Origin of the sequence: Paenibacillus sp. FSL R5-0378 (assembly GCF_038009285.1) — a bacterium.
GTDB lineage: Bacteria > Bacillota > Bacilli > Paenibacillales > Paenibacillaceae > Paenibacillus_AQ > Paenibacillus_AQ favisporus.
In genome coordinates this window covers 7,157,729-7,215,399 of record NZ_JBBPAY010000001.1, presented here as the reverse complement: position 1 = coordinate 7,215,399, position 57,671 = coordinate 7,157,729, and the positions used below count along the sequence as shown (strand labels likewise).

The window sequence follows — 57,671 nt, the reverse complement described above, 5'->3', positions numbered from 1 at the left end:
GACCGGGGTGCCGGATTCCAGTATTTCCGCAGCGATTGGTTACGCGGAGCAGACGGGGATCCCGTATGAGATGGGACTCATCAAAAACAAATACACGGGCCGCACCTTTATCCAGCCAAGCCAGGAGCTGCGCGAGCAGGGCGTCAAGATGAAGCTCAGCGCTGTGCGGCGTGTGGTTGAAGGCCAGCGGGTCGTCATGATCGACGATTCGATCGTCCGCGGCACGACTTCCCGCCGGATCGTGAACCTGCTTCGCGAAGCCGGGGCGGTGGAAGTGCATGTGCGGATTACGTCACCGCCTTTTAAAAATCCGTGCTTTTACGGCATCGACACGCCGGACCGGCGCGAGCTGATTGCCTCAAGCAAGTCGGTGGAAGAAATCTGCCGGGAAATTAACGCCGATTCGCTGGCGTTCCTTAGCCCGGAGGGTCTGATCACTGCGATTGCAGGCAACAATGCGGATGATTACAAGGGCGGGCTGTGCCTGGCTTGTTTCGACAACGATTATCCGACGCATCTGGATTTTAACGGTGAAGAGAAGTTTGGCTGCAGCTGCTGATGGGCTTGGAATGCAAGGCGATTACGGATCGCGATGGCATTGCCGGGCTTAAGGTTTGGACTGTGTCTGTGGATCGATTCAGGATATGAATACTTTACCCGCTTAAAAAGTGGCGGAGCATTTGACAAAGGAGTGTCGTTGGAGTGTCTGAGGCTTATAAAAATGCCGGTGTGGATATCGCGGCCGGAAATGAAGCGGTAGAACGGATGAAGAAGCACGTGAAACGGACGTTCCGTCCGGAAGTGATGACAGATCTTGGCGGCTTTGGGGCGCTGTTCGGCCTGAATAAGGACAAATATGAGGAGCCTGTGCTCGTTTCCGGAACCGACGGGGTCGGCACCAAGCTGAAAATCGCCTTCGCCATGGACCGCCATGACACGATCGGGATCGACGCGGTGGCCATGTGCGTCAACGACATCGTGGTGCAGGGGGCAGAGCCGCTGTTTTTCCTTGACTACTTGGCATGCGACAAGGTCGTGCCGGAGAAGATCGAAGCGATCGTGGCCGGCATCGCCGAGGGCTGCCATCAGTCCGGCTGCGCGCTGATCGGCGGTGAAACCGCCGAAATGCCCGGTATGTATGCTGAAGGCGAATACGATATCGCGGGCTTTACAGTCGGCGTTGTCGATAAAAGCAAAATCATCAACGGCTCGTCCATCGCCCCTGGAGATACGGTCATCGGCATCGCGTCGAGCGGCGTGCACAGCAACGGCTTCTCCCTGGTGCGCAAGCTCCTGCTTGAGCAGTCCGGCTACAGCCTGCACGATGAAATCCCTGGACTGGGCGGCAAGCTGGGCGACGTCCTGCTGACACCGACCAAAATCTATGTGAAGCCTCTGCTGGCTCTGCTGGAGAAGGTCAACGTGAAAGGCATGGCGCACATCACCGGCGGCGGCTTCATCGAGAACATTCCGCGCATGCTGCCTGCGAACGTCAACGTGGACATCCGTTACGGTTCCTGGCCGATCCTGCCGATCTTTGAGCTGATGCAGAGCAAGGGCAGTATTGCCAACCGCGATATGTTCACCACATTCAACATGGGTATCGGGCTTGTCCTTGTCGTCAGCGAAGGCGATGCGCAGCAGGCGCTGGAGCTGCTCAAGGCGAGCGGCGAGGAAGCGTACATCATCGGGTCGGTAACGCCGGGTGAGTCGGTTGTGACCTTTACGGGAGCCGATGTCTAATGAGCGGCTACCGGATTGCTGTGTTTGCTTCCGGAACGGGAAGCAACTTTCAGGCATTAGCCGAAGCGGCCGCTGAGGGAAGGCTCGGCGGCGCGACGGTGGAACTGCTCGTCTGCGACAAACCGGCGGCCCCTGTCGTCGGCCGTGCGGAGCGCCTCGGCATTCCTAAGCATCTGTTTGTTCCCAAACAGTACGGATCGCGCGAGGAATATGAAGCGGAAATCGTCGCCAAGCTGGAGGAGCTGGACATCGACCTGGTCGTGCTGGCAGGGTACATGCGTCTGCTGACCTCCGTGATCGTCGACAAATATGCGGGACGCCTGATCAACATTCATCCGTCGCTGCTCCCGGCATTTCCCGGGACAAACGCGATCGGGCAAGCGCTGGACTATGGCGTCAAGCTGAGCGGCGTAACCGTGCATTTTGTGGACGGCGGCATGGATACCGGACCGATTATCGCCCAGCGGGCGATCGAGGTGGCCGAGCATGAGACGGAGGAGTCTTTTGCGCAGGCGGTGCATGCTGTAGAACAGGAGCTGTACCCGCAGGTCGTTGCACTTTTTGCCCAGGGTAGAGTGAAGCTGGAGGGCCGGAAAGTCACGCTGCTTAAGGGATGACGCTTTGATGTGGTTGGAGAGGTAACAACACAAAGATATAGAGATACGGTAAGGGGATAAAGGACAGCTGCCGCGGTTCCGACACGAATGGCGGCGGCTGTCAGCGGCTTTTTCGTATAAGTTGAATTAAAAGAATAGGATGCAGAGCAAGGGAGTAAAAGGATTCTGAAGAAGCGAAGCGTTCACATTTGGCTTTCGGATTTCTCCATTAGGTTGGATCCATCAATCAAGAAATACGAAAACATGAGCGATCGTAGGAGCGTTTTACGTACTTGCCCCTATCATCCATTTCAATCGTTCAACTTATATAAGAAATGATAAATTTCGGTGTTTCCGCAAAGACTTCGGCCGTTATCGAGCAAAAAGTGCGCTTTGTGGAGGGATTTGACGGTTTTGTCGGCTCGGCCCGCTTCCGGCGGATGCCGGGGAATCTTTTCGATATTTCTCGGGAAATAAATGAGCTTCGAGCGAAAGTTATCGTTTTTACACATAAAGGAGGAGCATATCGTGAGTATTAAAAGAGCGCTGGTCAGCGTATCGGATAAGAAGGGCATCGTGGATTTTTGCCGCGAGCTGTCTGCATTGGGCGTGGAGATCATTTCGACAGGGGGCACCAAAAGCCTGCTGGCACAGGAAGGCGTGCCGGTCATCGGCATTTCCGAAGTAACCGGGTTTCCGGAAATTTTGGATGGACGCGTCAAGACGCTGCATCCGGCGGTACACAGCGGCCTTCTGGCTGTCCGTGACAGCGAAGAGCATCAGCAGCAGATGAAAGAGCTGGGCCTGGACTACATCGATCTGGTGGTCGTAAACCTGTATCCGTTCCAGGAGACGATTGCCAAACCGGACGTTACGTATGAAGATGCGATCGAAAATATCGACATCGGCGGTCCGACCATGCTTCGTTCGGCAGCCAAAAATCATGCGTTTGTCAGCGTAGTTGTCGATTCGGCCGACTACGGCACTGTACTTGCGGAAATCCGCGAGAACGGAGATACGACGCTGGAAACGCGCAAACGGCTTGCAGCCAAAGTTTTCCGCCACACCGGCGCATACGATGCCCTCATTTCCGATTATTTGTCGAACGTCACAGGCGATCCTCTTCCTGAGCGTTTGACGGTCACTTACGAGAAGATCCAAGACCTTCGTTACGGCGAGAATCCGCACCAGAAAGCGGCGTTCTACCGCAAACCGCTCGCTCCATCTGGCACCATCACGACCGCCGAGCAGCTGCACGGCAAAGAATTGTCGTACAACAACATCAACGACGCCAACGCGGCGCTGCAGATCGTCAAAGAATTCGACGAACCGGCTGTCGTGGCGGTCAAGCATATGAACCCTTGCGGCGTAGGCACTGGCGAAAGCATTTTGGAAGCCTATAAAAAAGCCTACAGTGCGGACCCGACCTCCATTTTTGGCGGCATCGTCGCAGCTAACCGCATTATCGACAGCGACACCGCGGCGCTGCTCAGCGAAATTTTCCTGGAAATCGTGTTGGCACCGGGCTTCACCGATGAGGCACTCGAAATTTTGACGAAGAAGAAGAACATCCGTCTGCTGAAAATGGGCGAATTCGGTTCTTCCAAGGAACGGACCAGCCAATTTGTCGTCACGTCGGTCGACGGCGGCATGATCGTACAGGAAAGCGACGTGCATTCGCTGGACGAAGCCGATCTGAAAGTCGTAACTGATCGTGCGCCTAGCGAAGAGGAGCTGAAGCAGCTGCTGTTCGGCTGGAAGGTCGTCAAGCACGTGAAGTCCAACGCGATCGTACTGGCCGCGGACAACATGACCGTTGGTGTGGGTGCGGGTCAGATGAACCGCGTCGGCTCCGCCAAAATCGCCATCGAGCAGGCGGGCGACAAAGCCAAGGGATCGGTGCTCGCATCCGATGCGTTTTTCCCGATGGGCGATACGCTGGAGCTGGCGGCCAAAGCCGGGATCACGGCGGTCATTCAGCCTGGCGGCTCCATCAAGGACGAGGAGTCCATTAAAGTCGCCAACGAGTACGGCATTGCGATGGTATTTACGGGCGTCAGACATTTTAAACACTAAGACGGGAACTCGCCGGTCTGGCTGGGAGAAAGTCAATACCGTCATATGTAAAGTCATTGCCGCTATGCACTGAAAAGTGAAAAAGGCTGAGATAGCCGCGTTTAAGAGGTTTGGGATAACGTTTGGGAAGGGTGACTACAGTTGGGCTGTTGTCGGAAAAGTCACCTCCAGCTGCTGCTTCCCGTCATCAAAATCTCCGCTGAACGCGGCTGTCTGCTATAAAGGGTGTCGACACCGCAATCTTGGCGGCGGTATTATGACGGGATGTTTAAGTTCTTATGAAAATTAACGTGCATGAACGAAGAAACGGGAGGCGGACATGGATATTTTGGTGATTGGCGGCGGGGGCCGCGAGCATGCCATCGTATGGGCGCTGCATAAGAGCCCGAAGGCGGGACGGATCTACTGCGCCCCGGGAAATGCGGGGATCGGGCAGATCGCCGAATGCGTGCCGATTCAGGTCAATGAATTCGACAAGCTGACGGACTTTGCTTTGACGAAAGAAGTGGGATTGGTCGTCGTCGGACCGGACGATCCGCTGGCAGACGGCATCGTGGATGCTTTTGAGGCGAAAAATATTCCGGTATTCGGGCCTAACCGCAAGGCGGCTGAAATCGAGGGCAGCAAAACGTTTATGAAGGACCTGCTTCATAAATACAACATTCCTACGGCGGCTTACCGCAAATTCGACAATTACGAAGAAGCATCCGCTTATTTGCAGTCGCAACAAGCACCGATCGTCATTAAGGCGGACGGACTTGCTGCAGGAAAAGGCGTCACCGTGGCGTTTACGATGGAGGAAGCGGAAAAAGCGCTCCACGACATCATGGTCGCCAAAGTATTCGGCGAATCCGGCACTCAGGTCGTCATCGAGCAGTTCCTGCAGGGGCAGGAAATGTCGATTTTGTCCTTTGTCGACGGCGAGACGGTGCGGCCGATGGCGGCTGCGCAGGACCATAAGCCGGTGTTTGACGGGGACAAGGGTCCGAACACGGGCGGTATGGGCACCTATTCGCCGCTGCCGCATGTGGATCCGGCGATTATTGAAGCCGCTGTCGAAAATATCATCAAGCCGACCGCCAAAGCGATGGTCGCCGAAGGCCGGCCGTTCCGCGGCGTGCTCTTCGCCGGGCTGATGATCCAGCCGGACGGTACACCGACCACGATCGAGTTCAACGCCCGCTTCGGCGACCCGGAGACCCAGGTCGTGCTGCCGCGGCTGAAGACGGATCTGCTCGACATTTTCCTCGCGGTCGTGAACGGTACACTGGCCGATATCGACATCGAATGGACCGATGAGGCTGCCGTGTGCGTCGTGCTCGCATCGGGCGGCTATCCCGCTTCGTATCCGAAGGGGCTGCCGATCCAGGGGCTGGATCAAGTCAACGCGGCAGACGCCCTCGTGTTCCATGCGGGAACCGCAAAGAACGAGCAGGGCGAGTTCGTCACCAGCGGCGGCCGCGTGCTGGGCGTCGTCGGCCTGGGTGCCGACATCGCCGAAGCCCGCGCGAAGGCATACGCGCAGGCCGAGAAGATTACCTTCGAGGGCAAGCAGAACCGCACGGACATCGCCGCCAAGGCGTTGGTGAAGAGCGGGAAATAAAGATGTTTCGCTAGAAATGCATCCCTAGGGATGTTGCCCGGTACATTTTGCCGGGTCTGAGATAGAAGGCGTTCCGAGGTCGGCACACGACCGAAGGGGCGCCTTTTGTTGTTCAGCATATCACTCTTCGTATACCCCCTTGCCAAAAGTCTCGAAATCATATATTATATATTTATAAATCTTAATATTAAAATAAATTCAGATCAGGTTTGGCAAGTCGTAAACGCAATGAGAGGTTTCAAATTCAGAGAGCATAGAGGAGGTTTCAAACCATGCTGCAGACGACAGGGATCCACCACATTACCGCATTCGTGAACAACGCCCAGGAAAACGTTGATTTTTACGCAGGGGTGCTCGGACTTCGACTGGTGAAAAAGACGATCAACTTCGATGCACCGAATGTGTACCATCTGTACTTTGGCAACGAGCACGGCAGTCCGGGGACGATTATTACGTTTTTTCCGAGGGACAATAGCCGAACAGGCACCATTGGCGGCGGACAGGTGAAAACGACGGTGTATGCCGTTCCTCCGGGAAGCCTGGATTTCTGGATGCAGCGTCTGAACTCTCTGGATTTGGCGTACGACACGACGGAAAGATTCGGAGAAACGTACATTCAATTCAAAGATCCTTCCGGTCTGCAGATTGAATTGGTGGAGCGGGCCGAGGGGGCGCCAAGCCGCTGGTCCTTCAGCGGGGTTCCAGTGGACCATGCCATTAAGGGATTTGGCGGCGCCGTTTTGGGAAGCAATAACCCTAAGCAGACGATGCTGGTTCTGGAAGAAATCCTCGGACTGGCCAAAATCGGCGAAGACCAAGGCCAGGTCCGTTACCGCAGCACCGGCGATATCGGCAACATCATCGACGTGAATATCGGTCAGGAAGAGCGGGGGACCGCCGGTGCCGGTACGGTGCATCATATCGCCTGGCGTGCCAAGGATTTTGCCGAGCATGAGGCATGGAGAAGTCTGGTGGAGGAAGCCGGTCTTCGTCCGACGCAGATCGTCGACCGTCAGTATTTTAATGCGGTGTATTTCCGCGAGCCGGGCGGGATTTTGTTTGAGATCGCCACAGATCCTCCAGGGTTTGCACGGGATGAGCCGGAAGAGGAAATGGGGACACATCTCATGCTGCCCGAGTGGTATGAGCCGCAGCGTGAAGTGATAGAACAACTTTTGCCGGACATTCAGGTCCGTGCGTTGGGAGGCGTACAATGATGAGTATGAAGCATATTTTTGTTCAAGGAAGTCGGCCGGAGGCACCCGTATTGGTTCTTCTTCACGGAACGGGTGGGAATGAGCGGGATTTGCTCCCGATCGCAGACATGATAGCACCAGGGGCATCCGTGCTTGGCGTGCGGGGAAACGTTCTGGAGCATGGCATGCCGCGTTTCTTCCGGAGACTGGCCGAAGGGGTATTCGACGAGGAAGATTTGGTTGCGCGGACGCATGAGCTGAAGGCCTTTTTGGATGAGGCGGCAGCGCAGTATTCCATCGACCGGAACCGGATGGTGGCTGTCGGCTTCTCCAACGGCGCCAACATTGCCGCGAGCCTGCTGTTCCATTACAGCGACGCCCTGCAGGGCGCGGTTCTGCTGCATCCGATGGTTCCGCTGCGCGGGAAGGAGCTTCCTGATCTAACCGGCGTTCCGGTATTTATCGGGGCAGGGACGAATGACCCAATCTGCTCTATCAGCGAAACCGAGGAGCTCCATTCGCTGCTGTCTGACGCCGGTGCGGATTCCGAGCTGCATTGGGCAAATTATGGACACCAGCTGAGCAAGCTGGAGATTGATGCGGCGACCGCCTGGTTTGAGCGTCATTTTAACAGCAAAGCATAAGGGTTTGATCGAACATAAGGAAAAGGCTGCTTGGGACTCATCCCGGCAGCCTTTTTTTGTTGCGTTGGAATTCCGTTCTCTTTACTCCGCCGGAAACTCCCAAGCGGGATTCCATACGATTTCCCACAGGTGTCCGTCAGGGTCCTGAAAATAACCGGAGTACCCTCCCCAGAATGTATCGTGCGCAGGTGAGGTGATGGTAGCTCCCGCCTGACGCGCCTGTTCCATCACTTGATCGACCTCTTCCTTGCTGGTAACGTTGTGGCCGATCGTAAACTCCGCACTGCTGGGGGCCGTGCGCTCGATGTTGGCGTCGTGGACGAGGTCGTCCCTTTTCCAGACAGCCAGCTTCACCCCGGCCTGAAGGTCAAAGAACGCGACCGCGCCGTGCTCAAACTCTGTTCCAATAATGCCTTCCGTAGGCAGCCCCAAGCCATCCCGGTAAAAGGCCAGCGCCCTTTCCAAGTCGTCTACCCCCAGGGTCAAAACGGATATACTTGGCTTCATCGTGTTACATCCTCCTTCTTGGATTAAAGTGTGTGCAATGTCTTCGGCTGGTACTTTTGATTATAGCAATGTATTGGTGACAGCTTGATTGTCATCATTAAGGAATAATTTGACTTCATTTCCGGCATGATATGAGAACCGATCATCGTACACAAGAGGTGGAAACTATGAAGGGAACCGCACTGGATATCCTCAAACAGCAGCTGAAGGATTCCCCGGATCTGGTTTGCCAGCCATTTCTCATTGACGGTAGAACTTGTACGTTATTTTATATACCTTCCATTGTAGACCAAGCGATGCTTCAAAAGAACATCGCCCGTTTTTTGCTGGCCGAAAGCCGGACGGGGAGTTGGGATGCTTTTCGCCGTAACCTGCAGCAAGGAAACGCGTTTCCGATCGTCTATCATTCCATTTCCGGCCCAGAAGAGGCATCCGTCCTGGTCGTACAAGGGAAGGCCGTCCTGCATGTGGATCAAACGGACGACTTTTACTATTTTGACACCGTACAGTACCAGAAAAGATCGATTGCGGAATCGCAAAACGAATTGGTCGTTACGGGTCCGCAAGAGGCTTTTATCGAGGATATTCAGAGCAACCTGTCCCTGCTGCGCCATAAGATCCGGCATCCGAAGCTGAAGATGAAGGAATATACAATCGGCGACTATACCAACACGTTGGTTTATGTGGTTTATATCGAGGGCCTGCCCAAAAACGAAGTGTTAGCCGAAATCGACAGCAAGTTGCAAAGCCTATCCATCGATGGGATTTTCGGTATTGGTTATGTAGTGGAGCATTTCAAGGAAAGCTCCACGCCGTTTCCGATATTTCAATATACGGAGCGGCCTGATGCCGTTGCAGCCTCTTTGCTCGAGGGGCGCGTCTGCATTTTGATGGATGGGGCACCCAATGCTGTGATCGCCCCGGTCACCTTGTTTTCGTTATTGCAGGCCTCGGAGGATTATTTTCAGAGTCCCTTTGCAGCCAGCTGGATTCGCACGGTCCGATTCGCTTTTTCACTGTTGTCGATTTTATTGCCTTCATTATACGTAGCGATTACGACGTTCCACCCTCAAGTCCTTCCGGCTCATCTGCTGATTACGATCGCATCGGCCCGTGAACGCATCCCGTTCTCGGCATTAACGGAAGCGCTGCTGATGGAGCTGACCTTTGAAGCGCTGCGGGAGGCGGGCATGAGAATTCCGAAGCCTGTCGGCCAGACGGTCTCGATCATCGGGGGGATCGTCATCGGCCAAGCCGCCGTTCAGGCAGGCATCGTCTCCGCTCCCATGGTCATCGTCGTTTCGATCACAGGGGTGGCCTCTTATATCATTCCCCATCTGGAGCTGGGGCTTATCTTTCGGATGCTCCGTTTCCCGTTTCTCATTTTGGGTGGTTCGATGGGGCTGATCGGCATATTCGCAGGTACTTTTGTTCTGTACGCGCATTTGGTGCACTTAAGGTCCTTCGGGGCCCCATATTTGCAGCCGGTCGCTCCGCTCGTCCTGTCCGATTGGAAAGACACGCTGTTGCGGCTGTCATCACCTTTGATGAACAAACGCAGCAGCGCCTTTTCGAGAATCCGGCATCGGAGGAGATAATCGATTCCTATGAAAACGACACTTATGAAAATTGGGCTGATGGTAATCTTGTTGTGCAGCATCACTGGATGCTGGTCCAAAGTCGAGCTGGATCAGCGTATTTTCGTAAACGGGGTGTTTGTCGATGTCGGCGAAGAACCCGGAACGGTGAAGGTCTCGATCAGCACGCCTCTGACCAACCGGCTGGATTCGGACCAGTTAAGCGGCGGGGGAGGCGGCAAGGACAAGCCCTACTCCTTGATCACCAAGCAATCCACAAGCATCGGCAAGGCGCTGGAATATATCCACAAAGATTTGTCGCGCCAGCTCAGCCTTTCCGAAATCAAAGTCGTGATGATCAGCGAACAATACGGCGAGCAGGGCATCGGCGATCTTTTGGAATGGATCAAGAGGGAACCCGATGTCCCGATCGGGGCATACTTGTTAGTTGCTTCCGGTAAGCTGGATGATGCCGCACACCTGACGCCGATTTTTGAACAGCTGCCCACCACGGTGCTGCTAAGCTTCGCCACCCAAGGTTATATGCTGAATACGACCATTAAGGACTGTCTCGTCGCGGACGCGGCAGGATTGGGATACGCCGCCACCTTATTGCAGAACGACAAGATCCATTCCGCCGCCGATGCTCATAAAAGCGAAACGTGGACGGGAATTAAGGGTGCAGCTTTGTTTCAGCAAGGCCGATTGAAAGGCACGCTCCCCTATGAAGAAGCCAAAACCATCGCATGGGCCTATGGGCATCTCAAATTTCCGATTTATTCCGTTCAATGGGATCACGGCAAGAGCAAAGCAGATCTTAAATTCACTTATACGAACGGCAAAACTTCGGTCAAAATGACCCCAAACGGCCCGGTTTTCACGGTTCATCTCAAAGGCAGGGCCAGCATCATAGCCAAAAAGGACGCTTCTCACCGCTTCGTGAAGGACGTCAGCGGGACCATCATGAATCAAATGAGAGAAACCGTCTCCGAAGACTTCCGGAAGAGCATTGCCTACTCTCAACAAATCGGAGCTGATGTGCTTCAGCTCGGGTTTCTTCTGGAGTGGAACGCCCCGCAGTACTGGCAGCAGGTGAAAGGCAAATGGCCGGAACACTATAAGAAGGATGCCGAGGTACGCGTAGTTACCAAGCTGAGCCTGGACGATTACGGGAAAGAATATTGAGAAGGGGAGCGAGGCGAAATGACTTCAAACAACAACTGGAGGTTGGCCCGATTTGCCTTTGTCTATTTTAACTCCCAGGCGTCCATCTTCCTTATTCCAGAGCTGGTATCCACGTCAAGCTATCAAGGAATTGCGGGCATCGTGTTCGGTTCCCTCCTGGGCTTCATCATTTTGTTCTATGTGGTCTATGTCGGCAAGCTTCAGCCGGCTTCCTCCTGGGTCACCTTCGGAAACCGAATCATGGGTAAAGGGATACATGGAGCCTTCGTTGTTATGCTGCTTGCATGGACGGTGTACTACGCCTCCTACGATATCCAAAGCTTCGTCTTGTTTTTCGGTACCAATTACTTGAAAGGAACCCCGCCCTGGTTCATCCAGCTCATTATCAGCCTCGTGATCCTCTACGTCGTCCGGTTGGGGGCAAGAACGCTTGTCTACATGTCGGATGGCCTTTTTTTGCTGATCTTTGCAACCACGCTGCTGATCACCTATTTTTATGCTGAAAACGCCAGTGTGCAGATGTTTCCGGCTTTTTTTCATTATTTTGACCTGCCTACTTTTTTCAGCAACACAATGGCTACGTTTTCGGTCGTGAGCGAGTGGGTGGTCTTTCTGTTTCTTGCTCCGGAATTTACATTCGGCAAAGGGACGTTCGCCAAGCTGGCGGTTGCATCGATTGGAAATTCCTTCGTCTTGTTGTCAGGCTGGATGTTTACGCTGCTTAATTTCAGTCCGCATTATGCCAAGCAGATCCAATATCCATTCCTCGAAATTATCCGAGGTAAAATAGACGATGGCCTGTTGGAAAACTCCGCCCCATTTATGATCGGGGTATGGACGGCTTCGATGCTGATCCATTGCTCCTTTTTGATATATGCCGGGACCAAGTGCATGTCCTATTTTACGAAAGGTAGAGGAGAGGGAATCATCGTCCCTTCGCTGACGCTCGTTTCGGCGGGGATTGCGTTTTATTACGCCTACCACTTGTCTGCCTACCAGAAGCATTATTTCTCCTTTATTACGGTGCTGGTGTGGATATTTATCGAGCTGATTCCGTTGTATTATGGGATCGTGGCCATGTTAAGATTACGGTCAAAAAAATGGTGGAGTGAGCAGACCTGAATGCGGGCAGCTCCATTTTAAACGTCAAGGAGTGAAAATACGATGAGCATCACTGTCATTTATGGGGGTACGCGTCCAGACGGGAATACGGAGCTTCTGACCGAGCGGGTCGTCCGGGGATTTGCCGGCGTGGACCGGATTGTGCTGAAAGAGTATACCGTTCAACCGATTGAGGATCTTCGACATACCGAGCAGGGGTTTCAGGATGTGGGCGACGATTACAACGCGCTGATTGACCGCGTGCTGGCCGCGGATACTGTGATTTTTGCCACGCCGGTGTATTGGTACGGCATGTCGGGCCATATGAAAAACTTTATCGATCGCTGGTCCCAAACGCTCAGGGACGATCAGCGCCCGCATTTCCGGGAATCGATGAAGTCCAAAACCGCTTATGTGATTGCGGTCGGCGGCGACGATCCACAGCTGAAAGGACTGCCGCTGATCCAGCAGTTTCAGCATATTTTCGGCTTTTTCGGAACAAAGTTTGGGGGCTATATCCTGGGCGAGGGGAATCGGCCTGGGACAGTTATCCATGATACTCCGTCGATCAAGCTGGCGGATGAGCTCCGGGACCGTCTGATCCGGCAGGTGCAAGAATAAGTCATATTTTTCAATTTGCATAGCTTGTGGTATATCTTGCCGTATGCTAAGATAACAATAAATAAGGAGCAGCCGGCCCAGGCTACTCCCTAGCACAAACATCTTGAGTGGGATTTCCCTCCAGGATCAAGCTTGACCTTGAAAATAACCCACTTAGGTGCCGACCTTAAGAGTGGGTTATTTTCGTTTATCGATGTAAGTGAGTAACGCTACCAGGAAAATCCCGAAGGTTAGTACTTCACCAAACGAAATGTTCATTCGCATCATCTGAGCTAACGTAACGTTTAACCTGAGAATAAAAGACTTAGAAAAGGCCCATTTAAGGTGGGCTTTTTTTATGCTTACCCATCAAAACAAATCCACACATTTCATGCATCATGATAGTGAGGTCTTCAAGCAGTATAGGCCCTTAGTTGCCCCAGTCACCAATTTTCTGGCGGATCCATACTGCCTCAACGGTTTGGATATTGACAACTTAGTACACCCGTACTAAACTAATTAGTACAGTCGTACGATTTGTTAGAATCTACGAAGCAGCTGAACTCCAATAGGGGGCGGGGGAGTCAATGGAACAATCGAAGAGAAGGCAGCAAATCGTGGAGGTCGCGATCCATACGATTGCCGAGCTTGGTTACGCCCAGGCCTCGGTGGGACAAATCGTCAAGCGTGCCAGTATAAGCAAAGGCGTGTTCACCTACCACTTCGCCAGCAAGGATGAGTTAATGGAGCAAATCGTCCATGAGGTCTTTGATGCCGGAGCACGCTTCATGTCTCCACGAGTCGAGGGACAAACGACACCTAGCGATATGTTGAAGACCTATATCGAATCGAACCTAGAATTTATGGGCGGGCACCGTGACTATATCGTAGCTTTAACGGAAGTTGTCACGAATGCGCGCACGGCGGACGGAAAGCTTCGGTTCGGAGGAGCCGCCGATGACTTGATCCTGGAGCCACTTATCGAAATATTGCGATGGGGGCAGGAGGCCGGGGAGTTCAAGCCGTTTACCGAACGCTCCACTCGTGTGACTGCAGCGGCCATCCGCAGCGCCATTGATGGCGTCGCAAGCCAGCTGCTCGTCAATCCCGGCCTGGACCTTTCGGGATACGCGGCGGAACTTGCCAACCTGTTTCTATCGGCCGTCCACCGTCCCTCTCATCCAGCGGATTCGTCTGCGGAAGGAGGAGAGCAGTCATGAAACGGATCGATCCGAGGGCGGTGAAAGCGCGAAGAATGGAAGGGTGGATCGCCAGCGCGATCAGTGTCGTGCTGATTATCGCGCTTCTATGGCTGACAATGGCTTACAGCTGGCCCGTCTGGATTGCGGGATGGAGTGCGGCCGCCGTTCTGCTGTTTATCGTGCTTGAGCTGGCGGTGCTGCCCGGTTTGCTGTACCGCTACTGGCGATATGAGATTACGGAAAAGAACGTAGAGCTGAATCACGGCGTCTGGGTGCGCAGGAAAACGTTAATCCCGATGGTGCGTATTCAGCATGTGGATTCCAAGCAAGGGCCGATCCAGAAGATTTATGGACTGTCCACCGTCACGTTCTCCACCGCAGCCGGCAGCCATCGCATTCCTGCATTGTCAGAGCAAGAAGCTGAGAATATTCGCAAGCAGATTTCGGATTGGGCAGGAGGGACGGACGGTGAACTCTAATCCAGGACCCTTGCCGGCCAACCGGCGGCTGCATCCCGTATCCATTCTGTACTTTCTGATTCATTCCGGGAAGGAATTGGCGGGCTTGCTGCCTTTAATTCCATTCTGTATTTTTCTGATCCATCGCGTATTTGGAAAAGAGATCGACCGCATCGTGCTGACCGCTTGCGTGATTGCGGCGGCTGCGGTCATGCTGATCGTGTTCGCTTGGCTGCGCTGGCGCCGTTTTGTGTACCGGGTGGAGGACGGCGTCCTTTATATGGAACACGGGCTGTGGGTCCGCCGAAAACTATGGATCACCAAGGAACGCATTCAGTCTCTGAATATCACAGTCAGCCTGTATGATCGAATGTTCGGGCTCGTTCGCCTGGAAATGGAGACGTCCGGGGGTGAAGATGAGCCGGAGGCCGTGCTCAGTTCGATTTCTGCCGCGGAAGCCGCCCGGATTCAGCGAGAGATCGGCATGGCAAACCCGGAGAAAGCGGCGTCCGAAACGTCCGGCGATTCCCTCGTTCACGCTGATCAGCCGAACGCTACTCCCCTGAACAGCATGCGGCTGTCACTGGGCCAAACGCTGATTCTAAGCACAACGAGCGGCAAATTCTCGATCCTCTGGATGGTGATCGTAGGGGGAGGCTTGAAGCTGTGGGATGAATGGGTGAGGGATACGCCGGTATGGGATCAGCTGTCCCCGCGGCTGATGGTCTTCGGAATCCCGGGACTCATCTTCATCCTTGCGATCCTTTCCTGGCTGCTCGCGTTTGCAGGCGCCTTCTTACTGGAGTACGGCTTTCGGGTTGAGGCCGAGGGCCGTACGTTAACCATCGAGCGGGGCGTTTTGGAAAGAAAAAGAACCGTCATCAAGCCGCACCGGATTCAGGCGATCCGCATCACCCAGAACCCGCTGCACAAGCTGCTTCGCCGGGCTTCGGTTCGAATGGTCATCGCAGGCAGCTCGGATGAGGAGAAAAAGGCCGTCGATTTGTTTCCGCTTGTCCGCTATGACGAGCTTCCTCTGCGGATGGCAGCTTTTCTGCCCGGCTTCCGCCTGCCGCAGACCTGGAACCCGGTCAGCCGTAAATCTTACCGTTCTTACACCGTGCTGCCTGTTCTCATCTGTATCATCCTGGCGGCAGCCGCCTGGTTGCTCGCGCCCGGCGTGTGGCGGTGGCTTGCATGGGTTCTTCCCCTCTTTGCCTGGGCAGCGTCATCAATGGAATACCGGAGGGCGGCCTGGAGCCGGGAGGAGAACCAGCTTCACATCCGCTATGGGAGCTTTTCCGAGAAAACCGTGCTGATCCCGATCTCCAAGGTACAGTGGCACAAAACCTCGCAGACTCCATTCCAGGCGGGAAAAGAGCTGGCCACGCTGAAAGTGGCGGTAGCATCCGGTAAATCCGGAGACAAAGTTTCGCTGCGGCATGCCTCGGCCTCCGATGTCGACATGCTCACCGATTGGCTTTCCGGAAAACAGTAGCTGATGGCCTTCCCACCGCGAAAAACGCCATAAGAAAAACGTCTATCGACGTACTTTCAAAGAAGACAGACCGCGGTTAGCTGAAGTTTTTCTTGCGATTATAGAATGGTTCAGCTTCGCTGAATTTTATAAATTCTATAATCTTCAAAAATAGGCGCCCGCCGGGAGAGAGCCTCTTGAAAAAAAGCCGCAAAAGCGTTAAGTTACTGAGTAATATAAAAACGTCCGTTTAAAAAGAGGGTTAGCGGAGTGAGGAGAGAACAAGAGATGAAAGATACCGGTAAGGAAACGCAGGCCCAGCCTTCAGCTGGCGCCGAAGGAGTCACTGTCGTGAACGCTGAAAGAGAAAGCGCGGCAGACAAGCCCCGCACCGTCAGCATGGAAGATATCGTCCGGGCACACCACGTGCTGCGGGAGGTTATCGTACGGACGCCGCTGCAGCGGGACCCGGTCCTGTCGGCGAGATACGAATGCAGCGTGTTTTTGAAAAGGGAGGATCTGCAGGTCGTGCGTTCCTTCAAGATCCGCGGGGCCTACAATATGATCCGCAGCCTGTCGCCGGAGGAGATGGCGAAGGGAATCGTGTGCGCGAGTGCAGGCAACCATGCGCAGGGTGTAGCCTTTTCCTGCCATGCGCTGAATATTCACGGGAAAATCTACATGCCGAGCACGACCCCGAACCAGAAGGTGAAGCAGGTCAAGCGCTTTGGCGGCAGCAACGTGGAAGTCATTCTGACCGGAGACACGTTCGACGACGCCTACGCAGAGGCGATCAAGGCCTGCGACCGCGAGGGCATGACGTTTATCCATCCGTTTGACGAGCCTAAGATCATTGCAGGGAACGGCACGATTGCGATGGAAGTGATGGAAAGCCTGGATTCGGCAGCAGACCATGTGTTTGTCACCATCGGCGGTGGCGGACTGGCGGCAGGCGTGGCGACGTACATCAAGACGGTCAGTCCCGCGACCAAAGTGATCGGCGTCGAGCCGGAAGGCGCGGCATCGATGAGCGAGGCGCTGGCTCAGCAAGGCGTCGTTACCTTGGACGAGATCGACAAGTTCGTCGACGGAGCAGCCGTGAAAAGGGTGGGCGACACCCCGTACGACATCTGCTCGCGCCTGCTGGACGACGTCGTCAAAGTGCCGGAAGGCAAAGCCTGCACGGCCATCCTGGAGCTGTACAACGAAAATGCAATCGTCGTTGAGCCCGCAGGCTCGCTGCCGGTCGCGGCGCTGGACCTGTACCGGGATGAAATCCGCGGCAAGACGGTCGTCTGCATCATCAGCGGCGGCAACAACGACATCGACCGGATGCAGGAGATCAAGGAACGTTCGCTCATGTACGAAGGCATCAAGCACTACTTTATGATCAATTTCCCGCAGCGCTCCGGCGCGCTCCGCGAATTTCTGGAGGACGTGCTCGGGCCGGGAGATGACATCACCAACTTCGAATATACGAAAAAGCACAACAAAGAGAACGGACCGGCGCTCGTCGGCATCGAGCTGAACAGCCGCGAGGATTATGAGCCGCTCATCGAGCGCATGAACCGGAAAGGTCTCAAATATACGGAGCTGAACAAGGATTCCAGCCTGTATAACATGCTGATTTAATAGCGGCCGATCCCCGGCGGCGGATGCTGATATTCTCGCCCCTTGGTGCACCGTGCCAACGTGGGAGCAATCCGCTTTCGCCCACCCAAACTACAAAAAGGGAGACCCTGCAACCATCGCAGCGGTCTCCCTTTTCTATTTTTAAATATGACAAATGATCAGCTTCGGAGAATGTACGTCGATAGACGATTTTTTATCCGGTTGATGATTCAGCCGATAAAAGTTTCGTCTGATGAACGAGCGGCATTATTTCAGCGCGGAATTGATGTAGTTCCGGACTTCCGGCGTCAGGGTGTCTTTGTTTTTGTTCACGACGTCAAGGAATCCCTTGATGCGTTTCAGGTAGCCGCTCGTGGCCGGGTTTCCTTTGCTGACGGCAGCTTCCAGCGCGGCTTTGGCCTTCGGATCGATTTTCTTGCTGTCATAGTCGAACATCGGCGTGTTGTTGAGGCCGTTCATGCTGATGGACAGGTACAGCTGGTACAGCGCTTTGACCTGGGTCACACGGTTGGATTTCGGATACGACTTTACGAATGCTTCCTGGGTCTGGGCACGCTTGATAACTTCCTGCCAGCTGATCGACAGCGCCGCATCGTTGGCAAAGCGGTTTTTCGTCTCCGCCGTCATGATATCGATATAGCTCTTGATATCGTTGGTTACGTAAGGGCGAACCTTCTGGAAACGCGGGTAGTCCAGCACCAGGTAGAACATGCCTTCAGCCGTTTCGAGACGATAGCCGCTGTCGCGGGCGCCTTTGAAGAGGGTTTTCAGGTTTTTGTCGCTCGTCTTATTGATCAGGGAAGTCAGGTCGTCGCCCTGCTTCATCAGCTTCATGAGGCTGCGCTGTACATTGTCTTTGTAAAATTTCTGGTTCCATGCTTCCAGATTGGCGTTTTCGGCATTCTCCATCTTGAGAGCCATCAGCATCGCTTGATACGGCGTTACTTGATACATGTTTTTCTCCATGTAGGCCAGTGCTTCCGCCTGCTTCGCCGGTTTCTTCAGCAGCTCCATCATGTGGTTGTAAATGGCGTTGGCGTGCTTCGTTTTGGCCGAGACGTCGGCAGAAACTGCCGATTTGGTAGCGGCAGGCTGCGCGGTGGCGGCATGAACCGCTCCGGCTCCGGTTTGCAAGGTAAGGGCAATCATAAGGGCAGCGGCTGTGGCCGCGGTAACTGTTTTTTTCATAGGTGTGTTCAACCTCCTGTTTGGTATATGAACATATTACCCGAAGGTTGTTTCGCTTTGATCTCAACTTGTTTCCGACTTGTAAACTTTTAGCGATTGATTTTGGTGACAGGGGAATTTCACAGTATTCCGTAGAACTAAATATCAGGGATTCGTATTTTTACTCACTTGTTTTGAATTTTTTGATATTCCATTAATCTACATACAACATATAACGTTTATGATGGATTTGATTTGCCGGCAGCAAGCACCGTATAAATAACGTTAGGGAGCGATTGGCGTGAACCCTGAACCACAACAAACCTTAGAAGCTACTAATGCAAAATCAGGCTCACTCTGGGAGGTGCTTCGCGTCTCCACCAAATTAGGCCTGACCTCCTTTGGCGGTCCGATTGCCCACCTGGGTTACTTCCATGACGAATACGTCCGGCGCAGGAAGTGGATGGACGAAAAAGCCTATGCGGATCTTGTGGCCCTCTGCCAGTTCTTGCCCGGTCCGGCAAGCAGCCAGGTCGGAATCGGGATTGGCATCCTCCGGGCGGGCCTGTGGGGCGGTGTGATGGCCTGGTTAGGCTTTACGCTGCCTTCCGTGATCGTGTTGGTTCTGTTCGCCTTATTGCTTCAAGGCTTCGATATCGCAAATGCAGGCTGGATACATGGGCTTAAAATCGTGGCTGTCGCTATTGTCGCTCAGGCTGTGCTGGGCATGGGCCAAAAGCTGACCCCGGACCGATCCCGGGTCACGATCGCCGTTGGCGCTGCTGCCCTTGTGTTACTATGGCCGACAGCCTATACTCAAGTGCTCATCATTGCCGCAGCTGGAATACTAGGACTGTGGCTGTACAAAAAGGGTCCGGATCCTGGCAGCCAAAGTCTGCGGATGCCGGTGGGCAAACCTTTCGCGATCGGCTGCCTTGTTCTGTTTTTCGGCCTGCTCGCTGCGCTGCCGCTCCTAAGACAAACGTTTGACATCCAATGGCTTGCCCTGTTCGACAGCTTCTACCGCTCGGGGTCATTGGTGTTTGGCGGCGGACATGTCGTACTGCCTTTGCTGGAGCGCGAGGTGGTGCCGACGGGGTGGGTGAATCCGGAAGACTTCCTTGCCGGCTATGGGGCGGCGCAGGCCGTTCCCGGACCGCTGTTTACTTTTGCAGGGTACCTCGGGGCGATGGCCGGCGGAATCACAGGTGCAATGGTAGCGACAGTGGCGATTTTCCTGCCTGCTTTTTTGCTGGTTGCCGGAGCGCTGCCGTTCTGGAACGGCCTCCGTAACAGCCCCAGGGTGCAAGGTGCGCTAATTGGGATTAACGCTGCCGTGGTCGGCATCTTGTTAGCGGCATTCTATGTTCCGATCTGGACGACGGCTGTTACGGCACCGGTTGATTTTGCCTTGGCTCTATTGTTATTTATTCTGCTTGTCTTCTGGAAGCTCCCGCCTTGGGTTGTCGTTCTTGCCGGTGCGTTAGCCGGAATGATTATCGGATGGATATGAGTGGATCTTAGAGGCTGCCGTATATAGCCAAAAACGAAAAATTCCCTTCGAGCAAGCGCAGCGCTGCCATTCAGCACATGCCTGCTTAAAGGGGATTTTCACTATGTTCGGGCTATCCGCAAATATGGGGCCAAGGCGCTTTGTCCAGCCAACCTCGTTTGCCGAATCAGCCTCTTCTTAGAAAGATAAAACGTAGCCCGGCCAGCCCAACCAATCCGATCACCAGGCTTACCCATGGGTTGACAGTGAAGACCGGCAGCATGGTCCGCATTGAGAACCCGATGATCATGACGATGATCAGGATGATCAAATACACCCCGATCGCCTTTAAATCGATCTTGGGCTTGCTGGAGCCCTCATCGCTGCCCGGTTTATTCAGGGTCTTGGTGACGAGCTCGGTCAGCAGAATCGAGCCTGCGGCCAACACGATCAGCGCCAGCAGGCTGATCCGATTGATCGGTTCCCCTGCATAGCCGCTCCATTCGGCGACCAGTCCGAACACCGCCTCGACCAAAAACAGAAATGTGAACGCCGCCCAAGGAATCATGATGTAATAGGCGGCTCCCTCGATGGCTTTACGCTTCGGCAGCGCATCCGCGATGCTGCGGGCACAGGCCGCCGGATCTTCGCCATACAGCTGGGATGCCGTGCGGCCGGCTTCCTGGGCCTTCAGCACGTCCGAAGCCACTTCGAGCAGCTTCTTCTCGGCCTGCTGCCGGTCGGCCCGGGTGCTCCGCACCGCGATGATGACATCCTCCACGTAATCCCGGTTCGCCGGGGTCATGCGTTCGCGCAGCCGGTTATTCTCTTGAATCATTTGCTTGATCGTCATTCTGTACGCTCCTCCATATACCACAAGTATAGGAACAGCCCCGGCCGTTTGCAAGGCAGCCCTCAAGGGTTACCGGCCCTCTATTCCTTGAAAAAGAGCATTTCATAGTGCACCGCCACATAAATGATGGCGATAATGACGCAGACGATCAGGACGATCGACAGCGGTTTTTCCTGGGCAAACGTCATGACATGGTCCCACATGGATGATCCATCCCCTCGCGAAAATGATAAGTAGACCTAGTTTCTGCCGCGCGTCTGTTTTCCATGCAGGCAAGGGGATATGAGGCGCAGCGATGGTCCATAGCAACGCTCCACAGCGACGCTCCACAGCCCAGCAGTAGTCTCCCGTCTTTCGCAATTTTGTGAACATTTAACGACCCCCGAATAATCCGCCCGGATGCGCGTGACAATAGGTCAATATGCATCAAAAATTTTATCTGACCAGGGGGTGACCTTGTCGTGAGCGACAACTTTAAGCAGAAATATGTGTGGGACAGCAAGAGCAGAGGATGGATCGTGGAAATGGCCGCGCTGGGGTCACTGAACGGGTCCGAACCAGCGGCCGAACAGGCGCGGACTAAGGGAGAAGAAGGCGGGCAGCCGTCTGTATCCGGGCAGCAGGCAGGGCAAGCGAATCGCATCAGCGATCAAGAGCTTCGCGGCGTTGGCCCGGTCGATGTCGGCAACGGCATACGGGGCGTAGGTCCGGCAGCCGAAGATAACGGAATCGGGCCTCGGACGGCGGGCGAATTCACGAGCGAAATGGCCGAGGAGCCGATCGAAGCTTACGGCTGGCTGAATGAACCCGAGTCCAAGGAGGAGCACGGCAGCCAGCATCCGCAGAACGTGCTGGAAGTAAGTCCGGAGAACAGCCTGCTGACCGATTGGGAAGGCCGGGAGGAAACCCATTCGATGTTCCGCCGCAGTTACGAATAGAGGCATAAGCCGCTTTTTCAATTGACACTCTCCACCCCGCGGTGATAAGATAAATTCCGATATCACATTAAACTTATCGGAATTATCAATATATAAATTTTATGGGGACGGGGGAGTTAGGATGGAGCGGAATATTACGATCCGGCACGAACAGGAGGAGCTGGCGGCGAGCCTGCATTATCCGGTGAAACAGGAAGGCAAGGAAGGCCGGAGCAAAGACCGCGTCCCGCTGGTGATCATCTGCCACGGGTTCGTCGGGAGCCGGATCGGCGTGGACCGGCTGTTCGTGAAGACCGCGCGCGAGCTGGCGCGGGAAGGATACATGGTGCTGCGCTTTGACTATGCCGGATGCGGCGAGAGCAGCGGGAGCTACGGGATGGAAGGGCTGGAGTCCATGATCGCCCAGACCCGGACGGTGCTCGATTACGGCATGAGCTGCGTGGATGTCGATCCGACGCGCGTAACCTTGATCGGGCACAGCCTGGGAGGTGTGGTGGCCATCCTGACGGCTGTCCGCGACCGCCGCGTCAAGAGCCTGGTGCTGTGGTCGTCGGTCGGATATCCGCTCAGCGATATTTTGAAAATCACCGGCAGAGACGTGTACGATACCGCGGTGAAATCCGGGTACTCGGATTACCTGGGTTATGACTTCACCCCGGGATTCTTCGACTCGCTCGGCCAGTATCAGCCGCTGCAGGAAGCGGTGAAGTTCGGCGGCGACGTGCTCATCATCCATGGAACGTCGGACGACACCATCCCGGTGGACTATGCATTCCTGTATCAAAAGGTGTTCTGGATGCGCAACGAGGGGCGCTGCGACAAGGAGATCATTTTCCAGGCGGACCATACGTATTCCTCGGGACCTCACCGCAGACAGGTGATCCACTGCACGAAGGAGTGGCTGAACGACCAGGAAGCCGTTCAACAGGAATGGCAGCATTGGATGATCTAGAACGTTACGAGGTTCGGTTATCCCAGGCAGACACCGGGTATGGTAGGCGTGGATAACGAGGCGGGGCGGCGATCCAAGGCAGGCGGGCGGACCGTATGTTCGGGCGGAAATTGGAAATCTCTCTGCATACACGGTACAATAGAAACAGCAACGTATACTGGCGTGTGGAGGTTGACATCGATGACATTACCAGCACTATTTGTAGCCCACGGTTCACCCATGCTCGCTTTGGAGGATCACGAGTACTCGCGGTTTTTGGAGTCACTGGGACGGGAGCTGCCTGCCCCGGAAGCCATCGTCGTCTTCTCGGCACATTGGGACAGTCCTGAGCAATCGATGACAGTGGACGAATCTCACGATACGATGCATGACTTTTACGGATTTCCTGAAGCGATGTACGAGCTCCGCTACCCGGCTAAGGGGTCGGCAGCCGTCACCCAAAGAATCGCCAGCCTGTTCGAAGCAGGCAACCTGCATTACGAGCCCGTTCTGGGACGCGGCCTGGACCATGGCGCCTGGGTCATCCTGAGCAAAATGTACCCGAACGCGGACATCCCAGTCATCGAGCTGTCCGTGGATTCACGGCGGTCACCTGAGGAGCAGTACGCCATTGGCGCGATGCTGAAGGAGCTGCGTCAGGACAACGTTCTGATCATCGGCAGCGGCGGCCTCGTTCATAACTTGCGGCTGATCAGCCAGACGGATGAACCGGAAGCCTGGGCGGTCGAATTCGACGAATGGATTGCACGGAATCTGGAGACCTGGAACCTGAAAGAGCTGTTTAACTACGACAAAAAAGCACCGCATGCGCGCGAAGCCGTTCCGTCCTACGGGACCGAGCATTTTGCCCCGCTGTTTTACGCGATGGGCGCAGCAAGCGACGAGGCGAAGGCCAAACGGCTGATCCAGACGTACCAATATGGAAGCCTCAGCCTGAACTGCTGGATGTTCGGCGGGTCTTGAACCGATCGGAAGGCTGGCAAGCAAGATTGCATATTGAAGTGGACCGGCGAGCGCCGAAAGTCCTGTAAAATATAAACGAGCCGGCATCCTTGCCGGCTCGTTTCTTGTTTGAACGGGGGAACGTTCAAAAACAGTATATGGGGAAAGCGGCGGTCCGCATCCGTCCATCCGGCTTTCGCGGGATTCGCGCTTCAGCCGAGTGGACGGTGCTGGTTGCGGGCCGTCCGCTTGCTCCTGAAGTTAAGCGGCGCCCTTGCTCTTGCCATTCATGCCTGGTGCGGGTGCCGGCGTGGGATCCATGCCGTCATGATGCCGGTGGAACAAGCCGCGGAGGTAAGGCAGTACCCAGCGGTCCAGACCGATCCGGCCGGCGTTGGCGGCAGCGACGACGATGAACATTTCAAGCAGCAGCATTTGTGCGTTGGTGCTTACGGTGCCCGAGAAGAGGAACGCCGCGTTCATCACCATACCCATCAGGGCGGCGAAGGTGGTGAAGGTGCCGAGGATCAGCCCCAAGCCGACCAGCGTTTCGCCGAGCGGGATCAGGACGTTGAAGAATTTGACGCCCGGCAGGGCCGCGTGTTCCAGGAAGGCAGCCCACCAGCCTTGAACGGCCGGGTGATCACCGGTACTCTTGGCAATCGCCCCCTGCAGGAATCCGCCGGCATCAAAGCCTCCGGTCAGTTTCTCGATACCGCCTTTGATCCAGCTGTACCCCAGGTAGATCCGGACGACGGTCAGCAGCCAGCTTGCTACTTTGTGATTTCTAAGCCAATGGTTGAACATGATTTGTTCCACTCCTTTATTTTCTTTAGGTTATGTTGCTTTTGGAAGATGATCATCTTTGATGTCTTTATTATAAGTGAAAAATTTCACAACAACTGTGATATACATCACATATCCAACAAAATACGGAAAAAGATTTCAGTTATGTTTAAGCTTCAAACGCTAAGCTGGATTTATCCGAAATAGCGGGTGTTTTGGAAGTCGAAAAAATAAATAACCTTCAGTGTAGCCGTACCCGGAGTACAATCCCTCGCGTGTCTCTCAGGTTATGCCTGTAGTCCGCCGTAGTGTGGTCCGTCAATCTGCTTGGGATCAGGATCAAACGCCCGCTAGTGCGAGTCCGTCGGCCCGCCAATCTGCCTGAAAACACAGACAGATGCCGCCCTTTTGTGATTAAATGGAAGGAAAGCATGTGTGGACGAGCCACACAAAGACAGCAGGGGATGACCGGGAGTTTACGATGAAGGGATGAATCCAAGCGAATGAACGATACGTGGAGTACAGGCTGGAGGAGGCTGGCAGGCACGCTGCTGTGCCTGACGCTGAGCGGCGCGCTCTTGGCCGCCTGCACCGAGAAAGCGGCGGAGGCGCCGCAGCCGCCCGCCGCTGGGGAGCAGCAGCCGGCGCAGGACGAGCCGGCGCCGGAGGAGACCGCACCGCCGGAAGCAGCGGAGCAGGAGCCGGCGGCCTATACGGCGCCGCTGACCGGGCTGCCGGTGGAGCAGCCGGCAGACAAGAGGCCGCTGGCGGTGATGATCAACAACGCGCCGGCGGCACGGCCGCAGTCGGGCCTGAGCCAGGCCGACATCGTCTATGAAGTGCTGGCTGAGGGCGGGATCACGCGGCTGATCGGCATCTTCCAGAGCCGGGGCGCCGAGGAGACGATCGGGCCGATCCGCAGCATCCGCCCGTATCTGATCGATCTGGGCGAGAGCTACGGCGGCGTGCTGGTGCATGCCGGGGGCAGCAACGACGCCTACGCGATCATCCAGCGCCAGCACAAGGAGGACCTGGACGAGATCAGCAACGCCGGTCCGTACTTCTGGCGCGACAAGAGCCGCAAGGCGCCGCACAATCTGTATTCGAGCGCGGATAAGCTGCGCGAGGGAGCGGACAAGCGCGGATACGCGGAGCATGTGGAGCTGAAGTCGTATCCTTTTCACGATCCGGCGGACGAAAGCGTTCCCGAGGGCGAGGACGCTGCGGGCGTCGACGTCACCTTTTTGCTCCAGAACTATAAAGTTTCCTATAAATATGATACCGCAACCAAGCTCTATCAGCGCTTCATTAACGGCAAGCCGCATATCGACCTGAACAACAACGAGCAGCTGACCGCGGCGAACGTCATCGTGCTGGGTGCCGACCAGAAGGTGCTGGACGATGTGGGCCGGCTGGACATCGATGTAGCTTCCGGCGGGAAGGCCGTGCTGCTGCAGCGGGGCAAGGTGCTGGAGGGCAAGTGGGTGCGCGCCAAAGGGGATGTCATCCGCTTTGTAAAAGACGGACAAGAGGTGCCGCTCTACCCGGGAACCACGTATTTTAACATCGTGCCGAATGCGCCATCTTTCGACAGCCATCTACAGCTTCTCAAATGACGGAAAAATAGGGGAAGGATGGCGAATCCTTGCGGGAATTGTCACTTCACCGGATATTTTGGCAGGGAATGGGTAAGTTTAATATATAAATTCGGCAGCGAGTTTACATTGCATTAAAATTGAAAGCCGCTTATCTTTACAAACCGTAGGACGGATTGATAAGATAACAAGGGTTGTCATTCTCATGTTTTTGCGGTGTTTATGCAAACTTATGTAAAGGGGTTATCGTATGAGATTGAAGAAAAAGGACATATTTTTCCAAACCCTGGAGAATATGGCCGATACGATTGTGCAGGCTGCCGATTATTTCGCCCAGCATGTGGACAATCTGCAAGATGTGCTTGTTTTTGCCAACGAAATGAAGAGATTCGAGTCGCAATGTGACGATTACACGCACACGATTATTACAGAACTCAACAAGACATTCATTACGCCCATCGAACGTGACGACATCATGGACCTGACAACCACCATGGATGATGTGATGGACGGGCTGGAGGCCTGCGCTTCCCGTTTCGACATGTACCATCTCCCGGATCCGGATGAGTATATCGTGCAATTCGCGGAAATTCTCCGTCAGTCGGCTTATGAAATTCAGAAAGCGATCCACCTGCTGTCCCAGAAGAAGCTGCTGGCCATGCGTGAATATACGATCCGCCTGAACGACCTGGAGAACCAGGGCGACGAGCTGCTTCGCATTTGTATTAAAGAGCTGTTTGCGAAAGTGACCGATCCGATCGAGCTGATCAAGCGCAAGGAAATTTACGAACGCCTTGAGACGACCACCGACGCTTGCGAAGACGTGGCCAACATGCTGGAATCGATCATTATGAGCAACTCGTAAGGGGTTTTGGAGACACATGGAGACATCATTATTTGTACTTACCATAGTCATCATTCTGGCGCTGGCGTTTGACTTCATCAACGGTTTCCACGATACCGCGAACGCGATTGCCACGTCCGTATCGACACGGGCGCTGAAGCCGCGGACGGCGATCCTTCTGGCGGCGGTCATGAACTTTGTCGGCGCGATTATGTTTACGGGCGTCGCGAAGAAAATCGGCGGCAGTGTCACCGACCCCTCGACGCTGAATAACGGGCTCGAAGTCGTCATAGCCACGCTGCTGGCGGCGATCATTTGGAACCTGGTCACCTGGTGGCTCGGCATTCCGTCCTCCTCGTCACACGCACTCATCGGTGCGCTGGCCGGAGCGGTGTACGTCGGAGCAGGCTCAAGCCATATCAAGTGGAGTGGCTTTACGGAAATTGTGGAAGGCTTGCTGTTATCCCCTCTAATCGCATTTGTGATCGGCTATATCGTCATGACGATTCTGAAGTGGATCTTTGCCAAACGCAGTCCGCATACGGTCAATAAAGGCTTCCGGTTTATGCAGATCATTACGGCGGCGCTGCAGTCGTTCACGCACGGCACCAACGATGCGCAGAAGGCGATGGGGATCATCACCCTGGCGCTTGTGACATCGGGCCGGCTGGAGACGCTCGAAGTTCCGCTCTGGGTTAAAATCGCTGCGGCGACCTCCATGGCGCTCGGCACGTCCATCGGCGGCTGGAAAATCATCAAGACGATGGGCACGAAAATTTTCAAAATCGAGCCGATCAACGGCTTTGCGGCAGACTTCTCGTCCGCTTCCGTCATCTTCACGGCAACGCTCCTGCACCTGCCAGTCAGTACGACGCACGCAATTACGTCTGCGATCTTAGGCGTGGGCAGCGCGAAGCGCTTTTCCGAAGTAAAATGGTCGCTGGCCGGAAGAATCGTCATCACCTGGTTCATTACCATTCCGATTTCAGCGGTGCTGGCGGGCATTATCTTTAAAATCTTTTTCTAATCTTGGTTAATCTCATATATATAGATGTACACATTTGGAGTAGAGTGGGGGCCAATCGTCAAAGGGTTGGCTTTTTTGTTGCGCAAAAACATCGCCGGCGTGACTTCGTTCGAACGGATGCTGTACAATACTAAGATAGATCAGAACATACATATAGAAGTGCTCCGATTCTGCCGGAGCCGGAACATAAGCCGCTAGAGGGGAGTTTCGCTGAACGCCGATGATACGCACGCTTGCCATTACCCATACCCATGAGGTGCTGACGGGAATTTCGCTGGAAGAAGCCCGGATGGAGGACTATGCCTGGATGTGGGTGGATTTCAACGGTCCGACCGAAGAGGAATCCGCCCTTTTACATACGTATTTTCATTTTCACCCGCTGGCGGTCGAGGACTGCATGCATGTGCTGCAGCGGCCGAAGCTGGATATGTACGAGGATCTGCAGTTCTTCGTTCTGCACGCGCTCGATCCCGATACGCTCGGGGTGGATGAGGTGGACCTTTTCCTCGGGCACGACCTGCTCGTGTCCTTTCATCTCAAAGAGCTGCCGGTCGTCGACGACGCCTGGGAGCAGATCCTCCAGCATGCCCATGACCGCAAAATCTGGGCGCGCGGCCCGGTATCCTGCGCCTATACGATCATGGACCACTTGGTGGACCGCTATTTTCCGAGTTTGTACAAAATCGAGGATGAGCTGGCCGACCTGGAGAACCGCGGCGGCAAAGAGTCGGTCGAGGAGCTGATGAACCAGGTGTTCGACCTGCGCGGCCGGCTGCTGAAGCTGCGGAGGACGATCGTGCCGATGCGCGATCTGCTGTACCGGGTCGTCAACTCCCAGCATGTCCAGAACAACAGCGAGCACAAAGTGTATTTTGCCGATATTTACGACCATCTGCTCAAGCTGACCGACATGATCGAGGCCGACCGCGAAATGACTGCCGACCTGCGCGACAGCTACATCTCGCTCAACTCCAACCGGGCAAACGCGATCATGAAGACGCTGACGGTCATTACCGTCATCTTCATGCCGCTGACGCTCATCGCCGGCATCTATGGCATGAACTTCGTCAATATGCCCGAACTCAACTGGAAGTACGGCTACCCCGCCGTCATGCTGCTCATGTTCTTGCTGGGGGCGGGCATGGTGCTGTGGTTCACGAAGCGCGGATGGTTCAAATAGGGGGAAGGATTATCTGGGATTGCGTCAGGCCAAGAGGAGGTTAAAGCAGAACGGAATGCCTCATGCCAATTGAATGTTAATGTAGAACGGGCGGCAGGACAAGAGAACGTGTGGTAGAACGGAATGCGCCAGGCCAAGCACGGAAGTGGAGAGACTTCTGCGCTGGGACCTGGCGCTTGTATGTTCTTTGGCCATGATATGGTGGCGAAGAGGGAATCATCGTTATTCTTCCGGTAAAATGGGCGACATGAGGGTATCGATACTCTGAATGGTGAGTACGATAGGGCAAGAGGTACGATATGGCACGGTTCATGACACCGGCTCATCGCACCAACGAAGGCTTCGTTCGACACTTAAACGGCAATGGTAGTGGATTTTTAAGCGTCAGCTGCGCTTCTTCTTGGATGTTTTTTTCGACGTGCTCTTCTTCGACGACGATTTTTTCTTGGAAGACGATTTCTTGGACTTCTTTCTCCGGCGCGGTCTGTACTCGCCATCATTGCTGCTGTTGGTTTTGCCTTTACCGAGACCCGCGAACAGTTTAAACATCGGGGCGATCTGCTGCATACCGGTCATCACCTTCTGGAATTTGCCGACGGAGTTCACAATGCCGTCGATGCCGCCCACCCGGTCGATCAGTCCCTTGAGGTCGCCGAGCTGGGCGAGGGAGAAGCCGGTTTTGGCGGTTTCGGCTGCGGCAGCGACCGGAGCGGCGGCTGCGGCTGCAGCTGCCGCGGGAGCAGCCGAAGCGGCTGCGGATACTGGCGGGATGATCTCCGCCGTACCTGCCAATCCTTCAGGTCCGTAATAAGGCGCAAACCCGGGAGCGCCTCCGGGTAATCCGCCGGGTGCTCCAAAGTCCGGATAGCCTTGAATGCCGGGATACGGGGACGGTGGATATGGGGAGGCAAATTCGTTCAGCGAGCGGTGGTCAGCTTTGGGCTTTGCCTTTGACTTATGGTAGTAATGCTCAGGCATGATATCACTTTCCTTTTTGGAATGATTTACTATACTGTATGTGCTGGGCAAACATAATGTATGGACGTTAGCCCGGTAGACAGGGATAGGAGCGGAAACGGGCGGATGCCCAGCCGGCGCGGAAGCAGCGGTTGAAACGGTCGGCAACGTTGGAATGCGGCTTATTTTTGCTTGACCCTGACACTAATGTCACGGTTTATAATGAGCTCATCCCAAAACAGAAAAGGAAGATGCCGTGATGGATATTTCGTCCCAAGAAGAACATATGATTCAGGCGCTGCGTGAGGTGGCATTACCTCCACTATTTGTGCTCATCCGGATTCGGAACGATATTTTAAATGACACGGTCAATATCGAAGAAGGCCGGAGAAATGAGATCGTAAGCACGTTGGAACGATACATCGCCCCGCTCTGGGAGGATTATCATAAGGAGAAGAACGCACAAGCCAATGAAGGAGCTTCGGGTCTGGAATGAATGGGCACGACATAGAGAAGGAGCTTCGGATCTGGAATGAATGGACACGACATAGAGAAGGAGCTTCGGGTTTGGAATGAATGGGCACGACATAGAGAAGGACCATCCAGTTCGGAATGAGTAGACACCAACATCAGAGCGACGCGCCATGCCGCCATATCGGGCGGTTTTTCTTTTGCACAAAAGCTGGCATTCAAGGATCCCAGACCTCATACCCTACAAGATTCAGCGGAGGCCAGGTTGGTGCGTGGGGGAGGATCCGGGAGAAGGAATATCGCTAACTTGTGATCACAACCCGGAGTCCAATGCCGGGAATTGGAAATGATCCACCAAAACATGTACAAGCCCGTCTGGATGATGTATAATTTAAGCGCTTTCAAGTGGAAGGTGGTGTTCTATGCATTTTAACCGTGGAAGGGCATCGGGGACCGGGCGGCGGATCCATGTCGCTTTATTTGGCCTGCTGCCATGCAACTCTTCAGTGCGTGAATCCGTTAACGCTTGAAAAGTTCATACCGGCTCGGTACAATGGGAGTACATAGAGGACTATCATTTGAACACGGATTGACCGATATTAAATGTGGAAAGACCCTGTGACGGGAGCAAAATCCTGAATAGGCAATAGTTACAATAGGGGATGATATTTCAGTGCAGCTGAAGAAACTTAATGATAAAAGCATCGACCAACTATTTGAAGCCATTTTAACTCTTAAAGATGTAGAGGAATGCTACGTATTTTTCGACGATCTGTGTACCGTCAACGAGATCCAGTCTCTCTCCCAGCGTCTGGAAGTGGCGCGTATGCTCGGCAAGGGCAGCACGTACAATCAGATCGAGGCGGAGACGGGAGCCAGCACGGCCACCATTTCGCGGGTGAAGCGCTGTTTGAATTATGGCAACGAAGGGTATAAAATGACGTTAGAGCGTCTCGGGCGTTAATATGCGCAAACCGGGGGTACTTGTTATCAGTCACGGCTCCAGGGAATCCTCCTGGGTCCAACTGGTCGACGATGCCGTTGGGCAGCTGCCGCTGCGGGGAGAACTCCCTGTGGCGGCTTCGTTCTTGGAGATCGTGGAAGGCCGCTTGATTCAGGACGGGATCGATGATCTGGAGCGTCAGGGCGTTACGGATATTCTGGTGATTCCGCTGTTTGTCTCTTCGGGCAGCACCCATGTGAATGAAATCGCATATGCGCTCGGCGTCATTGACGCCCCGGCCATCGACACGGACTTGGAGCCATTTCGCATCCGGGGGAATATTCTGTACGGAGAGCCGATCGACAACGATCCGGACGTGGCCCGCATGGTGTGGGATAAAGTGAAGACGGAATCGAAGAACCCCGGCGAGGAGGTTCTTATTCTTGTTGGTCACGGCAGCAGCCACGACGGCTTCCGCCAGCGCTGGGAGGAAGGTCTCTCGCGCCTGGTGGAGAGCGCCCGGGCGATCGGCGGCCTGGCCGCGGCGGACTATGCCCTGCTTCGGCCCGACAGCGTGCGGGCGAAGGTGGAATACTGGCAGAAGGAACGCGGAATGCAGGTGATTGCAGCTCCGCTCTTTTTGAGTGACGGCTATTTCACCCGGACGGTGATTCCGCAGCGGCTGGACGGGTTAAATTACCGGTATTCAGGTGAAGCGCTGCTGCCGCACCCGCTGCTGACCCATTGGATGGAACGGCAGATCCGGAGCTGGCTTGCGCGTGATGCTGATGCGTCATTGTAAGGAACAGGCGCTTATTCGGAAATTATCAACTTATTAGGTGGCGTATGTATGAAAAGAGCACGTTTGATTTATAATCCCACCTCAGGCCGGGAGGAAATGCGCCGGCGTCTGCCGGACATTCTGCACCGGCTCGATCAGGGCGGCATCGAGGCTTCCTGCCATGCCACGATGGGCGAAGGGGACGCCACGAAGGCGGCCATCGACGCCGTGGAGCGGGGGTACGACATGATCATCGCCGCGGGCGGTGACGGCACGTTGTACGAGGTCGTCAACGGCATGGCGGAGAGGGATAACCTGCCGCCGCTCGGCGTGTTCCCGGTCGGAACGACAAACGATTTTGCGCGGGGGCTGGGCATTCCAAGGAACTGGGAAGACTACTGCGACCTGGTCATCCGGCAGCAGACCCGGCCAATCGACGTGGGCAAGGCGAATGACCGGTATTTCATCAACATCGCTGGGGGAGGCACGCTCACAGAGCTGACGTATGACGTGCCCAGCCGGCTGAAGACGATGATCGGCCAGCTCGCTTATTATATTAAAGGCGTGGAGAAGATGGTCAGCCTGTCTCCGCAGGAGCTGATCATCAATGCCGAGGGCCAGGAGACGATCCATGACGAGTTCATGATCTTCCTGATCACGAACACGAATTCCGTTGGCGGCTTCGAGAAGCTCGCGCCGGGCGCGCGGATCGACGACGGCCTGCTCGACGTGATCGCCCTCAAGAAATGCAACCTGGCCGAATTCGTGCGGCTGGTCAGCCTCGCGCTGCGCGGAGAGCATTTCAACGACAAGAAGGTCGTCTACTTCCGCACGAGATCGATGGAAGTGACGTCCCCGGGCAAGGTGCTGCTGAACCTGGACGGAGAGCTCGGCGGAACGCTGCCAGGGCAGTTTTCGGTGCTGCCGCAGCATTTGCGGATTTTTGCGTAAGGCTTGTTTTTGACATACCTCGATATAGACAACAGGGATAGGAACAGAATGGTTCATCCTGCCGTAGGGAAGCTGGGCAGGCGGTGGATCATCGCAGGGGAGTTAAGATGTCGGCATGCGGCTCATCCACCAGGGATGGGGCAGGGCATCTTGACTTTTTTTGTGCGCTTTTCTGTTATAATGGGAAGGATGCGGGGAAGAAATGAAGCCAGAGGGTGTGGGGCTTATGACCCGCGGGATAAAAGATGGATTAGTGTGTGGAGCAAGGAATGAGCAAGGATTAGTATGCGGAACATGGATGAATCATAGAGCAGTATATGGGGTACAAGGATAGTCATGGATCAGTTTGCAGAGCAAGTAACGGAATATCAATCCTCATATAACTTTGACGAATACAAGTGGACAAGCCGCCGTGCATCGGGGCTATCCCTTTCAAAATATACTCGAAAGAAGTGACTCAAGCAGCATGAACAAGCGACACAGCCGCCGGAATTCCGGCCGCCGCAGCACGCCTGCAGCGATTGCCGGCCTGCCGGTAGCGAAAAACGATGAGGCCGTCATCGACATCATCGGTATGAACCATGACGGAGAGGGGGTTGGCCGAGCAGAAGGCTACACCCTGTTCGTCGCGGGTGCCCTTCCCGGCGAGAAGGTCCGCGTGAAGGTACTCAAGACGAAGAAGCAGTACGGCTACGCCAAGCTGCTCGACATCGTGCAGGCGAGCCCCGACCGGATCGCGGCGCCCTGCCCGATCTATGACCAGTGCGGGGGCTGCCAGCTGCAGCACATGGACTACGCCGCCCAGCTCGCGTGGAAGCGCCAGCTGGTCGTGGACAACCTGACGCGCATCGGCAAGCTGCAGGTGCTCGGCGAGCCCGAGCTGCGCGGGCCACAGGCCGCCGATGGGGCGGAAGGCGCGGATGCTGCTGCGCCGGCATCCATCGCCGCAGCGGGCGGTGCAGCGCAGCAGGGCATCCAGGTTCATGCCACGCTGGGCATGAACGAGCCGTGGCGCTACCGCAACAAGGCCCAGGTGCCGATCGGCGTCACCGAAGGCGGCCTGGTGGGCGGCTTCTACGCCCGCGGCAGCCACCGCATCATCGACATGGAGACCTGCCTGATCCAGCACGAGCACAACGATGAGGTCGTTGCCCGCGTGAAGGCCATCGGGCGGAAGCTCGGCATCACGGCGTACGACGAAGAAACCGGCAAAGGCCTGCTTCGTCATGTCGTTGTGAAAGTCGCGTTCCGCACCGGCGAGATGATGATCGTTCTGGTCACGAATGGGGACAAGATACCGCATGCGGACGAGTGGATCTCGGAGATCCGCGAACAGCTGCCGTCGGTCGTCAGCATCTGCCAGAACGTCAATACGAAGCAGACGAATGTGATTTTCGGTGATGTGACTCGTGTCCTGTGGGGCAGCGAAGTCATCTATGACTATATCGGCGACGTGAAATTCGCCATCTCGGCACGGTCGTTCTATCAGGTGAATCCTGCTCAGACCGAGGTGCTGTACGGAAAGACGGTCGAGTATGCGCAGCTGACCGGGAAGGAAACGGTCATCGATGCGTACTGCGGCATCGGGACGATTTCGCTGTTTCTGGCCCAGCATGCGGGCAAGGTGTACGGCGTCGAGATCGTGCCGGAAGCGATTGAGGATGCACGCCGCAACGCGGAACTGAACGGGATGAGCAACGTCACGTTCGAGGTCGGAGCGTCCGAAGATGTCATTCCGGCCTGGAAGGAGCAGGGCATCGAAGCGGACGTCATCGTCGTCGACCCGCCGCGCAAGGGCTGCGATCCAAAGCTGCTGGAGACGATCCTGGAGATGAAGCCGGAGCGGGTGGTTTACGTGAGCTGTAATCCTTCCACGCTGGCGCGGGATTTGCGGATGCTGGAGGATGGAGGATACCGGACGGTGGAAGTGACGCCGGTGGATATGTTCCCGCATACGGTTCACGTAGAATCGGTGGCTTGGTTGGTGAAGGATCGTCTGTAAATAGCAATCAAAGTTAACCCAAAGCCTAATTAGTCTGCATAAAGCATAAATAGTCTGCCTAAGAGCCGAACGAAATTCAGGTACTCACTCCTGATTTTCTCGGCTTTTTTAAACCCAATCGATAACCGCCGCGGGAACCCAGGGCAGGGAATATTATTTTTAGGGAGCGGGACAGGATAAATGCATACCGTTTCCACTCGACCCTGAACCCAAAACCCGCTAAAATCCTTGCCCCGCCTGCATTTTTCCTACTGATAATTCCGCCCAGCTTTGCCCCTATTCCACCATTTGACAAACTACCTACCAGAAGGTAGAATGACAATATGAACAATTTATCTAACACCTATGACGAAATCCTGGCTTGTGCGCGTTCTCTGATCATCGCTGGTGGCTACAACGGCTTCAGTTATGCTGACATCGCTGATGTGGTTGGGATTCGCAAGGCGAGCATCCATCACCATTTCCCAAGTAAGGTCGATCTGGTCCGAACGCTGGTTGCGCGGTATCGGAAAGAAGCCGAAGAGGGGATGGCCAATCTCGAGCATCAGGTATCCGATCCGCTCGAACTGCTTCGGTTCTACACGGGTTATTGGGAAGCCTGCATCATGGACGACAGCGCTCCGTTTTGTGTCTGTGCGCTGTTGGCAAGCCAGCTCCCCGTCCTGCCCGAGGAAGTTGGCCTAGAGGTCCGGGCGCATTTCCGCTCCCTGTCGGCATGGTTGACAGCTGTGCTGGAGCGCGGCGCACGGCAAGGGGAGCTTCAACTGATGGGTACCCCTCATGATGAGGCCGAAGCGTTTATGGCGACGGTTCACGGCGCGATGCTCTCGGCGCGGGCCTATGGCGATCCGAAAATATTCGGCGTCGTGACAAGCTCGCTCTTGGAGCGATTCTCTTCGCGATGAAAGCCGCGATGGAGATGGTTTGTAGTCATAATCTAGAAGAAAAGAGGTGAATCCTTTAGCTTTACCCACTTTGAGAGCAGGCTATATTCTAATGAGGATCAGCCCGCTATATTACGAACGAGTCGCATCTCATCCGCCAATTGCAGATACGAGGCATGCCGTCTACATAACGTCAGTCTACAGTGAGAACGGCGTATTCTTGTCGCTGAATGATTGCTAAATGGCCCCTGCTGCCCGTCGATTGATCAGACATACCTCCAGAGCTGCTGAGTATGGGATATCGGTTGTGGCCGGTCCCGTCGAGTGGTCCGCGCGTGATGTTTTTTCACGACAGGCACGGGGGACGTTTAAAGCAGCCGGCGGAGTCTTGTCTTTTTAACCTACCTATTAGTAGGTAGTGATTTACGACCAAATGAATTTTTGATCAGGAGTGCTGTCAGCCGCTAGTATCGGCTCGCGCCAAGACAAAACAAATCAACCTTGTCCTTATGGACTGGAAGGAGACAATGATGTTTGGAATTTCATCACTCGGCTGGGTGCATACACTCAGCAGCTTGCCCGCCATTCCGCTGGCTATCTATATGTTTGCTCGTTACGGACGGATTGTACCCCGGTCAAAGCCCGGTATCGTCTACTTCATTTCGATGCTGATTGGCGCGATCACCGTATTCCCCATCGCACATCAGTCGGCTAGCTATGCCATTGGTACCGCAACGATCCTACTGCTGCTCGCCGGATACGGCGTCGGGCGTATTTCGAGCTTAGGGCGTGCGGGGAAGTACCTCGAAACCATCTTCTTGAGCCTGACGGCGTTTCTGCTGATGCTGCCGACCATTACCGAAACCCTGACCCGTGTTCCTAACGGCCATCCCTTCGTCACCGATCTGAGTTCGCCCATTCTCCGCAGCGCTCAAGGCATTCTCTTCGTCATTCTTATTGTTGGCTTGACAGCCCAAATCATCCATTTGCGCAGGCAAGGCAAGCGCGCGGCATTCGCCTCGCCAGCCGAGATTTCTGCCGAATGAAGCTTCATGAATTGAGATTTAGCCTGATAAATAACCAGCAAGTCTATCTAATTTATAGCCGCTTTTATGAGAAAGTTTTAATTAAAAAGGAGAGCGAAACATGTCATTAACTCAAGCTTTAGCGGAAACCAAACAGCAATTTATCGCGCATACCCCTATAGAGATTCAAACAGAGATGTTCCGTCAGATCCGGGAGCAGCAGGAATCCGGTATTCCTTACGGCCGGCAGGAGGGGGAGAAGGCCAAAGATTTTACACTCAAGAATGCTTTGGGTGAAACGGTGAATCTTTATGATGAACTGTCCAGAGGACCTGTTGTCCTCACTTTCTACCGGGGCGGATGGTGCCCGTTCTGCAACAGTCAGCTGAAGGCTTATCAGAAGCTACTGCCGGACATCGAAGCCCTTGGGGGCCAGTTGATCGCGGTCAGCCCGCAAAGCCCCGACAACACGCTTTCCCAGCAGGAGAAAGAAGAGCTGACCTTCCAAGTACTGAGCGACACCAACGGTCTCGTGGCTGCTTTCTATAACATCCTTTACGACGTTCCGGATTATATCCAGAACATGATGAAACAAATGGGCATGGACCTGGCGGAATACAATGCGACGAACCGTTGGATCCTGCCGATTCCTTCCACTTTTATGATAGACGAATCCGGTATCATCCGTTCTGCCTACGTGAATCCGGACTTTATGCAGCGGTTGGATCCGGAGAATATTTTGCATGAATTGAGAAAGCTGTAAACCTTACGATAATAATTGCTATACTTGTGATTCATAGGAATGGCATGATTAAATGATTGGAATAAGGAACGAATTTCTCTGATAGGGGAGTTCGTTCTTTTTCTTATAATATCAGAAAGTATAAACTCCAGAGCCATGGCTTCCTGATATTGCAAGAAAAACTTCCTTTAAACGCGGCCTGTCTTCTGGGAAGGTACGTCGATAGAGTTTTTCTTATAATATCAGAAAGTATAAACTCCAGAGCCGTGGCGGCTTCCTGATACTGCAAGAAAAACTTCCTTTAAACGCGGTCTGTCTTCTGGGAAGGTACGTCGATAGAGTTTTTCTTATAATATCAGAAAGTATAAACTCCAGAGCCATGGCTTCCTGATATTGCAAGAAAAACTTCCTTTAAACGCGGTCTGTCTTCTGGGAAGGTACGTCGATAGAGTTTTTCATATATCTGACAATATAAAAATTTCGGAGTAATTTGATATATAATATGGTTAGAAGGGTTGGAAGCTCAAGTGTACTTTGGTTTAATCATTAAGTTATGAAGCATGATATAAGTGGATAAGAAGTCAAATATGAGGCGTTATATTTTTGGATAACGGCTGAAGCTTTATTATTACGAGAGGATTGAGTTTGAAGTGAACGATAATTTTTGGCTTGATTTACCCCGGCCTTTTTTTATACTTGCACCAATGGAAGATGTGACGCATGTTGTTTTTCGTCATGTCGTGAGTAAAGCAGGAAGACCGGATGTGTTTTTTACCGAGTTTGCGAATACGGAGAGCTACTGTCATCCAGAAGGCAATCATAGTGTGCGCGGCCGTTTGCTATTTACCGAGGATGAACAACCGATGGTTGCACATATATGGGGCGATAAGCCGGAGTATTTTGAAAAGATGAGTATCGGGATGGCGAAGGCAGGATTTAAAGGGATCGATATCAATATGGGTTGTCCTGTTCCTAATGTGGCATCCAACGGGAAGGGAAGCGGATTAATTCTCCGCCCAGAGGTTGCCGCTGAAATCATCCAAGCCGCCAAAGCAGGAGGTTTGCCTGTAAGTGTAAAGACCAGACTTGGTTTCACCAGGGTGGATGAATGGCAGGACTGGCTGACCCATATTTTGAAGCAGGACATCGCTAATCTTTCGATCCATTTGCGTACACGAGAGGAAATGAGCCAAGTCGATGCGCATTGGGAGCTGATTCCTGAAATTAAGGCACTTCGGGATCGTGTGGCGCCACATACGCTGCTCACCATTAATGGAGATATTCCTGACCGTCAAACGGGCCTGAAGCTGGCAGAACAATATGGTGTGGACGGGATCATGATCGGGCGTGGTATTTTTAAAAATCCGTTTGCCTTTGAAAAAGAGCCGAGGGAACATAGCAGCGCCGAATACCTTGATCTTTTAAGATTGCAGCTGGATCTTCATGATCAGTATTCCCAACAATTAGAGGCACGTCCATTCAAAGCTCTTCATCGCTTTTTCAAAATTTATGTCAAAGGGTTCAGAGGGGCAAGCGAACTCAGAAATCAATTGATGAGCACGGCGTCTACCGATGAAGTGCGTGCGCTTCTGGACGAATTTGCCCAGCGTATAGATGAGGGTGCAGACAGTTAAATAAGGTATTCGAAGTACTCCGTCCCTTAGGGGATGGAGTTTTTTTGCGTTCTACGATAGACGAATTTAGTCTTATTCGATTGCGATTGTGTTGTACTGAAGGGCAGATTATGATAATTGTACGATAATCATGATCCCTATGGAGTGATGACTTTGAGATACACCGATTACATCCGTCTGAAAACAGGCAGGTACCAATCTGCAGGAAAGTTTGGCGGCGATATCTACGCATATGAGGTCTTAACGGGGATCGCCGACACCCCGGAGTACCACCAAATTTCCAAGGAGGAATTCGAATCGTTTGAAACTTGGAGCCAGGAGTACATTACGGACCTTAAAAAACTCTATGAAATCATTAACCGCCCTGTCATCTGCAGCGGTTACCTGGGAAGAGCGGAGCTGAATACTTCACTGCTTCGGGATATGTAGCCGCAGGAATGGAGAAGAACTTGTATTCATAGTGACAACAAAAAGTATACAATCGTGGGGGTGTTCGTATGATTGATCAAATCAAACAGGTAGTATATGAAAATTGTAGTCAGCCCAATGTATTAGGTGTACTTTTAATGGGTTCGGTTTCAGCTGACGCTCATGACCAGCTCTCAGATGTCGATTTACTTGTCGTCTATCAACAGTCCGAGCCCGTGTTGCGTCTTCCCAACGCGGCTTGGAAATGGGATGTATCCTACATAAGCGAAGAGGAGATTAAAGGGCTTCAAAAATGTTCGGATTGGCGAGCGAACGCTTTTTTAACTGCTCAAATCATCGTTGACCATACCACATGGCTGCCATCGGTTATTCATGAAATCTGTACACTATCTGATCAAGAATCTGAAAGACAAGTCACGAGATGGTTGGATGCCTATCTGAATGCTTTTTACCGATCTATGAAGGCAGTAAGAAGAAATAATGAACTTGGGTCTTTACTGCAGGCTTCATCGTCTATCATGTGCTTAATCCATTGCTTGTTTAGTATGAATAAGCTTATTCCCCCTTATTTGGATAGAGTGGATATCTTACTCGATCGTTTGGAGCATCTTCCAATGCAGAAGACAGCTTTAAGTGAACGGTTTGCAGCGATATCCAAAACCGCTAACCCCAAGGATCAAATCATATTGTTTAGAGCTACCGAAAAATTGCTGAGATCTTTTGGGTTTAATCAAGTGTATGAGGCATGGGGAGACCAGCTGGAAAATGAAGTGAATTACTGGGACGGCTGAAGATGAGGGATTTGTTCAGCGATGGAAAGCTCTCTTAGTCATCCAAAAAGGAAGTGGTCCGTACATCAGACGGTTCAATGGATAGGAATCAACGCTTGGATAAGCAAATCTTATATGAAAGGGTGGCTCGTGTGAAGCAAGGACTCATTGTGTTGTTGAACGGAACTTCAAGTGCGGGAAAGACGAGCATTTCCATGGAACTGATCAATCAGAAAGAGATTCTTTTTCATCATTTATCCATTGATGATTTTTATCATAATTACAATGATTTTATTAATAATAAATTTCCAGATTTAAAACCTGTAAGAAAATTGGATGATGAAGTTATCGGACAAATCATATTTGATCCCATAATCTCCATGTACTACGCGACAATTAAATTGTTTTCCGAAATGGGACTGAATGTAATCGTCGATACCGTAATCGAAAATGACAAGTGGTTTAATGATTATCTTGATGTACTTTTGGATTATCCTACATTATTTGTAGGTGTCATATGCTCGAAAGAAGAACTTGCAAGAAGAGAGCAAATCAGAGGAGATCGGAAGATTGGACTAGCAGCTTCCCAATTCGACAAAGTATATTCCTTTAATGAATATGACCTTGAAGTAAATACTGAAGAGTTGAGTCCGACAGAATGTGCCGAAAAAATATTAAATTTTATGAAGTCCCATCAGGATTACTCTGCATTTAAGAAATTAAGTAAAAGAGAGGTCAGTGTTTCATAGAAGGCGAATCCATCAGATAACAACATATTCAAGATGGGGGCTATTGCCCCAGTCTGGCGGGGGATTTGGAGTTATTTTAATGGGAAGCAATGGATCAATCAAGACGTCAGCCGGACAAAATAATAGGCTGTCGTCGTTAAGCTAACGGGCAGGATAATGGAGTGATTTTGCGAAGGAGTCGATTTGAGGTGGTGGCACTTTTGATCAGAGTGGTTCTGTGGGACTTGGATGGGACAATTCAAGATAGTGATTCGTTGGCAAAGGAAGGTACACGTTATGGATTTAAACAGGTTCTTGGAAGGGAGCCGACAGACGACGAATTTTCTCAGCTGGTTGGACGCCCCGTTCCTGTAGTCTATAAAGAATGGTTCGATGACAATTTGGCAGAACAAATTCTAGATACGGGAACACATTACTACCAAGAACGTGCGGAACAGATCCCTTGCTACCCAGATGTACCCGAGCTTTTGGACGAATTGAAGCAGAGAGGTTATCGGATGGGAATCGTATCTTCTAAACGGCGGTTTCATGTCTTAAAAGAATTACAAAACAAATCATTGGACATTTTGTTTGATGTTATCGTAGCCCAGGAAGACACCCTATACCATAAACCTCATCCTGATCCTCTAGTTCTCGCTGCAAGTCACTTTAATTCACTCCCTGAAAATTGTCTTTATATCGGAGACCAACCCTCAGATATAAGAGCAGCTCATGCAGCACGAATGAAGAGTATTGCGGCGCTTTGGGGAGACGGCGATTATGAACGACTTAGGCCGATATGTCCATCAATGTTTGCCCATACCCCGATGGATGTACTTAACTTTCTGCCCAATATCCATATGAAGTTAATCTAACGAAAAGGATAGCTTAATAACGACCAGGGAGAAGCTGCCGGCGCTGACCGACAGCTTTATTAAGCTAATAGGCAGATTACATTAGAAATGATTCACATAGCCACAGAAAGGGGTTATTACCGTGAGTATCACTTTTGAATCGGTTAAACAGGAAGTTGAGGAGCTCGTACAGTTCCTCACATCAGATAGCTGGCCTTATCATGGAGTTGAGAACCCTGCTGAATCCGATATCAGAAAGGCTTATGAAAATGGCGCCTATCACAATGAGAATACTCGAACGTTCTGGATCATTGATCAAGGCGGCCATCAGAAAATCGGGCTGATCCGATTGTTTGACGTCTCAGATCCGATTGTTATGTTCGATCTGAGAATCCGAGGCGAGTATCGGGGCAAGGGTATCGGAAAGTCAGCTTTGAGTTGGATCGTCTCGCACGTGTTCTCTGAATACCCGGAAGCGATCCGCATTGAAGGACATACCCGAGTGGATAACACGGCTATGCAAGCTCTGTTTGCTAAATCGTTGTTCGTGTTGGAAGCGTATCATCGTAAATCTTGGAGACAAGCCGGGCTATTGTTTGACTCCGTCGGTTACGCGGTGATTAGGGAAGACTGGGAGAACAATAAGGTTACACCTATTCCCTGGTCGATAAAATAATTGATGGAATCCAATTTATTTCATTAGCAATTAAGGTAATGGGTACGATAGCTTAATGAAAATATGATTACGAGACGTGAGCATCTTGTACATTCAAATCATTGTGAAAAGCTAACTGAAGAGCTGCTTCGCGCTCGAAAAGCCAAATCAAATGATTTTGTTTTTTTTGGTGTTGACATTAAAAGGATGATCGGATATATTTTTTACATACCAACCGAATGTATGAAAAGAGGAGACGTATGGCAAGGAATAAATATCCTGAAGAAACAATCAACCAGATCTTAACCGTGGCTCTTAACCTGTTCATTCAAAAGGGATACGAGCAGACTTCCGTTCAGGATATCATCAACGAGCTGGGCGGGCTGACAAAAGGGGCAATTTACCATCACTTCAAGTCGAAGGAGGAGATCCTGCAGGCTGTCACCGATCATTTGTTCCAAGGTGTTGATGATATGCTGTCCAGTGTCCGGGACGACAAGGAGCTGAACGGACGGGAAAAGCTTCGCAAGATTTCCCTCGTCTCTCTCGACAATCCCGCCCAAGACGAATTGGCATCGGTGGCACCGAACCTCTTGCGCAATCCGAAGATGCTGGCGGCACTGATCGAGAACATCATCGAGAAAGCCGTACCCATCTATATCCAGCCCATCATCGAACAGGGTATGCGAGACGGATCGATCCGAACTGACTATCCTAGGGAGCTTAGCGAAGTGCTGATGGTACTCACCAACATTTGGCTAAACCCGGCGATCATTCCAGCTTCGCCCGAGGTAGTGTTGCGCAAGGTAAAGTTTTTCGATGAAATATTGAAAGGCCTGGGGCTTGACCTGTTCGATGAGCAAATGATTCAACGGTACGAGGAACTGTTGCGTATGTCAGCTAGAGAAGTCAGCAAAGAAAACTAAACTGCCGAGAGGCAGCTTATTTTTAAGCCTATTCATACCAACGGTTGGTATGAATAGGTGATCCGGATTCAAAGTGCTTGTTAGAGAACTTAATTATAAGGAGATGTGAATGTAATGAATCAGAAATTGACAATGACCACCCGCTCGCTGGAACAGCAAGTCGTGACCAACTTTAGTGGAAGCAACCTGGTGAAAAGTGACTTAGCGCGCGTTACGGCCCATAAAGGACAGTTTAAGGGCAGCGCGCTCGCCGGTTCCGACTTTTCGGGCTCTGATTTGACCGGCAGTACGTTTAATAGAAGCGACGTACGCGAAGCCAACTTTGACGGCACGAATCTGACGGACTGCAGCCTGTCTGCGCTTGACCTGACCAATGCAAGCTTCAATAAGTCGATTCTTGTACGAACCAACTTCAGCAGCGCGAATCTTAACGGAGTCAAATTCACGGGCGTAAGGATGACCGACGTCACGTTAACGACAACGGATCTGAAAACAACGATATTTGAGGGCTGTTGGTTTGACGGGGTTGACTTCAAGTACTCCGATCTGAGCGGGCAGCGTTTCGACGGACAGACGTTTATCGGTGTGAAGTTTGACAGAGCGGATTTAAGCAACGCTTCGTTCCAGGGCGCTACATTAAATAATGTTTCTTTCCAACCGGGGTTTACCTTTACGAAGAAGTACTATCGCATGATCAAAACGATCTGCTTTGACGGCGCGACGATGGATAAACTGACATTTGCTGCTCTCAAAGGCATGGATGCCAATTTGTCAAAAGTCACCGTCATTTAAGGGAGGGGATCCGATGCAAACCAAGACCATTCAAGTGAAAGGACTGCAAAAATCCAACAAGCAGCTCCAAGTGCTGAAAGGTGACGTTTCGGAGCCTTCTATAGTGAAAGAACACAAGCGGATCCTTTAATAAAGGAGAACGTCAAGCCGGGAGAGAGTTGTAGTTTGAAACAATTGGACTGATAAAAAAGTAAAGTGAGGGAAACGAAATGGAAAAGAAAACAACAGAAAATTTTAGTTCGTCAGAAAATATGAAGGAAAAAGGAATCGCTGCCCGGCAGGATCGCCCGGAGCTGCAGAAGGCCATCCAGGAGATCGTCGATTCCGGTTTCCTCGGGGTGCAGCTGCGCGTGCACGATGGGCAGGGCGAGTGGGTCGGCAGCGCCGGGGTGAGCAGGTTGGACGAGGAGACGAAGCCGCCTACAAACGGGCACTTCCGGATAGGCAGCAACACCAAGACCTTCACCGCGACCGTGGTGCTGCAATTGGTTGCCGAGGGCAGGATCGGGCTGGACGACTCGGTGGTAGACTACCTGCCTGAGTTCGGGATGGACCCGCGGATCACGGTGCGGATGCTGCTGCAACACACCAGCGGGGTGTTCAACTTCACCGGCGAGTACTACGAAGACGGGACAGTCGTGCCGGGGATCCCCTGGCAGGGCCAGGAGTGGGTAGATAACCGGTTCAAGACCTACCGGCCGGAGGAGCTGGTACGGCTGGCTTTATCCAAGCCGGCGCGATTCGAGCCGGGAACGGACTGGAGCTATTCCAACACCAACTACGTGCTGGCCAGGCTGCTGATCGAGAAGGTCACCGGCCGCTCGCTCGCCGAGGAGATGCAGCGGCTGATTCTGGGGCCGCTTGGGCTGTCGGGTACCGTGGTACCAGACACCCAGCCGGAGATCCCCGAACCGCACGCCCACGCCTACTACCGGTACGAGGAGGCCGGCGAGCAGAAGACGGTCGACATCACCCGCCAGAACCCCTCCTGGATCTCCACCGGCGGCGACATGATCTCGACCACCCAGGATCTCCACACGTTCATCTCCGCGCTGCTGGGCGGCAAGCTCCTCCCGGCCCCGCTGCTGGCCGAGATGTGCAAGCCGTATCCCAAAATCGGCTATGGCCTGGGGGTGTTCGTGCAGAACGTCGGCCCGAACGGCGAAATTACCATCATCACCCACAACGGCGGCATTTCGGGCTACGCGGCACTGATGTACAGCACGCCCGACGGCAGCAAGACCCTGACCGCCTCCTTGAACTATGTGGACGACGCCGCCATGTCCCTGGCAGTGGTGTTCCAGAAGGCGACGCAGAGGCTCCTCGAGGAGGTGTTCGGCGGCGGACTGGCCGGGTCGGCTGACGCGGCCGAGCCAGCCAGTAAACAGGACTGAGCACCGTGGAACGTATGCCCTGAGGCTGGACTCCTTCCGATTGTGCATGGGGTAGAGCGTTCGCCGGGATGACCAAGTTGAGTAAAGCTCAAATTTATAGAGATGTTAAGCTAACGAAGACGATAGTTCAATAATGAACAAGAAGCCAGCCGATTACTTTGATCGGCTGGCTTTATTCAACTAACGGGCAGGATAGAGTAATTATAGAACCGAATTATTTAATAACTTATTTCTTCAGTAACACATCAGGCCCGTATATTAGGGTGATCAACGGCGCGTGATGGCACGAATGGTTGCCACAGCTGACAAAGGAGAACCAAACAGTGAAAAAGTACATACTTTTCGATCATGATGGTGTTCTGGTGGATACTGAATTCTGGTATTACAAAGCGGGAGAACGCGCTCTGGCTGACATTGGATTTACCTTGGATAAAGATCAATACCTCTCCGACATGACCCAGTCATTGGGCACTTGGTCCCAAGCTAGGGCGGCAGGTATTGATGAACAGACCATCAGCAAGCAGCGTGAGGTCCGCAACGTCTATTATCAGGATTATCTTAGAACAGAAGCCATAGAGATTGAAGGTGTAGTTGAAACTCTAGCCGAATTGTCAAAGTACGTCCGCATGGCTATCGTGACGACTGCAAAACGTGCGGATTTTCAACTTATACATGAAAAACGCCAGATCATACAATTCATGGAATTCGTCCTTATACGTGAAGACTACGAGCACACCAAGCCGCACCCGGAACCATACTTGACCGGCCTAAAGCGCTTCGGGGCTAGCAAAGAAGAGACCCTGGTTGTAGAGGATTCAAACAGAGGGTTGAACTCAGCTGTGGCGGCTGGGATCGACTGTGCTATTGTCCATAACGACTTCACCAAAACACATGACTTCTCACAGGCCAGCTATCGAATCAAGACGCTGATTGAACTAAAGGACATCATCCTGAAAGTAAACTGAGAGACCCTAGAACCTTCGTTTGGGCCTGATAAGGCCGGCACAATACGGATTATAGTAATTAATGCATCGGCTTTTCCCATTCACCTTTGATGACTATTCCTGTCTCTTTCGCCGCTGCTTCAAGATTATGGATTTCCTGTGCTGTCAGCGTGATTTCGGCGGCTTTTACAGCATCAGCAATTTGGGAAGTTCTCGTAACGCCGATGATCGGAACGGTTCCTTTCGCAATGGCCCAAGCGATGGCAACTTGTGCAGTATTCGCATTGTGCTTATGGCCGACTTCCTTCATAACATGAATCAGGCCTTCCAGTTTCGCAAGCACGTCTTCATCAAACGCCTCGCCTCTTCTGGTGCCGCTGGGGAGAGGATTTTTCGCGCTGTATTTGTCAGTTAATGCGCCTTGCTCCAATACCATATAGGAGAAAAACACAATGTTGTTTGCGTTGCAGTAATCCATAATTCCGGCTTCTTCGGACGAACGGTACAGTAAGCTGTAATGATTTTGTACGGCAGAGATGTTCAGCCCTTCTTCAGCCAAAATACTTTGCGCTAGCTGGATTTCCTCCAGAGTGTGGTTGGAGACGCCTGCATATTTTACTTTTCCGCTTTTCATGAGCGGAATCAGCTCTGGAGTCCATCTTTTTACATCAAGAGGATTGTGGATCCAATAGATATCCGTCTGGTCTGCGCCGAGCCGATCCAGGCTGCTGTTCAAGCGGTCTTCAACAGGGCCGCCAAGCTGCGGAGTGAATTTCGTTGAGAGCAGCACATCGTCGCGGCCTTTGGTAAACTCGCCCAGAATGCTTTCGGAGGCTCCCATCCCGTACACCGTCGCAGTGTCCCATAAATGGAGTCCGGCTTTCATCGCCGCATCAAAAACCGGTTTTAAGTCTTCAGCGGTAAGATGATTCCCGAAAATAGCATCCCCGCCGCCTTGGCCGATCCCCCATGACCAGGTACCAAGAGCGATCGGAGGAATCATTTCATTTTGTAATTTTACTTTTTTCATTGGTTTCAACACCTTTCTGTATTAGTGAAACGTTTATCGCATGAGATAAGAATATCAAGGAGACGAATGAATTTCTTTGCCTACAAGCTCATTTCTATTTGTTTATTTAGCTCATTTTGGTTTCTGTACATAACAAAATACCGTTCCGCTGTCCGCGAAACGGTATCTTCAAATCAAGTGCCTGTGCAGCCATTTTTTAGCCCCTTTAGGCATCCTCCTTCAACCTCAGCTGCCGTCTAAACTCTGAGGGTGGGAGTCCGAATCTTTCCTTGAATACTTTGGAAAAGTGAGCGATATTTTCGAATCCGGTCGAAAAACAGACATCCGTAACAGATAACACGGTTTCCGCTAGCAGTTCCTTGGCTTTATCCAGCCTTCGATTGCGAACCCATTTGAGCGGGGAGGTGTTGTATATTGCTTGAAAATCCCTTTTGAACGCCGCCAGGCTTCTGCCGGACAAATAGGCCAGGTCGTTAAGGGAAACGGGATTCATGAAGTTCTCCTCCATGATCTTTGCAATGCTGCCTCTTTCCTTGCTTATAGGTTGCATCATTTGATGCAGCAAACGATCATTCGAATCGGCGATGTGAAACAGCAATTCCATCAGCTTCACACGAACGAGTCCTTCTTTGACTTCGTCTGGGTTCTCGAAAAAGGGTTTTAACGACTCAATATAGCTTCCAATGCGGTCATTGATCGGAAAGACGGTTATCGGAACAACATCATTCATGGGATAAATGGGTTTTAAACCGGCGAACTTGAGAAATTCATCTACGATCTTCTCGTTCAGGAAAAACATCGTATAGTCGAGAATATAATCGGAATCGGGTTCACCCGTTTTCTCGTACTCGACTCCAGTTGATTTATGAATAAACATCATTTCGTTGCTCCGTATCGTGTATTCTCGATCACCGAAGCGAATGGTATAGACACCCGACTTGACGATTAGCAGAAGATGATCCTGCAAAAAAAAGCTTCCTTGTATGCCTTGCGTGTAAAAACAGAACTCGATAACGGACATCCCATCCAGCTTCAAGCTCCCTTTTTTATTCGGAGACTTTACCAGTTCATGAGGCACCCTGACCATTTTGCTTGATCTCATAGTCGTGGACGTCCCCGCCTTACTTGTTCCTGCGATTGCTCTAGTTTCCATTTCATAATCATCCTTTCGGATATGCCCGTCTGCGCTTACCTGTAGAATAATTAGAAGCCGTTTGGACGGTACCTGATAACGATGTGCTTTGCCCGATGTTCAAAGGAACCATCCTCTATGTTTCTTAACAAACTTTCCAACACTTATTCGTTTAGTATAACTGGAACCCGGCGAGAAAACTTTGCTGAAAAGCTCAAACGACTTGTTCATTTAGCTCCAAACGAGCAAGTTTTCCTGGATACTGTTTTCGACTATGAAGATGGCCGGGGTTTACTACGAAAGATGGAATGGTGCCTGTTGAGTGATTAGAAAGTAAATTACTACGTTTAGACTAGAAATGGAAAAAAAGCGCAGAGTTGGCGGCGCCAGCTCGGTTAGAACCTAACGGAGTTACAAAGCTAAACTGGCTTTCAGGCATTAAGCTAACGGGCAGGTTAGTGAAACTACACAGTTTTTTTAAACGTATAATTATTATAAAAAAACCATATCGCTCATGCGGAGGTGAACTTGACTGGAGCATTTTTATGACTTGGTTCAATTGGCATTCTCGATTGCTCTCATCTCTTCCGTAGTGTTACTTCCATTCACCTATTTTTCTTCACAAAAGATATACTGGGGGCATGAAATTGCTGCAGCCGGTTCAACTTGGTTTGTGGCTGTCAGACTGTCACAACCCAGCAGCATTCAGCGGTGGATCGTACGTATCGCCAGACGAAGAGAAGCACCTGATGAAGACGACAATAGTCCTTCCCCACATTGATATTCCATACTTTCAATTAGGGAGGACAACGATGAAAAAGATTATGTTGCTCCAAAAATGGGCTAAGTCCATTCTCGTCATGTTGATAGGAGTTATTCCGATCATTGTGCTCAGCGGGTGTTCGACAGCATCCCAATTAAACTCGATTGATGCCGATTCATCAGGAATATTTAACCACTTTTTTATTTATCCATTTTCGATCTTGATCAAATTCTTCGCGAATGCCTTTCACGGAAATTACGGATTATCGATCGTGCTGATGACTTTCATCATCAGACTTGCGATCATGCCACTCATGATGAACCAAACCAAGAAACAAATGGACATGAAAGAAAAGATGGCCGTCCTCCAACCGGAGCTAACTGCACTTAAGGAAAAGTATAAGAACGATGTCAGTGCGGATGCAAAAAAACAACAGCAAGCCGAGATGGTGCAGCTCTACCAGAAGCATCAATTTAATCCCTTGAACATGGGGTGTTTACCGATGCTTCTCCAATGGCCAATCACCCTAGCATTTTATTACGCCATTCGTCGTACCCCAGAGATTGCAGCTCACGATTTTTTGTGGTTTAGCTTGGGGAAAACAGATATGATTTTGCCGTTTATTGCCGCTGCGGTGTATTACGTTCAGTTTCGCGTGTCTCAATCTGTTTCAGTGCAGTATCAGCAAAATCAAAATAACCAAATGGCTTTTATCGGGTTGTTATCACCAATCATGATGGGTGTATTTTCTTTTGGGATGCCCGCCGCGTTACCATTATATTGGGCTGTTGGCGGTATATTCATTATCGTGCAAACGATCATACTCAATAAAATGTACATGAAGCCAAAGGTAGCGATTAAAAACCTACCTACTGGTGCAGATGATTTATAAAATCGAACCAGTCATAAAATAACACTGAGTACAGAGCATCTGAGGCGTAACCTCAGATGCTCTGTTATTTTTGTTGGTGGCTCGTTAACGGGGAACATAGTCAAACAAAATGAGAGAAATGAGAGGGCTAAATCCCCCAAAAGGATGCCCTTAATCTTGCCTTACAGGCTACACGGGGAACCGTATCATAAATAACAGTTAAACTAACGGGCAGGATAGTTGATTTAAACAAAACTTTACCTTGAACTTCCTCCAGGTCAACTATACGATCTTTATTGATGAAGTTATAAAAAAAAGGAATTTTATCAAGAGTTATTTAGTCACATATTCGCCTAATCGATTGTTAAGGGGGAATTAAATGTTTGAACAAGTAGATATAAACAGTATCCTCAACGATCTTCATGAAAAAGGCTTAATTGATAACACTGTTATTGCAACTAAAAATAAGTCTGGTTCTACAGATGGGCGGGTTTATATTCTTTCAGAGCACAGCGAATCGAAATACGTTTTAAAAATAGATCACTCGAACCAAATTATCTTGGCGGAACAATTTCTTAATACACATCGGCACATTAATCTTTTACCTAAAATTCTCTATACTGATCCAGCAAAAGAGTATATCGTATATTCATACATTGCTGGTACAACTCATACTGCCAGCGGTTTAAAAATCAATTGGTTGACAACTTTGGTAAGAGAGCTCTTCAATCATTACGAAAAACGTCTACATACAGACAAGTGGGGAAGACTGGGGTCACCGGTTCAATCCTGGCGTGAATGGAACATTCGGAGTTTAGAAGATACGAAAAATAATTGGGGAAGCCTTCTACCAATTGAGGATTATTATAGATTGGAATCCATTTTTGAAAGAATATCCAAAAGTGCAGAGAATGAAGCAAAATTTTTGCTCCATGGAGATACTGGTGTCCATAATTTTGTATTTCATGAAAGCTCATTAGTTGGTGTTATCGACCCTTCGCCAATGATTGGCCCTTTGTTATACGATTTTACGTATGCTTTTTGTTCTTCTCCAGAAGATTTAAACCTAGAGACCATATTGCCTGCATTCAATTTGCTGAATCATGAACCTTTGGAGAGATCAAGGCTTATTGAAGAAGTTATCTTTCAACTTTATTGCCGTATTGGTATCTGCATTCAATTCCATCCGCATGATTTAGAAAGCTATCTAAAAGCTTGGAAGTACTGGAAGGCCCTCCCCATCAATTAATCTTTGACCTTCCAATTTGTGCTTTATAGCGTTTTATGACATTAACATCGTTTAATAAGCTAAAACCAGCTAATATCTTGTCAACATTTTTCTCTTAAATTAAGTTTGGGATGACGGTATACTGAAAAATAGGCGCACTAAATAACCTTCTCTGTACATGCTGGAAGGCTGTTCTTCCGGATGAAAAATGTGTTAACTAATCTAAATCGACAAACCTTTCTTCCTTCACTAGAAGGGCATAAATCCAGTGAAGGAGCTTGTTGACGCAGGCAATGAGGGCAACCCGGTAAGGCTTTCCGGCTTCGCGTTTCTTATCGTAATATTCACGTAACCTTTTGCTTCCAGTCTTTTTTAGACCGCATAGTACAGCGAGATATAGGGCATGACGCAGCTTCTTAGACCCGCGTTTGGTAATGCGATTGGTTGTCGCTGTGAACTTACCAGAAGAGTAGACGCTAGGGTCAATTCCTGCGAAAGCTACCAGCTTTTTGGCGTGATTAAACCGATGGATTTCCCCGATCTCGGACAAAATCGTTGCAGCGATTTTGCTACCTATTCCGGGAATCGATTGGATAATCTGATAAGATTCAACTTCTTCAGCAAGGGCATCGATCTGACTTTGCAGGTGGGAAAGATGCTCTTGATATTGAAGGAGTAAGTCAATGAATAGTGCTAAGCTTATTAGATGGCTACTATAACTCACTTTTGGAAATGGATTATTTGCTGCAGCAACCATGATACAGCTTGCTTTGTCACTAGCCCAATGATCAGATCGACTAGGGCAGAGGCAGGTAATTGTGTGTGTTACGGTTGATACGCCAGCTGTTTGAAATGCCCCAGGAGTCATGAACTGTTTTAAAAGCAGCAACGAAACTTTTGAATAAAGATCACCGAAAATACCTCTATAATCCGGAAAGACTTGATCTAGAACGGCTTGAAACTGAAGCTTCACCTGTACATACATTTGTGTGAGCGAGTCAAACTGACGCGTTAGATGCCTAAGATTTAGTAGTTGAACCCCTCGTTGCATATGGTCTTCAAATTCCTCTTTGTAGTACAGCTCGCAGAGCCGATAGGCATCGACTGCATCTGTTTTCACTTTCCGTAGACTTGACTTTTTGGCTTGATGTGAAATGAGAGGATTCACAACTAAGAATAAGATACCGTGTTCTTCTAGAAACTGTATTACAGCCTGATGGTAATGTCCTGTCGATTCCAGAATCACAACGGGGGCTTTGCCTGCTGTATCCTGTACAGTTGAAACGACATCTAGCAGTTGGCTAAGACCTACTTGGTTATGCTGAAAACAAAAAGGGTGTCCCATGGGATTGCCTTTGTCTAAGAAAACTTGTCCATCACTTTTACCTTTTGAAATATCCAGACCAATGACAGGATTCATGAAATACTCCCTCCCTTAAAAGTGAAAATGTCGGTACCCCTAAAACAGCTCATAGTTCCACAACATCGCTTGTTATGCGAGATCTAAGTCGTCTCAACCAGCTTAAACATGGTTTCTACAAGTAGGGGGCGATCAGTTTTAGCGACGGGTTACAGACCCAGGGGAACGTCCGATCTGCCCGACTACTGAGAAATACACCACCATAACAAAAGTGGTCAACCAGTAAAAACTGGCTGACCTCATAATACGACGGGGAACGATAGCTCAATCATTACAAGAAAGGCAGCAGGTCAATTGACCTGCTGCCTTCATTGCACTAACTTCACTGTGGTGCGATATTTTAATGATCTTGGAGCAGTTTGCTGGCGGGCCACTGCTTCACCCTTCGTTCAACTGACGACCAGGTTAGTTATAATGTACTCAGCCGTGGGATGTCTGAAATTCCATTGTAGTTTAGGGGCGACAGCAATTGTTGGAGCGTTTCATAACATGCGGAGGGAGTATCCCGGGTTAATGGACCCTATGGGATAATCCCTCCGTTAGGGACTACGCTCTTGCTCCGCCGTCCACCCGTAGAACGACGCCTGTCACGTAAGAAGCGCGATCGCTCAATAACCAGGCAGCTGCTTGTGCGATCTCATGAGGATCGGCAGGACGCCTAAGAGGCGTCACAGAGCTGCTTTTTTCAATAATATCTGGAACTTGTGCAACTAACCCCTCGATCATCTCGGTCATGGTGGTGCCAGGTGCAATAGCGTTTACGCGGATACCCGAAGGCCCGTATTCAATGGCAGCCGTCTCGGTCAGACTATTAACAGCCCGTTTGGCGGCTCCGTAGACAGACAACCCGGGATTACCTCTGAAGCTGCCCACGCTGCTGTTATTGACAATGGCACCGGTACCCGCAGTATCGAGCATTGCCTTGATTTCCGCTTTCATTGCCACCCAGATTCCTTTGTAATTTACAGCTTGAAGAAGGTCGAAATCCTCTTCTGTGACCTCTGTTAAGGGCGCAAGGGAAGCCCCAATTCCAGCATTATTGAATGCTATATCCAGGCGACCGTGACGCTCAACGGTCGTTTGCACCGCTCGTTCGATGCTGGCGGAATCGGCTAGATCGGCTACAATGTAATCGGCTTTACCGCCTTTCGCGATAATTTCCTCAACTCCAGAACGTAGAGCTGCTTCTGTTCTTGCGACGAGAGTAACCGCCGCTCCTTCTTCGGCGAAGAGTTTGGCTGCCGCTGCTCCGATGCCGCGGCTGGCCCCCGTAACCAGAGCTACTTTATTGATCAGCATTCCCTCAGAATTGTAATTTTTGTGCTGTGTTATTGATTGCATGGCCTGTCTCCTTTAAAGTCTGGTTTGAAACGTTTCAAACTGAGTTGAAGCGATTTCTATGATTGAGTATAATTTTCTAATACACTTTTAACGAGAGGTTGCTTAATCATAGGTTTCCGAGTAATAGGTTAGGAGGGATTGAGATGAACGATCGCGAGCGCCGTTCGGCTCTCGGTGATTTTTTGCGTAAACGGAGGGCAAGCCTTTCTCCAGAGGATGTGGGTTTGCCGACGGGGTCGCGCCGCCGGACAGCCGGATTGCGCAGGGAAGAGGTCGCACAGCTGTCGAATATCGGCACATCGTGGTATATGTGGCTAGAGCAGGGACGTGATGTCCGTCCGTCAGTACAAGTGTTGGAAAGCCTAGCTGCGGCTCTAAAGCTTAATCCCAATGAACGACGCCATCTTTTTTTTCTTGCAGGAGAATCACTTCCTCCTTACTTGCCTCCTCATAAAGAAAGTATCGGGTCAGCACTTCAAAGGATGCTGGATGACCTTACTCCGAATCCTGCATATATTCTGGGAAGACGCTGGGATTTTGTGGCCTGGAATGATGCTGCAAATGAGATTTTCTCCATTTCCTCGGCAGCACCGCCTCATGAATTCAATTTAATCTGGCGGTATTTCACGGACCCGGTATGGAAGGGGCGCTTCAAAAATTTCGATCAAAAGGCTACGGGAATGATTGCGGAATTCCACACGGCATCAGCCCGCTACGTTGAAGACTCGTCGTTTGCCGAATTAATAGAAGATCTTAAACGAATAAGTCCTGAATTTAACCGGCTATGGCTGCAGCATGAAACGCCCGGCTCTCTTGAAGGATTTAAAGAAGTGGAGCATCCCTACATGGGGCTGCTTGAGTTTGATCATATTACCCTGCAAATCCCCAATGATCCTGATATGAGAGTGATGATTTACATGCCTCTACCAGCAACAAGATCAAAGCTGGAAAAATATTTGTCAAAGGGATCACCTGCAAATGAAAGTAAGAGATAGCATCATTCTCCTAAGCGTGGGGCTTTCGATGTGGGAGTTGTATAATGTCGGAGGACAAGAACGTACACGCAAAAGAAGTCGCGGATCCGCGGCTTTTTTTGTTTTAACGATGCAAGTTCTTGCCCGCAGCTAGGGACATGAACTTGCTTATTAGCCTGGATAAGAATGGTTAACCGATGAAGTATCAATTACAAGGTTGGCGCTGAAAACGTTACTACAAATCAGTGCCTGCGGCCATAATCTCCCCTCTTATTCCTCGAAATCGGTACTCACCGTCGTTTCTTTCCAATTTTCAATGTCGTTAAGCATGTCACCCAATTTTGCGGTTGCTACCGCATATGTGTCTTTGCCCAGCAATAATGTTGTCCAAAAGCCGGCTGCCTTTTCCTCAATTAACGGGCAGGGGAGTTCAATGTTTTTCACGAATACCCTACAAATGGATTATTTACGAAGATCGTGAATTAGACGTTAACCGAAAGCTGAATAGAGCATAAGTAGAGGAGCCTGAAATGAATAAATCTAAAAATATTATAACTGTATTAGCAGTTGTAGTTATTATTCTGGTAGTTTTTCTAATATATTCTATGAATTTACAAATGAACAGTAAAGAGATTTTAAAATACAAACAAAACATGATTGATATGGAATTTAAATATCAGTTAGGTGAATCAGCTACATGTTTTAGTAGGGATTTTACTGGTGGAAACAACAGTAATTATGAAAGTTGTGTAGGTTCAGTAGCTGCCGCTTCAGCTGTATCTAAACCCTCGTCTTATGAAGCCACTAATGATTTGATAGATGTAGGACTTGATGGTTTATACAAAGCAATGATAAATGGAGACAAGAAAGAAATAGTAATAGGTAAGGCTGAGGAGATAAGAAATATCTTCATAAAATTAAATCTAGATCCAACAGATATAGAAACCACAGATGAACTAAACAGTCTTGTTGCAAGTCTTTATAAATAAAAGAATCTTCAACCATGATTACCAGCAAAAAAGAAATGAGAAAAATAACTTGAAGAAGCAACGAAAATGGGGATCAGAGGAGTCCGCCACATCGTTCGATATGAAAAGTTAAGAAGGAGGTGCTTTCGAAAAAATGCTGGATAATCACGAGATTATACGGGTATCCGATAATGCCCAGAGATCTTTACTTGATGCGGAAACGGCCCGACTGGCAAGTCTGATTTACGCTCATACATCGCATGACGGGACCTATGGTGTGCGGATCCCTGGGTTGTATGTCATTCGTTACTCACATATAGAAGCAGCGGATTACTTACATACCATCTACTCGCCTGCCGTCGGCATTGCCGCGCAAGGGAAAAAAATCTTAACCGTGGGACAGGAGGTACATGAGTATGGCGGGTCTCGTATTTTTATTGCTCCCGTTGCCTTACCGGTTGCGATGAAAACCATACAAGCCAGCCCTGTCGAACCGTTCTTGGGAGTAGGACTGTACCTTGATCCACAAAGGCTCGCTGATTTGGTTCCGAAAGTATTTCCGCAGGGGTTGCCTAAAGTCCACAATCGTAGTGCGGGTTACGTGATTGATGCTGATTTGGCCATTATGAATGCCGTGGTAAGACTTGTAGACTGTCTATCCCATCCGGGTGATGAAAAATTGCTTGCGC

57 protein-coding genes (2 of these 57 running past the window's edge) are annotated in these 57,671 nt (G+C 51.4%); 46 read left to right on the top strand and 11 right to left on the bottom strand.

Translation table 11 applies throughout. From position 1 onward, the window contains the following. The 7 genes from purF to MKY74_RS33275 form a co-directional block, all read left to right on the top strand. A protein-coding gene (gene purF, locus MKY74_RS33305) for an amidophosphoribosyltransferase (protein WP_076176809.1) crosses the window boundary here: on the top strand, positions 1-559 show its 3' portion. It extends 923 nt beyond the left edge of the window; 559 of the gene's 1,482 nt are visible here — the last part of the coding sequence; its start codon lies off the left edge, out of view; it ends in the stop codon at positions 557-559. Positions 560-702: 143 nt separating this feature from the next. Continuing rightward, the gene (purM, locus tag MKY74_RS33300; RefSeq protein ID WP_076176808.1) at positions 703-1,743 is read left to right on the top strand and encodes a phosphoribosylformylglycinamidine cyclo-ligase; all 1,041 of its coding nucleotides are present in this window, start codon (positions 703-705) and stop codon (positions 1,741-1,743) included. Next, the gene (gene purN / locus MKY74_RS33295; protein ID WP_076176807.1) at positions 1,743-2,360 is read left to right on the top strand and encodes a phosphoribosylglycinamide formyltransferase; all 618 of its coding nucleotides are present in this window, start codon (positions 1,743-1,745) and stop codon (positions 2,358-2,360) included. Before purM ends, purN begins: the two co-directional genes overlap by 1 nt. A 507-nt stretch (positions 2,361-2,867) precedes the next feature. Beyond that, a complete protein-coding gene (purH, locus tag MKY74_RS33290; protein WP_076176805.1) occupies positions 2,868-4,415 on the top strand; it encodes a bifunctional phosphoribosylaminoimidazolecarboxamide formyltransferase/IMP cyclohydrolase in 1,548 nt (515 codons plus the stop codon). Positions 4,416-4,734: 319 nt separating this feature from the next. Continuing rightward, positions 4,735-6,018 carry a phosphoribosylamine--glycine ligase gene (gene purD, locus MKY74_RS33285; protein WP_076176804.1) on the top strand — a complete coding sequence of 428 codons (1,284 nt, stop codon included), beginning with the start codon at positions 4,735-4,737 and terminating at the stop codon, positions 6,016-6,018. 272 nt (positions 6,019-6,290) lie between these two features. Then, the gene (locus MKY74_RS33280; RefSeq protein ID WP_076176803.1) at positions 6,291-7,235 is read left to right on the top strand and encodes a ring-cleaving dioxygenase; all 945 of its coding nucleotides are present in this window, start codon (positions 6,291-6,293) and stop codon (positions 7,233-7,235) included. Further along, positions 7,235-7,858, top strand: coding sequence for an alpha/beta hydrolase (locus tag MKY74_RS33275; protein ID WP_076176802.1), 624 nt, complete (start codon positions 7,235-7,237; stop codon positions 7,856-7,858). Before MKY74_RS33280 ends, MKY74_RS33275 begins: the two co-directional genes overlap by 1 nt. An 81-nt stretch (positions 7,859-7,939) precedes the next feature. Here MKY74_RS33275 and MKY74_RS33270 read toward each other — a convergent pair whose 3' ends face one another. Further along, on the bottom strand, positions 7,940-8,365 hold the full coding sequence (locus MKY74_RS33270) for a VOC family protein (RefSeq protein WP_076176801.1): 426 nt from the start codon (positions 8,363-8,365) through the stop codon (positions 7,940-7,942). Positions 8,366-8,532: 167 nt separating this feature from the next. Between MKY74_RS33270 and MKY74_RS33265 the strand changes: the two genes are divergently transcribed. The 8 genes from MKY74_RS33265 (at position 8,533) to ilvA (ending at position 17,597) form a co-directional block, all read left to right on the top strand. Next, positions 8,533-9,963 carry a spore germination protein gene (locus tag MKY74_RS33265; protein WP_076176800.1) on the top strand — a complete coding sequence of 477 codons (1,431 nt, stop codon included), beginning with the start codon at positions 8,533-8,535 and terminating at the stop codon, positions 9,961-9,963. A 9-nt stretch (positions 9,964-9,972) separates the two neighbouring features. Further along, on the top strand, positions 9,973-11,127 hold the full coding sequence (locus MKY74_RS33260) for a Ger(x)C family spore germination protein (RefSeq protein ID WP_076176799.1): 1,155 nt from the start codon (positions 9,973-9,975) through the stop codon (positions 11,125-11,127). A gap of 18 nt (positions 11,128-11,145) precedes the next feature. After that, the gene (locus MKY74_RS33255; RefSeq protein ID WP_076176798.1) at positions 11,146-12,249 is read left to right on the top strand and encodes a GerAB/ArcD/ProY family transporter; all 1,104 of its coding nucleotides are present in this window, start codon (positions 11,146-11,148) and stop codon (positions 12,247-12,249) included. A 42-nt stretch (positions 12,250-12,291) separates the two neighbouring features. Continuing rightward, positions 12,292-12,849, top strand: a complete 558-nt coding sequence (locus MKY74_RS33250; RefSeq protein ID WP_076176797.1) for a flavodoxin family protein — start codon at positions 12,292-12,294, stop codon at positions 12,847-12,849. 566 nt (positions 12,850-13,415) lie between these two features. After that, a complete protein-coding gene (locus tag MKY74_RS33245) occupies positions 13,416-14,048 on the top strand; it encodes a TetR/AcrR family transcriptional regulator (protein ID WP_076176796.1) in 633 nt (210 codons plus the stop codon). Then, positions 14,045-14,509, top strand: coding sequence for a PH domain-containing protein (locus MKY74_RS33240; protein ID WP_076176795.1), 465 nt, complete (start codon positions 14,045-14,047; stop codon positions 14,507-14,509). The genes MKY74_RS33245 and MKY74_RS33240 overlap by 4 nt, the downstream gene beginning before the upstream one ends. After that, entirely contained in the window at positions 14,499-15,986 is a 1,488-nt protein-coding gene (locus tag MKY74_RS33235; RefSeq protein ID WP_167372952.1) for a PH domain-containing protein, read from the top strand. Before MKY74_RS33240 ends, MKY74_RS33235 begins: the two co-directional genes overlap by 11 nt. A 378-nt stretch (positions 15,987-16,364) precedes the next feature. Further along, positions 16,365-17,597, top strand: coding sequence for a threonine ammonia-lyase IlvA (ilvA, locus tag MKY74_RS33230; RefSeq protein ID WP_076176828.1), 1,233 nt, complete (start codon positions 16,365-16,367; stop codon positions 17,595-17,597). Positions 17,598-17,843: 246 nt separating this feature from the next. Here the strand turns inward: ilvA and MKY74_RS33225 are convergent, their stop codons facing one another. After that, positions 17,844-18,785, bottom strand: coding sequence for a hypothetical protein (locus MKY74_RS33225; protein WP_076176793.1), 942 nt, complete (start codon positions 18,783-18,785; stop codon positions 17,844-17,846). Positions 18,786-19,065: 280 nt separating this feature from the next. On the opposite strand from MKY74_RS33225, the gene MKY74_RS33220 reads away from it, so the two are divergent. Beyond that, positions 19,066-20,277 (top strand): chromate transporter, encoded by a 1,212-nt coding sequence (locus MKY74_RS33220; protein WP_076176792.1) that lies wholly within the window; start codon positions 19,066-19,068, stop codon positions 20,275-20,277. 166 nt (positions 20,278-20,443) lie between these two features. Here MKY74_RS33220 and MKY74_RS33215 read toward each other — a convergent pair whose 3' ends face one another. Next, positions 20,444-21,109, bottom strand: coding sequence for a DUF1129 family protein (locus tag MKY74_RS33215; RefSeq protein WP_076176791.1), 666 nt, complete (start codon positions 21,107-21,109; stop codon positions 20,444-20,446). An 80-nt stretch (positions 21,110-21,189) separates the two neighbouring features. Continuing rightward, a complete protein-coding gene (locus MKY74_RS33210) occupies positions 21,190-21,312 on the bottom strand; it encodes a hypothetical protein (protein ID WP_256992987.1) in 123 nt (40 codons plus the stop codon). Between the two features lie 258 nt (positions 21,313-21,570). Here MKY74_RS33210 and MKY74_RS33205 point away from each other — a divergent pair, with 258 nt between their 5' ends. From MKY74_RS33205 to MKY74_RS33195, 3 genes are all read left to right on the top strand, one after another. Then, positions 21,571-22,047, top strand: a complete 477-nt coding sequence (locus MKY74_RS33205) for a hypothetical protein (protein ID WP_076176790.1) — start codon at positions 21,571-21,573, stop codon at positions 22,045-22,047. Between the two features lie 121 nt (positions 22,048-22,168). After that, the gene (locus MKY74_RS33200) at positions 22,169-22,999 is read left to right on the top strand and encodes an alpha/beta hydrolase (RefSeq protein WP_076176789.1); all 831 of its coding nucleotides are present in this window, start codon (positions 22,169-22,171) and stop codon (positions 22,997-22,999) included. Positions 23,000-23,179: 180 nt separating this feature from the next. Then, positions 23,180-23,962 (top strand): DODA-type extradiol aromatic ring-opening family dioxygenase, encoded by a 783-nt coding sequence (locus tag MKY74_RS33195; protein WP_076176788.1) that lies wholly within the window; start codon positions 23,180-23,182, stop codon positions 23,960-23,962. A gap of 240 nt (positions 23,963-24,202) precedes the next feature. Here the strand turns inward: MKY74_RS33195 and MKY74_RS33190 are convergent, their stop codons facing one another. Next, positions 24,203-24,748: a DoxX family protein gene (locus MKY74_RS33190; protein WP_076176787.1), complete on the bottom strand. Its 546-nt coding sequence runs from the start codon at positions 24,746-24,748 to the stop codon at positions 24,203-24,205. A 482-nt stretch (positions 24,749-25,230) separates the two neighbouring features. Here MKY74_RS33190 and MKY74_RS33185 point away from each other — a divergent pair, with 482 nt between their 5' ends. The 4 genes from MKY74_RS33185 to corA all read left to right on the top strand — a co-directional run bounded on the left by MKY74_RS33185 (position 25,231) and on the right by corA (position 29,373). Then, on the top strand, positions 25,231-26,343 hold the full coding sequence (locus tag MKY74_RS33185) for a DUF3048 domain-containing protein (protein WP_076176786.1): 1,113 nt from the start codon (positions 25,231-25,233) through the stop codon (positions 26,341-26,343). A gap of 229 nt (positions 26,344-26,572) precedes the next feature. Continuing rightward, positions 26,573-27,187 (top strand): DUF47 domain-containing protein, encoded by a 615-nt coding sequence (locus MKY74_RS33180; protein WP_076176785.1) that lies wholly within the window; start codon positions 26,573-26,575, stop codon positions 27,185-27,187. Positions 27,188-27,203: 16 nt separating this feature from the next. Continuing rightward, complete coding sequence (locus MKY74_RS33175; RefSeq protein ID WP_076176784.1) at positions 27,204-28,193, top strand: inorganic phosphate transporter; 990 nt, start codon at positions 27,204-27,206, stop codon at positions 28,191-28,193. Between the two features lie 220 nt (positions 28,194-28,413). After that, the gene (gene corA, locus MKY74_RS33170; protein WP_076176783.1) at positions 28,414-29,373 is read left to right on the top strand and encodes a magnesium/cobalt transporter CorA; all 960 of its coding nucleotides are present in this window, start codon (positions 28,414-28,416) and stop codon (positions 29,371-29,373) included. Between the two features lie 384 nt (positions 29,374-29,757). Here the strand turns inward: corA and MKY74_RS33165 are convergent, their stop codons facing one another. Further along, the gene (locus MKY74_RS33165) at positions 29,758-30,351 is read right to left on the bottom strand and encodes a hypothetical protein (RefSeq protein ID WP_076176782.1); all 594 of its coding nucleotides are present in this window, start codon (positions 30,349-30,351) and stop codon (positions 29,758-29,760) included. 238 nt (positions 30,352-30,589) lie between these two features. Between MKY74_RS33165 and MKY74_RS33160 the strand changes: the two genes are divergently transcribed. The 18 genes from MKY74_RS33160 (at position 30,590) to MKY74_RS33075 (ending at position 47,276) form a co-directional block, all read left to right on the top strand. Further along, complete coding sequence (locus MKY74_RS33160; protein WP_076176781.1) at positions 30,590-30,826, top strand: hypothetical protein; 237 nt, start codon at positions 30,590-30,592, stop codon at positions 30,824-30,826. Between the two features lie 648 nt (positions 30,827-31,474). After that, positions 31,475-31,765 carry a YerC/YecD family TrpR-related protein gene (locus MKY74_RS33155; RefSeq protein WP_076176780.1) on the top strand — a complete coding sequence of 97 codons (291 nt, stop codon included), beginning with the start codon at positions 31,475-31,477 and terminating at the stop codon, positions 31,763-31,765. Between the two features lies 1 nt (position 31,766). After that, complete coding sequence (locus tag MKY74_RS33150) at positions 31,767-32,546, top strand: sirohydrochlorin chelatase (RefSeq protein ID WP_076176779.1); 780 nt, start codon at positions 31,767-31,769, stop codon at positions 32,544-32,546. A 48-nt stretch (positions 32,547-32,594) separates the two neighbouring features. Next, a complete protein-coding gene (locus tag MKY74_RS33145; RefSeq protein WP_076176778.1) occupies positions 32,595-33,476 on the top strand; it encodes a diacylglycerol kinase in 882 nt (293 codons plus the stop codon). 466 nt (positions 33,477-33,942) lie between these two features. After that, a complete protein-coding gene (gene rlmD / locus MKY74_RS33140) occupies positions 33,943-35,478 on the top strand; it encodes a 23S rRNA (uracil(1939)-C(5))-methyltransferase RlmD (RefSeq protein ID WP_076176777.1) in 1,536 nt (511 codons plus the stop codon). Positions 35,479-35,801: 323 nt separating this feature from the next. Further along, positions 35,802-36,383 carry a TetR/AcrR family transcriptional regulator gene (locus tag MKY74_RS33135; RefSeq protein ID WP_076176776.1) on the top strand — a complete coding sequence of 194 codons (582 nt, stop codon included), beginning with the start codon at positions 35,802-35,804 and terminating at the stop codon, positions 36,381-36,383. Positions 36,384-36,889: 506 nt separating this feature from the next. After that, the gene (locus tag MKY74_RS33130) at positions 36,890-37,408 is read left to right on the top strand and encodes a hypothetical protein (RefSeq protein WP_244169464.1); all 519 of its coding nucleotides are present in this window, start codon (positions 36,890-36,892) and stop codon (positions 37,406-37,408) included. A 100-nt stretch (positions 37,409-37,508) separates the two neighbouring features. Then, positions 37,509-38,150, top strand: a complete 642-nt coding sequence (locus tag MKY74_RS33125; RefSeq protein ID WP_076176774.1) for a peroxiredoxin-like family protein — start codon at positions 37,509-37,511, stop codon at positions 38,148-38,150. A gap of 629 nt (positions 38,151-38,779) precedes the next feature. Continuing rightward, entirely contained in the window at positions 38,780-39,763 is a 984-nt protein-coding gene (locus tag MKY74_RS33120; RefSeq protein ID WP_076177100.1) for a tRNA dihydrouridine synthase, read from the top strand. 153 nt (positions 39,764-39,916) lie between these two features. After that, complete coding sequence (locus tag MKY74_RS33115) at positions 39,917-40,192, top strand: hypothetical protein (RefSeq protein WP_076177101.1); 276 nt, start codon at positions 39,917-39,919, stop codon at positions 40,190-40,192. 68 nt (positions 40,193-40,260) lie between these two features. Then, positions 40,261-40,983, top strand: a complete 723-nt coding sequence (locus MKY74_RS33110; protein ID WP_076177103.1) for a nucleotidyltransferase domain-containing protein — start codon at positions 40,261-40,263, stop codon at positions 40,981-40,983. A gap of 131 nt (positions 40,984-41,114) precedes the next feature. Beyond that, the gene (locus MKY74_RS33105) at positions 41,115-41,711 is read left to right on the top strand and encodes a chloramphenicol phosphotransferase CPT family protein (protein WP_076177111.1); all 597 of its coding nucleotides are present in this window, start codon (positions 41,115-41,117) and stop codon (positions 41,709-41,711) included. 209 nt (positions 41,712-41,920) lie between these two features. Next, a complete protein-coding gene (locus MKY74_RS33100; protein WP_244169481.1) occupies positions 41,921-42,565 on the top strand; it encodes an HAD family hydrolase in 645 nt (214 codons plus the stop codon). 121 nt (positions 42,566-42,686) lie between these two features. After that, positions 42,687-43,220, top strand: coding sequence for a GNAT family N-acetyltransferase (locus MKY74_RS33095; protein ID WP_076177104.1), 534 nt, complete (start codon positions 42,687-42,689; stop codon positions 43,218-43,220). Positions 43,221-43,459: 239 nt separating this feature from the next. After that, positions 43,460-44,125 carry a TetR/AcrR family transcriptional regulator gene (locus MKY74_RS33090; protein ID WP_076177105.1) on the top strand — a complete coding sequence of 222 codons (666 nt, stop codon included), beginning with the start codon at positions 43,460-43,462 and terminating at the stop codon, positions 44,123-44,125. A 114-nt stretch (positions 44,126-44,239) separates the two neighbouring features. Next, the gene (locus MKY74_RS33085) at positions 44,240-44,917 is read left to right on the top strand and encodes a pentapeptide repeat-containing protein (protein WP_084204343.1); all 678 of its coding nucleotides are present in this window, start codon (positions 44,240-44,242) and stop codon (positions 44,915-44,917) included. A 209-nt stretch (positions 44,918-45,126) separates the two neighbouring features. Beyond that, entirely contained in the window at positions 45,127-46,311 is a 1,185-nt protein-coding gene (locus tag MKY74_RS33080; RefSeq protein ID WP_084204345.1) for a serine hydrolase domain-containing protein, read from the top strand. 323 nt (positions 46,312-46,634) lie between these two features. Next, positions 46,635-47,276 (top strand): HAD family hydrolase, encoded by a 642-nt coding sequence (locus MKY74_RS33075; protein ID WP_076177107.1) that lies wholly within the window; start codon positions 46,635-46,637, stop codon positions 47,274-47,276. Positions 47,277-47,334: 58 nt separating this feature from the next. Here the strand turns inward: MKY74_RS33075 and MKY74_RS33070 are convergent, their stop codons facing one another. Further along, a complete protein-coding gene (locus tag MKY74_RS33070; RefSeq protein WP_076177108.1) occupies positions 47,335-48,285 on the bottom strand; it encodes an aldo/keto reductase in 951 nt (316 codons plus the stop codon). Between the two features lie 205 nt (positions 48,286-48,490). Then, entirely contained in the window at positions 48,491-49,438 is a 948-nt protein-coding gene (locus MKY74_RS33065) for a helix-turn-helix domain-containing protein (RefSeq protein WP_076177110.1), read from the bottom strand. A 620-nt stretch (positions 49,439-50,058) separates the two neighbouring features. Between MKY74_RS33065 and yidC the strand changes: the two genes are divergently transcribed. Beyond that, on the top strand, positions 50,059-51,072 hold the full coding sequence (gene yidC, locus MKY74_RS33060) for a membrane protein insertase YidC (protein WP_341013830.1): 1,014 nt from the start codon (positions 50,059-50,061) through the stop codon (positions 51,070-51,072). A 358-nt stretch (positions 51,073-51,430) separates the two neighbouring features. Further along, positions 51,431-52,300: a phosphotransferase gene (locus tag MKY74_RS33055; protein WP_076177134.1), complete on the top strand. Its 870-nt coding sequence runs from the start codon at positions 51,431-51,433 to the stop codon at positions 52,298-52,300. Positions 52,301-52,496: 196 nt separating this feature from the next. On the opposite strand, the gene MKY74_RS33050 is transcribed toward MKY74_RS33055, so the two are convergent. Beyond that, positions 52,497-53,699, bottom strand: a complete 1,203-nt coding sequence (locus MKY74_RS33050) for an IS110 family transposase (RefSeq protein ID WP_076177131.1) — start codon at positions 53,697-53,699, stop codon at positions 52,497-52,499. Between the two features lie 546 nt (positions 53,700-54,245). Then, on the bottom strand, positions 54,246-55,040 hold the full coding sequence (locus MKY74_RS33045; protein ID WP_076177098.1) for an SDR family NAD(P)-dependent oxidoreductase: 795 nt from the start codon (positions 55,038-55,040) through the stop codon (positions 54,246-54,248). Positions 55,041-55,183: 143 nt separating this feature from the next. Here MKY74_RS33045 and MKY74_RS33040 point away from each other — a divergent pair, with 143 nt between their 5' ends. Continuing rightward, positions 55,184-56,035 (top strand): helix-turn-helix transcriptional regulator, encoded by an 852-nt coding sequence (locus tag MKY74_RS33040; RefSeq protein ID WP_076177097.1) that lies wholly within the window; start codon positions 55,184-55,186, stop codon positions 56,033-56,035. Between the two features lie 249 nt (positions 56,036-56,284). On the opposite strand, the gene MKY74_RS33035 is transcribed toward MKY74_RS33040, so the two are convergent. Further along, positions 56,285-56,458, bottom strand: a complete 174-nt coding sequence (locus MKY74_RS33035) for a hypothetical protein (protein ID WP_167372965.1) — start codon at positions 56,456-56,458, stop codon at positions 56,285-56,287. A gap of 86 nt (positions 56,459-56,544) precedes the next feature. On the opposite strand from MKY74_RS33035, the gene MKY74_RS33030 reads away from it, so the two are divergent. After that, entirely contained in the window at positions 56,545-57,003 is a 459-nt protein-coding gene (locus tag MKY74_RS33030) for a hypothetical protein (RefSeq protein WP_076177096.1), read from the top strand. A gap of 133 nt (positions 57,004-57,136) precedes the next feature. After that, positions 57,137-57,671, top strand: the 5' portion of a protein-coding gene (locus MKY74_RS33025; RefSeq protein WP_076177094.1) for an AraC family transcriptional regulator. 407 nt of this gene lie beyond the right edge of the window; 535 of the gene's 942 nt are visible here — the first part of the coding sequence; the start codon lies at positions 57,137-57,139; the stop codon falls past the right edge of the window.

Coding starts and splice junctions, on each gene's coding strand:
- MKY74_RS33195 (WP_076176788.1), top strand. CDS start 23,180: ATGACATTACCAGCACTATTTGTAGCCCACGGTTCACCCATGCTCGCT.
- MKY74_RS33245 (WP_076176796.1), top strand. CDS start 13,416: ATGGAACAATCGAAGAGAAGGCAGCAAATCGTGGAGGTCGCGATCCAT.
- MKY74_RS33110 (WP_076177103.1), top strand. CDS start 40,261: ATGATTGATCAAATCAAACAGGTAGTATATGAAAATTGTAGTCAGCCC.
- yidC (WP_341013830.1), top strand. CDS start 50,059: ATGAAATTGCTGCAGCCGGTTCAACTTGGTTTGTGGCTGTCAGACTGT.
- MKY74_RS33200 (WP_076176789.1), top strand. CDS start 22,169: ATGGAGCGGAATATTACGATCCGGCACGAACAGGAGGAGCTGGCGGCG.
- MKY74_RS33085 (WP_084204343.1), top strand. CDS start 44,240: ATGAATCAGAAATTGACAATGACCACCCGCTCGCTGGAACAGCAAGTC.
- MKY74_RS33080 (WP_084204345.1), top strand. CDS start 45,127: ATGGAAAAGAAAACAACAGAAAATTTTAGTTCGTCAGAAAATATGAAG.
- MKY74_RS33050 (WP_076177131.1), bottom strand. CDS start 53,699: ATGAATCCTGTCATTGGTCTGGATATTTCAAAAGGTAAAAGTGATGGA.
- corA (WP_076176783.1), top strand. CDS start 28,414: ATGATACGCACGCTTGCCATTACCCATACCCATGAGGTGCTGACGGGA.
- MKY74_RS33175 (WP_076176784.1), top strand. CDS start 27,204: ATGGAGACATCATTATTTGTACTTACCATAGTCATCATTCTGGCGCTG.
- MKY74_RS33090 (WP_076177105.1), top strand. CDS start 43,460: ATGGCAAGGAATAAATATCCTGAAGAAACAATCAACCAGATCTTAACC.
- MKY74_RS33240 (WP_076176795.1), top strand. CDS start 14,045: ATGAAACGGATCGATCCGAGGGCGGTGAAAGCGCGAAGAATGGAAGGG.
- MKY74_RS33135 (WP_076176776.1), top strand. CDS start 35,802: ATGAACAATTTATCTAACACCTATGACGAAATCCTGGCTTGTGCGCGT.
- MKY74_RS33160 (WP_076176781.1), top strand. CDS start 30,590: ATGGATATTTCGTCCCAAGAAGAACATATGATTCAGGCGCTGCGTGAG.
- MKY74_RS33065 (WP_076177110.1), bottom strand. CDS start 49,438: ATGGAAACTAGAGCAATCGCAGGAACAAGTAAGGCGGGGACGTCCACG.
- MKY74_RS33280 (WP_076176803.1), top strand. CDS start 6,291: ATGCTGCAGACGACAGGGATCCACCACATTACCGCATTCGTGAACAAC.
- MKY74_RS33190 (WP_076176787.1), bottom strand. CDS start 24,748: ATGTTCAACCATTGGCTTAGAAATCACAAAGTAGCAAGCTGGCTGCTG.
- purN (WP_076176807.1), top strand. CDS start 1,743: ATGAGCGGCTACCGGATTGCTGTGTTTGCTTCCGGAACGGGAAGCAAC.
- MKY74_RS33055 (WP_076177134.1), top strand. CDS start 51,431: ATGTTTGAACAAGTAGATATAAACAGTATCCTCAACGATCTTCATGAA.
- MKY74_RS33275 (WP_076176802.1), top strand. CDS start 7,235: ATGAGTATGAAGCATATTTTTGTTCAAGGAAGTCGGCCGGAGGCACCC.
- MKY74_RS33125 (WP_076176774.1), top strand. CDS start 37,509: ATGTCATTAACTCAAGCTTTAGCGGAAACCAAACAGCAATTTATCGCG.
- purD (WP_076176804.1), top strand. CDS start 4,735: ATGGATATTTTGGTGATTGGCGGCGGGGGCCGCGAGCATGCCATCGTA.
- MKY74_RS33180 (WP_076176785.1), top strand. CDS start 26,573: ATGAGATTGAAGAAAAAGGACATATTTTTCCAAACCCTGGAGAATATG.
- ilvA (WP_076176828.1), top strand. CDS start 16,365: ATGGAAGATATCGTCCGGGCACACCACGTGCTGCGGGAGGTTATCGTA.
- MKY74_RS33030 (WP_076177096.1), top strand. CDS start 56,545: ATGAATAAATCTAAAAATATTATAACTGTATTAGCAGTTGTAGTTATT.
- MKY74_RS33130 (WP_244169464.1), top strand. CDS start 36,890: ATGATGTTTGGAATTTCATCACTCGGCTGGGTGCATACACTCAGCAGC.
- MKY74_RS33185 (WP_076176786.1), top strand. CDS start 25,231: ATGAACGATACGTGGAGTACAGGCTGGAGGAGGCTGGCAGGCACGCTG.
- rlmD (WP_076176777.1), top strand. CDS start 33,943: ATGAACAAGCGACACAGCCGCCGGAATTCCGGCCGCCGCAGCACGCCT.
- MKY74_RS33225 (WP_076176793.1), bottom strand. CDS start 18,785: ATGAAAAAAACAGTTACCGCGGCCACAGCCGCTGCCCTTATGATTGCC.
- MKY74_RS33150 (WP_076176779.1), top strand. CDS start 31,767: ATGCGCAAACCGGGGGTACTTGTTATCAGTCACGGCTCCAGGGAATCC.
- MKY74_RS33215 (WP_076176791.1), bottom strand. CDS start 21,109: ATGACGATCAAGCAAATGATTCAAGAGAATAACCGGCTGCGCGAACGC.
- MKY74_RS33210 (WP_256992987.1), bottom strand. CDS start 21,312: ATGTGGGACCATGTCATGACGTTTGCCCAGGAAAAACCGCTGTCGATC.
- MKY74_RS33145 (WP_076176778.1), top strand. CDS start 32,595: ATGAAAAGAGCACGTTTGATTTATAATCCCACCTCAGGCCGGGAGGAA.
- MKY74_RS33250 (WP_076176797.1), top strand. CDS start 12,292: ATGAGCATCACTGTCATTTATGGGGGTACGCGTCCAGACGGGAATACG.
- MKY74_RS33255 (WP_076176798.1), top strand. CDS start 11,146: ATGACTTCAAACAACAACTGGAGGTTGGCCCGATTTGCCTTTGTCTAT.
- MKY74_RS33045 (WP_076177098.1), bottom strand. CDS start 55,040: ATGCAATCAATAACACAGCACAAAAATTACAATTCTGAGGGAATGCTG.
- MKY74_RS33265 (WP_076176800.1), top strand. CDS start 8,533: ATGAAGGGAACCGCACTGGATATCCTCAAACAGCAGCTGAAGGATTCC.
- MKY74_RS33070 (WP_076177108.1), bottom strand. CDS start 48,285: ATGAAAAAAGTAAAATTACAAAATGAAATGATTCCTCCGATCGCTCTT.
- MKY74_RS33165 (WP_076176782.1), bottom strand. CDS start 30,351: ATGCCTGAGCATTACTACCATAAGTCAAAGGCAAAGCCCAAAGCTGAC.
- MKY74_RS33270 (WP_076176801.1), bottom strand. CDS start 8,365: ATGAAGCCAAGTATATCCGTTTTGACCCTGGGGGTAGACGACTTGGAA.
- MKY74_RS33260 (WP_076176799.1), top strand. CDS start 9,973: ATGAAAACGACACTTATGAAAATTGGGCTGATGGTAATCTTGTTGTGC.
- MKY74_RS33040 (WP_076177097.1), top strand. CDS start 55,184: ATGAACGATCGCGAGCGCCGTTCGGCTCTCGGTGATTTTTTGCGTAAA.